Annotated in this window: 54 protein-coding genes and 1 pseudogene; 38 read left to right on the top strand and 17 right to left on the bottom strand. The window is 66.8% G+C overall.

Annotation, left to right across the window (positions count from 1 at the left end; translation table 11 throughout):
- A partial coding sequence (locus tag ABZ911_RS38295; RefSeq protein ID WP_358067879.1) for a hypothetical protein occupies nucleotides 1-65 on the bottom strand: 65 nt, incomplete at its 3' end.
- Between the two features lie 305 nt (nucleotides 66-370).
- On the opposite strand from ABZ911_RS38295, the gene ABZ911_RS38290 reads away from it, so the two are divergent.
- The 4 genes from ABZ911_RS38290 (at nucleotide 371) to ABZ911_RS38275 (ending at nucleotide 3,628) form a co-directional block, all read left to right on the top strand.
- Nucleotides 371-979, top strand: a complete 609-nt coding sequence (locus ABZ911_RS38290; protein WP_350923684.1) for a DUF6461 domain-containing protein — start codon at nucleotides 371-373, stop codon at nucleotides 977-979.
- 30 nt (nucleotides 980-1,009) lie between these two features.
- Nucleotides 1,010-1,273, top strand: a complete 264-nt coding sequence (locus ABZ911_RS38285) for a hypothetical protein (protein ID WP_358067868.1) — start codon at nucleotides 1,010-1,012, stop codon at nucleotides 1,271-1,273.
- A 496-nt stretch (nucleotides 1,274-1,769) separates the two neighbouring features.
- A complete protein-coding gene (locus ABZ911_RS38280; protein ID WP_358067865.1) occupies nucleotides 1,770-2,942 on the top strand; it encodes a histidine kinase in 1,173 nt (390 codons plus the stop codon).
- Nucleotides 2,939-3,628: a response regulator transcription factor gene (locus ABZ911_RS38275; protein WP_358067862.1), complete on the top strand. Its 690-nt coding sequence runs from the start codon at nucleotides 2,939-2,941 to the stop codon at nucleotides 3,626-3,628. Before ABZ911_RS38280 ends, ABZ911_RS38275 begins: the two co-directional genes overlap by 4 nt.
- Nucleotides 3,629-3,663: 35 nt before the next feature.
- Here the strand turns inward: ABZ911_RS38275 and ABZ911_RS38270 are convergent, their stop codons facing one another.
- Nucleotides 3,664-4,446, bottom strand: a complete 783-nt coding sequence (locus tag ABZ911_RS38270; protein ID WP_358067876.1) for a CPBP family intramembrane glutamic endopeptidase — start codon at nucleotides 4,444-4,446, stop codon at nucleotides 3,664-3,666.
- Nucleotides 4,447-5,145: 699 nt separating this feature from the next.
- Here ABZ911_RS38270 and ABZ911_RS38265 point away from each other — a divergent pair.
- Nucleotides 5,146-5,715: a DUF4158 domain-containing protein gene (locus tag ABZ911_RS38265; RefSeq protein ID WP_358067860.1), complete on the top strand. Its 570-nt coding sequence runs from the start codon at nucleotides 5,146-5,148 to the stop codon at nucleotides 5,713-5,715.
- Here the strand turns inward: ABZ911_RS38265 and ABZ911_RS38260 are convergent.
- Nucleotides 5,666-6,100, bottom strand: coding sequence for a hypothetical protein (locus tag ABZ911_RS38260; RefSeq protein ID WP_358067858.1), 435 nt, complete (start codon nucleotides 6,098-6,100; stop codon nucleotides 5,666-5,668). The genes ABZ911_RS38265 and ABZ911_RS38260 overlap by 50 nt on opposite strands.
- A gap of 75 nt (nucleotides 6,101-6,175) precedes the next feature.
- Nucleotides 6,176-6,436 (bottom strand): hypothetical protein, encoded by a 261-nt coding sequence (locus tag ABZ911_RS38255; RefSeq protein ID WP_358067855.1) that lies wholly within the window; start codon nucleotides 6,434-6,436, stop codon nucleotides 6,176-6,178.
- 20 nt (nucleotides 6,437-6,456) lie between these two features.
- Here ABZ911_RS38255 and ABZ911_RS38250 point away from each other — a divergent pair, with 20 nt between their 5' ends.
- Together ABZ911_RS38250 and ABZ911_RS38245 are read left to right on the top strand one after the other, a co-directional pair.
- Nucleotides 6,457-7,335, top strand: coding sequence for a DUF1963 domain-containing protein (locus tag ABZ911_RS38250; protein WP_358067852.1), 879 nt, complete (start codon nucleotides 6,457-6,459; stop codon nucleotides 7,333-7,335).
- A gap of 380 nt (nucleotides 7,336-7,715) precedes the next feature.
- Nucleotides 7,716-7,910, top strand: coding sequence for a hypothetical protein (locus tag ABZ911_RS38245; protein WP_358067849.1), 195 nt, complete (start codon nucleotides 7,716-7,718; stop codon nucleotides 7,908-7,910).
- A gap of 192 nt (nucleotides 7,911-8,102) precedes the next feature.
- Here ABZ911_RS38245 and ABZ911_RS38240 read toward each other — a convergent pair whose 3' ends face one another.
- On the bottom strand, nucleotides 8,103-8,318 hold the full coding sequence (locus tag ABZ911_RS38240; RefSeq protein WP_358067846.1) for a hypothetical protein: 216 nt from the start codon (nucleotides 8,316-8,318) through the stop codon (nucleotides 8,103-8,105).
- 622 nt (nucleotides 8,319-8,940) lie between these two features.
- On the opposite strand from ABZ911_RS38240, the gene ABZ911_RS38235 reads away from it, so the two are divergent.
- The 7 genes from ABZ911_RS38235 to ABZ911_RS38205 all read left to right on the top strand — a co-directional run bounded on the left by ABZ911_RS38235 (nucleotide 8,941) and on the right by ABZ911_RS38205 (nucleotide 13,250).
- Nucleotides 8,941-9,318, top strand: coding sequence for a hypothetical protein (locus tag ABZ911_RS38235; RefSeq protein WP_358067843.1), 378 nt, complete (start codon nucleotides 8,941-8,943; stop codon nucleotides 9,316-9,318).
- Complete coding sequence (locus tag ABZ911_RS38230) at nucleotides 9,315-9,524, top strand: hypothetical protein (RefSeq protein WP_358067840.1); 210 nt, start codon at nucleotides 9,315-9,317, stop codon at nucleotides 9,522-9,524. The genes ABZ911_RS38235 and ABZ911_RS38230 overlap by 4 nt, the downstream gene beginning before the upstream one ends.
- Nucleotides 9,521-10,120, top strand: a complete 600-nt coding sequence (locus ABZ911_RS38225) for a hypothetical protein (RefSeq protein ID WP_358067837.1) — start codon at nucleotides 9,521-9,523, stop codon at nucleotides 10,118-10,120. The genes ABZ911_RS38230 and ABZ911_RS38225 overlap by 4 nt, the downstream gene beginning before the upstream one ends.
- Complete coding sequence (locus ABZ911_RS38220) at nucleotides 10,117-10,815, top strand: site-specific integrase (protein WP_358067834.1); 699 nt, start codon at nucleotides 10,117-10,119, stop codon at nucleotides 10,813-10,815. The genes ABZ911_RS38225 and ABZ911_RS38220 overlap by 4 nt, the downstream gene beginning before the upstream one ends.
- A 480-nt stretch (nucleotides 10,816-11,295) precedes the next feature.
- The gene (locus tag ABZ911_RS38215; RefSeq protein WP_030925166.1) at nucleotides 11,296-11,865 is read left to right on the top strand and encodes a dihydrofolate reductase family protein; all 570 of its coding nucleotides are present in this window, start codon (nucleotides 11,296-11,298) and stop codon (nucleotides 11,863-11,865) included.
- A 348-nt stretch (nucleotides 11,866-12,213) separates the two neighbouring features.
- Nucleotides 12,214-12,690 (top strand): TnsA-like heteromeric transposase endonuclease subunit, encoded by a 477-nt coding sequence (locus tag ABZ911_RS38210; protein WP_358067831.1) that lies wholly within the window; start codon nucleotides 12,214-12,216, stop codon nucleotides 12,688-12,690.
- On the top strand, nucleotides 12,687-13,250 hold the full coding sequence (locus tag ABZ911_RS38205) for a hypothetical protein (RefSeq protein ID WP_358067828.1): 564 nt from the start codon (nucleotides 12,687-12,689) through the stop codon (nucleotides 13,248-13,250). Before ABZ911_RS38210 ends, ABZ911_RS38205 begins: the two co-directional genes overlap by 4 nt.
- Nucleotides 13,251-13,331: 81 nt before the next feature.
- On the opposite strand, the gene ABZ911_RS38200 is transcribed toward ABZ911_RS38205, so the two are convergent.
- Both ABZ911_RS38200 and ABZ911_RS38195 read right to left on the bottom strand, forming a co-directional pair.
- Complete coding sequence (locus tag ABZ911_RS38200; RefSeq protein WP_358067825.1) at nucleotides 13,332-13,508, bottom strand: hypothetical protein; 177 nt, start codon at nucleotides 13,506-13,508, stop codon at nucleotides 13,332-13,334.
- Between the two features lie 803 nt (nucleotides 13,509-14,311).
- Nucleotides 14,312-14,518 (bottom strand): hypothetical protein, encoded by a 207-nt coding sequence (locus ABZ911_RS38195; protein ID WP_358067822.1) that lies wholly within the window; start codon nucleotides 14,516-14,518, stop codon nucleotides 14,312-14,314.
- A gap of 1,098 nt (nucleotides 14,519-15,616) precedes the next feature.
- On the opposite strand from ABZ911_RS38195, the gene ABZ911_RS38190 reads away from it, so the two are divergent.
- Nucleotides 15,617-16,897, top strand: a complete 1,281-nt coding sequence (locus tag ABZ911_RS38190; protein WP_358067819.1) for a site-specific integrase — start codon at nucleotides 15,617-15,619, stop codon at nucleotides 16,895-16,897.
- A gap of 101 nt (nucleotides 16,898-16,998) precedes the next feature.
- Here the strand turns inward: ABZ911_RS38190 and ABZ911_RS38185 are convergent, their stop codons facing one another.
- The 3 genes from ABZ911_RS38185 to ABZ911_RS38175 are packed head-to-tail and all read right to left on the bottom strand — an operon-like array spanning nucleotide 16,999 to nucleotide 18,419.
- The gene (locus ABZ911_RS38185; RefSeq protein WP_358067816.1) at nucleotides 16,999-17,217 is read right to left on the bottom strand and encodes a helix-turn-helix domain-containing protein; all 219 of its coding nucleotides are present in this window, start codon (nucleotides 17,215-17,217) and stop codon (nucleotides 16,999-17,001) included.
- A complete protein-coding gene (locus ABZ911_RS38180; protein ID WP_358067813.1) occupies nucleotides 17,214-18,101 on the bottom strand; it encodes an NlpC/P60 family protein in 888 nt (295 codons plus the stop codon). Before ABZ911_RS38180 ends, ABZ911_RS38185 begins: the two co-directional genes overlap by 4 nt.
- A gap of 45 nt (nucleotides 18,102-18,146) precedes the next feature.
- Nucleotides 18,147-18,419 carry a helix-turn-helix domain-containing protein gene (locus ABZ911_RS38175; protein WP_358067810.1) on the bottom strand — a complete coding sequence of 91 codons (273 nt, stop codon included), beginning with the start codon at nucleotides 18,417-18,419 and terminating at the stop codon, nucleotides 18,147-18,149.
- A gap of 234 nt (nucleotides 18,420-18,653) precedes the next feature.
- Between ABZ911_RS38175 and ABZ911_RS38170 the strand changes: the two genes are divergently transcribed.
- The 14 genes and pseudogenes from ABZ911_RS38170 to ABZ911_RS38105 all read left to right on the top strand — a co-directional run.
- Complete coding sequence (locus tag ABZ911_RS38170; protein WP_358067807.1) at nucleotides 18,654-18,938, top strand: hypothetical protein; 285 nt, start codon at nucleotides 18,654-18,656, stop codon at nucleotides 18,936-18,938.
- 44 nt (nucleotides 18,939-18,982) lie between these two features.
- Nucleotides 18,983-19,597, top strand: a complete 615-nt coding sequence (locus tag ABZ911_RS38165) for a hypothetical protein (protein WP_358067804.1) — start codon at nucleotides 18,983-18,985, stop codon at nucleotides 19,595-19,597.
- A 7-nt stretch (nucleotides 19,598-19,604) separates the two neighbouring features.
- Entirely contained in the window at nucleotides 19,605-20,804 is a 1,200-nt protein-coding gene (locus ABZ911_RS38160) for a hypothetical protein (protein WP_358067801.1), read from the top strand.
- A 3-nt stretch (nucleotides 20,805-20,807) separates the two neighbouring features.
- Complete coding sequence (locus ABZ911_RS38155) at nucleotides 20,808-22,253, top strand: SCO6880 family protein (RefSeq protein ID WP_358067798.1); 1,446 nt, start codon at nucleotides 20,808-20,810, stop codon at nucleotides 22,251-22,253.
- Nucleotides 22,253-23,677: a hypothetical protein gene (locus ABZ911_RS38150; RefSeq protein WP_358067795.1), complete on the top strand. Its 1,425-nt coding sequence runs from the start codon at nucleotides 22,253-22,255 to the stop codon at nucleotides 23,675-23,677. Before ABZ911_RS38155 ends, ABZ911_RS38150 begins: the two co-directional genes overlap by 1 nt.
- Nucleotides 23,674-25,425, top strand: a complete 1,752-nt coding sequence (locus ABZ911_RS38145) for a TraM recognition domain-containing protein (protein ID WP_358067792.1) — start codon at nucleotides 23,674-23,676, stop codon at nucleotides 25,423-25,425. The genes ABZ911_RS38150 and ABZ911_RS38145 overlap by 4 nt, the downstream gene beginning before the upstream one ends.
- The gene (locus ABZ911_RS38140) at nucleotides 25,422-25,826 is read left to right on the top strand and encodes a DUF4913 domain-containing protein (protein WP_358067789.1); all 405 of its coding nucleotides are present in this window, start codon (nucleotides 25,422-25,424) and stop codon (nucleotides 25,824-25,826) included. The genes ABZ911_RS38145 and ABZ911_RS38140 overlap by 4 nt, the downstream gene beginning before the upstream one ends.
- Before the next feature lie 13 nt (nucleotides 25,827-25,839).
- A complete protein-coding gene (locus tag ABZ911_RS38135; protein ID WP_358067786.1) occupies nucleotides 25,840-26,241 on the top strand; it encodes a hypothetical protein in 402 nt (133 codons plus the stop codon).
- A gap of 41 nt (nucleotides 26,242-26,282) precedes the next feature.
- Entirely contained in the window at nucleotides 26,283-27,875 is a 1,593-nt protein-coding gene (locus ABZ911_RS38130; RefSeq protein WP_358067784.1) for a hypothetical protein, read from the top strand.
- Between the two features lie 117 nt (nucleotides 27,876-27,992).
- Complete coding sequence (locus ABZ911_RS38125; RefSeq protein ID WP_358067781.1) at nucleotides 27,993-28,244, top strand: hypothetical protein; 252 nt, start codon at nucleotides 27,993-27,995, stop codon at nucleotides 28,242-28,244.
- Between the two features lie 9 nt (nucleotides 28,245-28,253).
- The gene (locus ABZ911_RS38120; protein WP_358067778.1) at nucleotides 28,254-28,676 is read left to right on the top strand and encodes a hypothetical protein; all 423 of its coding nucleotides are present in this window, start codon (nucleotides 28,254-28,256) and stop codon (nucleotides 28,674-28,676) included.
- 310 nt (nucleotides 28,677-28,986) lie between these two features.
- Nucleotides 28,987-29,157, top strand: coding sequence for a hypothetical protein (locus ABZ911_RS38115; RefSeq protein WP_358067775.1), 171 nt, complete (start codon nucleotides 28,987-28,989; stop codon nucleotides 29,155-29,157).
- Between the two features lie 5 nt (nucleotides 29,158-29,162).
- Nucleotides 29,163-29,627, top strand: coding sequence for a hypothetical protein (locus ABZ911_RS38110; RefSeq protein ID WP_358067772.1), 465 nt, complete (start codon nucleotides 29,163-29,165; stop codon nucleotides 29,625-29,627).
- A 468-nt stretch (nucleotides 29,628-30,095) separates the two neighbouring features.
- Nucleotides 30,096-30,329 (top strand): annotated as a pseudogene (locus ABZ911_RS38105) (transposase); the annotation flags it as partial.
- 47 nt (nucleotides 30,330-30,376) lie between these two features.
- Here ABZ911_RS38105 and ABZ911_RS38100 read toward each other — a convergent pair.
- On the bottom strand, nucleotides 30,377-31,519 hold the full coding sequence (locus ABZ911_RS38100) for an IS30 family transposase (RefSeq protein WP_358067769.1): 1,143 nt from the start codon (nucleotides 31,517-31,519) through the stop codon (nucleotides 30,377-30,379).
- A gap of 59 nt (nucleotides 31,520-31,578) precedes the next feature.
- On the opposite strand from ABZ911_RS38100, the gene ABZ911_RS38095 reads away from it, so the two are divergent.
- The 3 genes from ABZ911_RS38095 (at nucleotide 31,579) to ABZ911_RS38085 (ending at nucleotide 32,925) form a co-directional block, all read left to right on the top strand.
- Nucleotides 31,579-32,118, top strand: coding sequence for an IS3 family transposase (locus ABZ911_RS38095; protein WP_358067873.1), 540 nt, complete (start codon nucleotides 31,579-31,581; stop codon nucleotides 32,116-32,118).
- Between the two features lie 30 nt (nucleotides 32,119-32,148).
- Complete coding sequence (locus tag ABZ911_RS38090; RefSeq protein WP_358067766.1) at nucleotides 32,149-32,496, top strand: integrase core domain-containing protein; 348 nt, start codon at nucleotides 32,149-32,151, stop codon at nucleotides 32,494-32,496.
- 210 nt (nucleotides 32,497-32,706) lie between these two features.
- A complete protein-coding gene (locus tag ABZ911_RS38085; protein WP_358067763.1) occupies nucleotides 32,707-32,925 on the top strand; it encodes a hypothetical protein in 219 nt (72 codons plus the stop codon).
- 167 nt (nucleotides 32,926-33,092) lie between these two features.
- On the opposite strand, the gene ABZ911_RS38080 is transcribed toward ABZ911_RS38085, so the two are convergent.
- On the bottom strand, nucleotides 33,093-37,010 hold the full coding sequence (locus ABZ911_RS38080; protein WP_358067760.1) for a DUF4365 domain-containing protein: 3,918 nt from the start codon (nucleotides 37,008-37,010) through the stop codon (nucleotides 33,093-33,095).
- Between the two features lie 191 nt (nucleotides 37,011-37,201).
- On the opposite strand from ABZ911_RS38080, the gene ABZ911_RS38075 reads away from it, so the two are divergent.
- Both ABZ911_RS38075 and ABZ911_RS38070 read left to right on the top strand, forming a co-directional pair.
- On the top strand, nucleotides 37,202-38,284 hold the full coding sequence (locus ABZ911_RS38075) for an XRE family transcriptional regulator (protein WP_358067757.1): 1,083 nt from the start codon (nucleotides 37,202-37,204) through the stop codon (nucleotides 38,282-38,284).
- 28 nt (nucleotides 38,285-38,312) lie between these two features.
- Nucleotides 38,313-39,500 (top strand): hypothetical protein, encoded by a 1,188-nt coding sequence (locus ABZ911_RS38070; protein ID WP_358067755.1) that lies wholly within the window; start codon nucleotides 38,313-38,315, stop codon nucleotides 39,498-39,500.
- Here ABZ911_RS38070 and ABZ911_RS38065 read toward each other — a convergent pair.
- Nucleotides 39,475-40,101, bottom strand: a complete 627-nt coding sequence (locus tag ABZ911_RS38065) for a hypothetical protein (RefSeq protein WP_358067752.1) — start codon at nucleotides 40,099-40,101, stop codon at nucleotides 39,475-39,477. The genes ABZ911_RS38070 and ABZ911_RS38065 overlap by 26 nt on opposite strands.
- On the bottom strand, nucleotides 40,098-40,466 hold the full coding sequence (locus ABZ911_RS38060) for a hypothetical protein (RefSeq protein WP_358067749.1): 369 nt from the start codon (nucleotides 40,464-40,466) through the stop codon (nucleotides 40,098-40,100). The genes ABZ911_RS38065 and ABZ911_RS38060 overlap by 4 nt, the downstream gene beginning before the upstream one ends.
- Nucleotides 40,467-40,914: 448 nt before the next feature.
- Here ABZ911_RS38060 and ABZ911_RS38055 point away from each other — a divergent pair, with 448 nt between their 5' ends.
- Together ABZ911_RS38055 and ABZ911_RS38050 are read left to right on the top strand one after the other, a co-directional pair.
- Nucleotides 40,915-42,753 carry an AAA family ATPase gene (locus tag ABZ911_RS38055; RefSeq protein WP_358067746.1) on the top strand — a complete coding sequence of 613 codons (1,839 nt, stop codon included), beginning with the start codon at nucleotides 40,915-40,917 and terminating at the stop codon, nucleotides 42,751-42,753.
- Nucleotides 42,750-44,507, top strand: coding sequence for an ATP-dependent helicase (locus ABZ911_RS38050; RefSeq protein WP_358067743.1), 1,758 nt, complete (start codon nucleotides 42,750-42,752; stop codon nucleotides 44,505-44,507). The genes ABZ911_RS38055 and ABZ911_RS38050 overlap by 4 nt, the downstream gene beginning before the upstream one ends.
- A 27-nt stretch (nucleotides 44,508-44,534) precedes the next feature.
- On the opposite strand, the gene ABZ911_RS38045 is transcribed toward ABZ911_RS38050, so the two are convergent.
- Nucleotides 44,535-44,873 carry a DUF559 domain-containing protein gene (locus ABZ911_RS38045; protein ID WP_358067740.1) on the bottom strand — a complete coding sequence of 113 codons (339 nt, stop codon included), beginning with the start codon at nucleotides 44,871-44,873 and terminating at the stop codon, nucleotides 44,535-44,537.
- On the opposite strand from ABZ911_RS38045, the gene ABZ911_RS38040 reads away from it, so the two are divergent.
- Together ABZ911_RS38040 and ABZ911_RS38035 are read left to right on the top strand one after the other, a co-directional pair.
- Nucleotides 44,824-44,934 carry a hypothetical protein gene (locus tag ABZ911_RS38040; RefSeq protein WP_358067871.1) on the top strand — a complete coding sequence of 37 codons (111 nt, stop codon included), beginning with the start codon at nucleotides 44,824-44,826 and terminating at the stop codon, nucleotides 44,932-44,934. The two genes, ABZ911_RS38045 and ABZ911_RS38040, sit on opposite strands and share 50 nt — an antisense overlap.
- Nucleotides 44,935-45,531: 597 nt before the next feature.
- Nucleotides 45,532-45,960: an RICIN domain-containing protein gene (locus ABZ911_RS38035; protein ID WP_189647684.1), complete on the top strand. Its 429-nt coding sequence runs from the start codon at nucleotides 45,532-45,534 to the stop codon at nucleotides 45,958-45,960.
- Between the two features lie 216 nt (nucleotides 45,961-46,176).
- Here the strand turns inward: ABZ911_RS38035 and ABZ911_RS38030 are convergent, their stop codons facing one another.
- Complete coding sequence (locus ABZ911_RS38030; RefSeq protein ID WP_358067737.1) at nucleotides 46,177-47,298, bottom strand: IS630 family transposase; 1,122 nt, start codon at nucleotides 47,296-47,298, stop codon at nucleotides 46,177-46,179.
- A gap of 83 nt (nucleotides 47,299-47,381) precedes the next feature.
- The gene (locus tag ABZ911_RS38025; RefSeq protein WP_358067734.1) at nucleotides 47,382-47,696 is read right to left on the bottom strand and encodes a hypothetical protein; all 315 of its coding nucleotides are present in this window, start codon (nucleotides 47,694-47,696) and stop codon (nucleotides 47,382-47,384) included.
- Nucleotides 47,697-47,866 lie beyond the last annotated feature (170 nt).

Below are 47,866 nucleotides of genomic sequence, written 5' to 3'. Positions count from 1 at the left end.
TTCTGGAGGCTTCTGGCCTTGGGCCAGTCCCCCTCCTGAACCGCCTTGAAGATCCTGCACCGCAGCCGCCGTATCTGCTCCTCCTGAACACGCCAGTCGAAGGCCAGCTCATCAACAACGTCTGGACGCCCACCTTCAACGCCTCACTTCGTCAGGTGAGCACAGACCACAACCAAGCCGCAGGACGCGACCTGGCGGCCTTCTACGCCCGCTACCGCGTCTTCACCTCTGGCCAGCTCGAAGGCGGCGCGGGCAACTGGCCGTCCAATGCCTTCTGGGTCAGAATCCGCAACGGCGCACCACCGTCATAACGTCATAGCCGGGAGAGGGCCTCGCCCTCTCCCGGCTTCTCCACCATCGGAAGGTGAGCATGCAGTCGCCGACGCACCTGCACGATCTCCTGGTCTCGACCATCTTCACCGAGGGACTCGATGACGAGATGGACCTCTGGACGCTGGGATTCAGCGCCCTCTGGGTCAAAGGAATGGATCGCGACGCCGTCGCCGAGGCCTTCTCCCTGGACCTCGTCACCAGCACGCCGAGCCACCTGAACGAATTGCTCGACAACAGTGAGGAAGGCGGGCCCACCTGGGTGGGCGAGGCCGGAGGGTGGACCTGCATCATTCCGGGGCCGACCGACGACGATTTCCTGCTGCCGTTGACGGCGGGCGGGCGGGAGGCGCTCTGCTTCAGTATGGATATGGGCGGCCATGACCATTTCAAGTATCTGAAGGACGGGGAGGTGGTTGTCGCCTTCCAGCCCACCTGGCCCGACCCCGTACACGGGAGCGATCCGCACGCGCTCGACCACCTCATGGAAGGGCTGCGCTTCCAGACCAGCGGCGACGACGTCATCGAGGATCGCGTGGACGAGGGCGAGAGCATCAGCTCCGTCCTGACGCTGATCGGCCGAATCACGGGGACGGACATCGCCGCTGACTGGCTTGAGGCGACGCACTCGCTCATCTACCCCCGCTAGTGCGTTGACCACCATGGTTCGCCGGGTGCGGTGGTCAGGCTGCTCGGGATGTGGTCGCCCGACGCGGGCTGTACCGGGATGGGCGTCGAATGGACCACCTTCTGGCGGCTCGAACCCCGATCGGGCAGCGAACCCGCCCCGGTGGGTCCTACCTTGGCCGAGACCTACGAGGACAAACTCGAGGCCATCACCGACGGCACCGCCATCGCCATCGTCCCGGCCGGCGACCGGCGCTACACCCTGCGCCCCGGCCTGGTCACCGTTGCGGGATCGAGCCTTGCCAGATCGTCGTAGCCACCCGGACCGCGGACACGAACCCACTCGTCACAGAGTTCGTACGATCCGCGAAGGATCTCCTAGTCGGGCCCATCACCAGCGTTACGGCCCCTCCCGCCCGCTGATGGGAGGGTTCCCGGCGCGGTGCCACGACGGAGAGGTCCGCCGCCTTGGCACCGGAGACTCCGGCGAGCGCGGCGATCGTGGAGATCAGCAGAGCGGCGAGGAAGCCGCCGAGCCTGGTTTCCCAGGTCACTGGAGAGCGGGGGAGCCCCAGAGCCGCTAGTTGATCTTCTTGCCCCTCTCGGTAGGCCTTTGGAATCTGCCCGTTATGCCCGCTGCCCTGGCTCGGGTTAGTGCTCGACGATGTGGCCTCGGCGGCTGTACGGCAAGCGCGATCAGACCCGCTTGGACGGTCAGGGTCGCCCGCCGGCGCTGCGGCCTGCTGCCCGCGCTCGGTGGTGAAAGGTGCTGAGGCCGCCAGGTACAGGCAGAGGGCCGTTAGACTACACCGATGAGCGTTCCCCTGGCCGTCCGCTCATGGTCGGCGTGGTGGAGAGCCCAGCAGGCCTCGGTCAAGGACGGCGCGCTCGCGGCGACGCTCACTGCGCTGGCATTCGTACCGACGCTGTCCGTCATTGGAGCGCAGCTCAGTGACCTGCCGAAGCGCCCGGCCGACGCCTTGGCGGTGGTGCTGACCGTGGCGCAGTCGGCGCCGCTGGCGTTCCGCAGCCGTCACCCGGCGGCCTGCCTCGCCGTCATCGGCGCCGCCTTCGCCGTTCATCAGGCGCTCTGCTATCCGCAGACGTTCGCCAGCATCGGCTTCTACCTGGCCCTGTATACGGCCGGAGCCCAACAGTCCCGGCACCGTCGCACGCTCGCGGCGGCGGTGAGCGCCGGCTACGCCGCGCTCGCGATCGTCCTGAGCCAGCTGGGATCCCCCAACCGGGACTTCCTCGCCTTCTACCTGGTTCTGGTGGTGCTCTGGATGGCCGGCGCCGGGATGCGCCGACGGCGGGCCGAGGAGGCCGAACGGCGGCGGCTCGCCGTGCTGGCGGCCGGCGCCGACGAACGCGCCCGCATCGCCCGTGAGCTGCACGACGTGGTCACCCATCACGTGACCGCCATCGTGGTGCAGGCCGACGCGGCACAGTTCCTGGTCGGCACCGCACCGCAACGCGCAGGGCAAGGGCTGGCCGCCATCAGCGACACCGGCCGGCAGGCGCTGACGGAACTCCGGTATCTGCTCGGTGTGCTGGAGGCGACCGGCGACGCCGCGCTCACGGACCATACGCCGGCCCTCGGCAGTGTCGCCGACCTGGTCGAACAGGTCCGCATGTCCGGCCAGCCCGTCGAACTGACCGAGCACGGCGAGCGCCTGCCCCGGCCCATCGACGTCGAGCTGGCCGCGTACCGGGTGGTTCAGGAGGCCCTCACGAACGCCGTCAAGCACGCGACGGGCCAGCCCACCAGGGTCACGGTCCACCACCGCGCCGGCCACATCGACATCGAGGTGACCACCGACGGGATCGCTCACGCAGAAGGCCCCGCCGTGCCGTCCGGGGGACGAGGGCTGGACGGGCTGCGCCAGCGCGTACACATGCTGAACGGTGAGCTGACCGCCGCCGCGCGGCCCGAGGGCGGGTTCAGCGTCCGGGCCCTCATCCCGTCCAGGAGCACCGCATGACCAGTACGCCGATCCGGGTGCTCATCTGCGAGGACCACGAGCTGGTGCGCACCGGCTACACCACGGTCTTCTCCGCCCAGCCCGACATGGAGGTCGTCGGCGAGGCCGCGGACGGCCGCGCGGCGATCGAGGCCGCCCGGCGGCTGCTGCCGGACGTCGTCGTGATGGACATCCGGATGCCCATCCTGGACGGCATCGCGGCCACCAGGCAACTGGCCGGGCCCGGCGTCGCCGATCCGGTGAAGGTGCTGGTGGTGACCACGTTCAACGTCGACAAGTACGCCTACGAAGCGCTCAGGGCAGGCGCCAGCGGGTTCCTGCTCAAGGACGCGCGGCCGAAAGAACTGGTGGACGGCGTACGCACCATCGCGCGCGGCGATTCCCTGCTCGCGCCCGCCGCCACCCGTGCCCTCATCGGCCGCTTCGCCGAGCGCTTGCGCCCCACCGACTCCTCCCGGACGGCCCTGCAGGAGATCGTGCGGGCACTGACTCAGCGGGAGCTGGAAGTACTCGAACAGCTCGCTGAGGGCCTGTCCAACGCGGAGATCGCCGCACGATTGTCCATCAGCGCCGAGACCGTCAAGACGTATGTGTCGCGGATCCTGGCCAAACTCGACTTGCGGGACCGTGTACAGGCGGTCGTTCTCGCCTATCGCGTGGGATTGGTCTCCGCCGATCAAGGTTGATGCGGCGCCGGCTCCTGCGGCCGGCGTCGTTCCGGTCAGGCGGAGAGCTTGACGCGGCTCGGGCGAGGCCGGATCTGGCCGGTGCGGGCGGCCCGCCGCAGCAGGAGGATCGTGGGCACCATGCAGACCAGCAGCGCGAAAAGACTGGCCTCGGGGCCGAAGGTGCCGCCGGTCAACGCGGACGGGCCGGACAGCGTTATGTTCAGCAGGCCCTCGGGCGGTACGGCCGATCCGGAGACCGTGACACCGAAGATTCCGGCTTGGGTGAAGTTCCAGGCGAAGTGCAGGCCGATGGGCAGCCACAGCGAGCGGGTGGCGACGTAGGCGGCGGCCAGCATGACTCCGCCCGTCAAGGCGATCGCGAGCGCGCCCCACAGGGTGGCGTTGGCGTTGACCAGGTGTATCGCACCGAACAGCAGCATGGATACGACCAGGGCGATCACAGTGCCGATACGTTCCTCCATGATGCGGAACACCACCCCGCGGAACAGCAGTTCTTCGGCGACGGCGACGCTCGCCATCAGGCCCGCGGTGCCGAGGAAGCCGCCGAAGGAACCCCAGGACACCTCCTGCCAGCCACCGAACACCGCGATCAGCACCATCAACCCTGCGAACAGGGCCAACCCGAGCACCGTCCCGCGCCGCAGCTGGGACCATCGGCCCGTCTTACCGAGTTCGGGGATGTCCGGCCGGAGCTCGACGGCCCGGCACAACCATCGGTAGCAGGCCACAGCGGCGATGGCCAGGCCGACGCCCACCGGCAGAGCGAGGAGAGGGACAGGCGAGACGAGTTGGTTGATCCCGCCCGTCACCACCATCACACCGAACAACGCAACCAGCAGGACAGGGAACCGGAACCTGCGCAACCGGCCGCGGCCCATAGCGAGGCCGGCTTGCGGGACAGTACTTTCCGGGTGCTCCGCGGACGCCACGATCGCGATCCTTTCGATCAATTTCCGCGGTGTCTTCCGCGGCTTAACAGAGGTTAGGGATCAGAGCCGGGCGTGCCATCCCCCTGGAACGGACATCGCGGTAGCTCTCACGGGGGATCAGGAACCGTCCCGGCTTCTGTCCCCGCGCGTCGCCGAGCGCTGAGATTGATCTTTCGGATCTTCTTCCCATACTCCTTCGCCGAGTGACTGTTACAAGCGAAGCGAACCTGAGAGGCCGAAAGCTGCTGACGAGACAGCAGGCCCCCCGTGGCCGGAGTGGATCGGCCTGCGCTTCACGTGGCCAGGTTGCGAAAGGCCGCAAACGCCCAGGTGGGAACGTTCCAGTGCGAGGTTGGCCGGACCTGTCCTACTGTCCTCGGCAGCGGGCCCGCAGCCATCGTTCGTTGGCGTTGGCGTCCGGCGCGCGCGCGAGCGCACCGCCACGAGCAGGATGGCCCCCCACTCGGGTCGCCGTCACCAGGGGCAAAGTAACTCTGCGTGATCGCTGTTCGGGTAGATGGCGAGGGGGTGACCAGCTCCGACATAGGGGAAAAGTAACTTTAAGTCCCGTCGCGGGTTCACTGCGTGACGATCACGGCTCGGACATACCAGTCGGTAGTGACTCGGTTACAAAGCATCCTTCTTCCGGCCTTCGGTGGAGATCGGGAGAAAGGTGCGGACGTGAGACGTGAGTGGGAGCTGGAAGACCTGATCGAGTGCTGGACACTGGATGAGGAGGAGCTCGCCCTGTTGGCGAACAAGTCCGGGGCCACGCGCTTGGGCTTCGGGCTGATGCTCAAGTTCTTCGAGCTGGAGGCGCGGTTCCCTCGCCGGGAGGACGTGCCTCGCCCGGCGGTGGAGTTCATGGCTGGGCAGGTCAAGGTCGACGCGGCCTTGTTCGCCTCCTATGACTGGTCGGGCCGGACGATCAAGAATTCGGGGTCAGAGTGTGGCGGAACGAAAACGTACGCTAAGCCCGTTCCCGCAGCTCAACCGAGTATTTCTGCAAATCACGCAGCGTCACGACAGTCACAAAGAGTTACCTTGCCCCTGGTGACGCCGACCCGAGTGGGGGGCCATCTTGCTCCGCGCAGCGGCTTTAAGGTCAGGAGCCGACGCCCCAGTAGGTGCAGTGCCAGGAGCCGCGCGTCTTGACGCAGGCGCGGAAGCTCCGGTACCCGCCCCGGTCGTTGATGGCCCACGTCTGGGCGCCGGTGCGGCCGCGGTGGACCGTGCCGTGGCAGGCGTGGTAGGTGCGGCCCTTGGTGTCGGACCAGTCGAGCGAGACCTTGTCGCCCGGGCGCAGGCCGTAGCCCTTGACGAAATAGATGTCCTGCCCGCTGTAGGCGTTGGCCTTCATGAAGAGCCTGACGTTGTAACCGCTGACGCGGTCGACCTGCCCGCCGGAGCGCGGGGTATCGATGCGGGGTCCGCAGGAGTAGTTGATCGGGCCCGCCGCCGCCTGGGCGGGTACGCTCGCCACCGCCAGGCCGCCCGCCAGCGCCGCGGCCCCCACCAGCACCTTCATCGTACCGATCATGGTGTCCCCTCCCCTGATCCGAGTTGATGACCGAAAGGTAGGGGAGCGCGTGTTGAGGATCTGTTGAGATCTTGCTCAACCACGGCCGATCCTGGCCGGCTGCCTCGACTGGGCGACCAGGCGGGCCGGCGAGCGACGAAACCCCGCACCCCGGCGGCGGCGCCGCGCGTCGACCGGCCCGGCCAAGGCGTCCACGTCGACCCGCCCGCCGAAGCAGCTGAGCTGGACAGTTACGGTCTGGACGGGGTCGTTGTGCACCGTGTGCCTGCCGGCGGGGGCCGGGGGCTTGGCCTTCCCTGGTCTGAAACGTTCGGAACTGGTGATCTTCAGGGGCATTGTGATGCTTTCATGGTCGGGTGAGGTATGAAGAGGTGCTGTCCGGCGTGCGTGAGCTGTGCGTTGAACATCTGGGGGAGCACGTGGGGGGGCAGCTGGCGGCGTTGGCGCGGCCCGGGTTCGATCTGAAGCCTGCGGATGAGGATGCCGCGGCGACTGGGCTGTGCCGGTGGGGCGGCCCGGCGCTGCTGGAGCCAGGCACACAGTGGCCTGTGTACGCGGGTGTGCCGCTCAGCCTGTATGCCGTGCTCGATGTCGACGCGCTCGGCCCGTGGCTCGGTGATCAGATCCTGTCGACCGGGTCCGCGCTGCTCAATTTCTTCTTCTTGGATCCATGGACCGGGTCCAGGGAGGTTCCGAAAGATGCCGGCAGCTTCAGCTATGACGATCCGCGGGTATGCCGGGTCGTGCCTGCTGACCCGCAACGCGCGGTCGAGGTCCCGGCACCGGATCCGGCCCCGAGGTTCGACCGGGTTCGGATGCACGCCAACCCTGCCGTCACTTTGCCCTCCGCTTCGTCCTACGACTGCGATCCGGTGCTCAGCACCCTCGATTACGGAGACGAGATCGAGCGGTCATCGCTTTACCGCGTGAATCCCGGCTGGCTGGTGGTCGACAAGTTCGGCGAGGATGCCTGGCCGCAGTACTGCGTGGACGAGCAAGGCATCGAGTGGGGTGGCATAAGCAATCAGGCGTTCGGCTGGCCGCCGATCCGCAGCTACGGCGTTGACCTGTTGCAGGAGCTGTCGCAGGAGGAGCCTTATGCTCACCTGCTCACTCTCGCCGGCACCGACATGTGGGAGTGGGGCGACGGGGGCATTTTGCGGTTTGTCGCCCCGGCCAAAGCACTCCGGGCAGGCGACATGAGCCAGGTGCGAGCCAACCCCGACGACTGGTAGAACCGCGATCTCGGGTCCTTTCGCGGGGGCGGTTCCTTCCGAGGGATCGGGTTGATCAAGCGGTGAGGTGGTGCCGCAGTCCGTGACATGCGGCCAGATGATGTTGCAGATTTCTGGCCAACGAGCGCCGCAGGTCACAGCCTCCGAGGGGAGGCTCTCCGAGCCGTCCCGGATACGACCCCCGTTTCCGGGACGGCTGTTTCCGGTGGCCGGGACGGCAACGGCGTCCGCGGCCCGGCGCAATGGTCTTCGAGCGCGTGGGGAAGCGATTGATCAGCGATGCGCCGTTGTGGTGAGGCGTCGCAGTGCGGCGTGGGCAGGTGGGCCCCAGGTGGGCTTGCCGCCTGGGGCGGCCGTGGACGCCGGCGTCTCCGATGAGGATGCCGCTGAGGGCTCGCAGCACCGCCTATCCGCGGGCGCGGCGCAGGGTCGCGGCGTCCGGGGCCGACCGCGCCGCGATCGTCAAGGCCGCGGTGCGGCGACGCCCGTTCTGGCTGCTGGTGATCGCCTTCACCGCCTGCTCGGCTAGCCGTTTCCATGGCGTTTTATCACGTCAGGAGGCCAATGCCGTTTAGATAGATCATTTGGGCCTAGGCCGGGCACGAGATCCCCAGGCTGGCGTCGAAGGCCAGGGGCTGGCGGGACAAAGCGTTGTCGAGCTTGAGAGCCACCTGCTCGGCGCAGGCCGACCTCAGCGTCGTGGCCGTCCTCGGGATCGCGCCTGCCCCTGAGCAGTAGGGCCGCTTCCTGAGAGCGCCGTTGCCGGGTCAGGCGTGGTCGACCCACGCCAGCAGGTCGTGGCGTTCGCGGGCCGACTGCTGTAGCACGGCGCGCAGGATGTTGTGGTCGACCAGGCGGTCGAGGGCGCCGGCGAGGATCGCGGTGAGCTGGTCGGGGGGCAGGGCCTCAGCCTGGACGGTCGCGCTCATGTGGGCGCTGCGGCGGTCGGCGGCCTTCTGCGGGGCGGTCGGGCTCCCGGACAACCTCGACCCCCAGGCGCGAGATAGAAGCCCTGAAGACGCTGGTGTCCTTGGCCGATGGGATTCAGCTCGTGAGCGGCGTACGCTCGCGCCATGACTTGGTGGGTTGGGGTGGATCCCTTCGTCGAGCTCCACGAGCGGGTCGCCCACGCGGCCGGCCGGACCCGGACAGCATGAACCGTGGCACCCCCGCTCCGTCAAACGCAGGGCAGCCGACTGCCCCTTGGGCGCTTCCGGTACCGAATCCATCTGAAGGCGCGTGGGTGCTGGCGGCGCGCGGCCCGGCTCCCGCAGCGGCTGCGGGAGCCGGGCGTGGTGGTGGGCTCAGCGGTGAGTGATCCACCAGATGGCCAGGGTGATGGGGGCCGCGGCGGCGGCCAGCGCGGTGCGGGTCAGGCGGCGCAGGAACGGGCGGTCGATCATGAGCGGGTTCTCCTTGGGCGGGCCCTGGTTTCGGTGCCTGGGGCGTTGCCCGTGATTGAGCCTGTCCGGAGGGTTTTTCGGCTTTTGCTTCCACCCGCGTGAGCGGCCAGGCAGGCTAGGAGATCTCGGGGATATCGGCGGGGACGAGTTTTCCGGCAGGTTCCGATCCGGATCCTGATCCGGATCGCGAAGGGGTGCGAGGGTGAGCGAGCCCGAGGACGCGACAGCCCGGTACGCGGCGGCGCTGAGGGCGCTGCACGCGGCGGCAGGCTCACCCCCTCAAAAGGCGATCCATACGCAGGCACAAGCACGGCAGCCGCAGCTGCGGGTGCCGTCTTCGTCGTGGAGCGACTGGATCAACGGCCGCAACGTTCCGGCCAATGACAAGGTCGCCGTCTGGCTGATCAGCTTCTTGCGTGGCCAAGCCCTCCTGGGGATCCCTGCGCGGCGGCGTCTGGACCAGGAAGCGGCAGCTGAGATCCGTGACTTCAACCGTCGAGTTCAGCAAGCCCCGAACGGCACGACGGAGGCTGACCGCGGCGACGTCAGACACGACCCCGACCAGCGGGAGCCGCGATGAACAGGCCGACGCTGCCAGACGCGCGCGTGGCGCGTGAGATCCACGCCTACGCCCGCTTCCACGGGTACACCACGGTGTTCGTCGACGTCCGCATCGACGTCCGCATCGACGCCCACGGCGAGCTGACCGGCGGCCACCTGCACCACGGCCTCGGCGACAACCTGGGCTCCTTCGTCATCACGGTGGCCGGGCGGGTCGCGCGATGAGCGAGGACACCCTGCGGCAGGAGCGCGCGCTGGCGGCCGAGCAGCAGGCCGTCCGCCGCAGGCTCGCTGATCGGCACGGAGACCTGGTCGAACAACGCCTCGCTCGCACCGACGCCGACTATGGGCTGCCCGCGCTCACCGCGGTCGAGCGGGTCGCGGCCGCGCTGGCCATGGAGCGCCTAGATCCGCTCGGCCCGCACATCCCCGCCGCGCCCGCCGACATCGACGACGCGTTGCGGTTGCTGCCCTCGGCGCGCACTAGCCTCGACCAGCGCGAGCTGTACCTGCTGGACGGCGCCCGGTCCGAGGGACGCAGCTGGGCCGAGATCGCCGCCATCGTCGGTGATCGCGGAGCGGTCGATCAGATCGCCGCCCGCTACGAGCAGTTGCGAGGCTCTTTCCCCGGCTACCGGCCGCGTCCGCCGACGGCCGGCCTGGCGGCCGTCGGCGACAGCGCCGGGGAGGCGGTCGTCCGTAGGCTGCGCCAGTACTTCGTGCGGCTGGGCACGGACGGGAGCCGCAAGCGGGTGGAGAACCGCAACGACGCCATCGAACGGGTCGAGCGCGGGCTTGCCACCCACTGGTGGTGCGAATGACCGCCCCCGACAGCCCAGTCCCGGGTGCGGCCGACGAGCACGACAGGTCCCGTGCCGACCTCGGCGTGGCCCGTGGGCTGGAGGCCCTGACCGCCTCGGGCGTCATCGTGCTGGAGCCGCCGGCCGGCCTTGACGACGACGATGACCAGGGGGTGCTCGCCGAGCTCATCCCCATCGGCGCGCTCCCGCTTCAGCTGCCGGCCATGGGCACCGCGCCGCCGGCCCGCGACGCGAGCGGCCTGGCCGCCCTGTTGCGCACCGCGGGCGCCACCGACCGGGTGCTGGCCGCGACCGGCGGCTGGCTGTTGTCGGAACGCCGCTCCTCCCCCGCCACCCAGGACGCCTACATCAAGGAGGCCTCCTGGTGGCTGTGGTGGATCCAAGCCCGCGGCCTGGACCTGAGCGACGTCGGCTTCATCGAAGCCGACGCCTTCGCCGCAGCCATGCGCCATGCCGGATACGCCAACGGCAGCCGCCGACGCCGCCTGTCGGCCCTGTCCAGCTGGTACCGCTACCTCCTCCGCGCCCAGGCCGCGCAGCGCAACCCGTTCGACGGCATGGACCTGCCCAGCCGCAAATCCAAGATCACCCGGCATGTCACCGGCGCCCAGCTCCACGACATGCTCGCGGCGTTTGTCGCTGACTTCGGGAGGCGGTTGGGGGCCGATTCCTTGATCAATGTCGGTGAGTTTTGACGTCACTCCGGGCTGTCTGGGTGGCCGGGCGGTGGCTGTTTGGCGAGGATGTCGTGGAGGGGCAGTAGGTCTCGCAGGGCGCTTCGAGACAGTGCGAGTTCGACGGGTGGACTGGGATTGGCCAGGATGAGGCTGCCGCCGGCGTGGTGGATGGCCTCGCGGATGCCGAGAAGTGTGTAGAAGCTGGCGTTATCGCAGCTAGTGCCGCGTCAGGCAGCGTTTGCGACGTTCGTCGTTGGCCCTGAGCCGACGGTAGGTGACGTGGCACCGTGCATCGAAGTCGAGCGTTATGAGCGCCGTCCCGTTGCGAACCTGAACGCCCCGAGCGCCCGAATCGGTCGCGCGCTCAGTCTGCGGTCTGGTTCGCATCACGACGGTGTTGAGTAGGTGGGATCGGGCGCCGATGAGAAATGGCGCCGACAGCCGTCTAAGTAGACGTCCGGTGAAAACGCGCTGCGCGCATCAAGGGAGAGCAACGAGATGAGACCACTTCGATACTCGATCAACGTCACGCTCGACGGCTGCTGCCATCACGAGGCAGGGCTCCCCCCGGACGAGGAGTCGATGCGTTACTGGACCGCTGAGATGGAGCGAGCCGATGCCCTGCTATTCGGCCGGGTGACCTACGAGATGATGGAGTCGGCGTGGCGGAAGCCGGCCACGGACACGTGGCCTGACTGGATGGATGAGTGGCAGATCCCGTTCGCCGAGACCATCGACCGGGCGAAGAAGTACGTTGTGTCGAGCACGCTGAGCGCGGTCGATTGGAATGCCGAGCTGGTGCGAGGCGACTTCGGGCAAGCGGTTCAGCGGCTCAAGCAGGAGTCAGGCGAGGGCCTGTGGGTGGGTGGCGTGACGCTCCCCCTGGCGTTGGCAGATCTGGGACTGATCGACGAGTACGAGTTCCTTGTGCAGCCGGTCCTTGCCGGACACGGGCCGACGTTGCTCGCCGGTCTGCGCGAGCGCATCCAGCTCGAGCCCGTGGACCGCCGTGAGTTCCGGTCGGGGGCGGTCGCCCTGCGATACCGGCCCACGCGAGTTACGGCTTGACGTGATTCATCCTGGCACGTTGGCCGCTCCCTCGCGACGGAACGACGGCTCGGAGTCGCGTTGGCCGCGCTGGCCGTGCCCCCGAACGCGCGGACATATCGACGGGGGACATCGCCCCGAGGTGCCGGTAGCGGATCTCAAATATCGCCCCATCGCGTTGTGAGCGCGGGCCAGGAGCTGAACCAGATCATCTGGGAACGGACAGCAGAAACCGACAAGTTAGTCCGGACGACCATGAGCCCCCCGTCCGGACTAACTTGTCGAGCCGCAGGTCACGCCGGATTCCCCCGAAACCATGCAGCGGACCTGACAGCAACGCAGGCAAGGAGAACGCGTCAGAAACCCCTGTTGGTCGGCATCGCCGCCCAGCCCTTTTGGCTGTTCTGGACGAGCGAGCGGGGCAAGGGCATCTCGCACGCGCCGGACTACTTCGCCCGGCTGGCCGACGGCGGCGGCGGCCTGGTGCTGGACTGCCGTCCGCTGGAGCGGATCCGGCCTCGGGATGCGATGAAGTTCGCCGCGACCGAGTCGGCCTGCGAGATGGTCGGCTGGGACTATCGGGTGGTCGGCGCGGCCGACGCCATCAAGGTGGCGAACGTGCGCTGGCTGGCTACCGCCATCCCCCGCCACCGGCTGCCGGGCGTTGCCAGCGCGCTGCGCGAGCCGTTCTGCGAGCCGACGGGGCTGATGGCGGGGGCCGAGAAGGTTGGGGATCCGATCGCGGTCTTGCCGGTGTTGTTCGACTTGCTCTGGCGACACGATCTGGAGAGGGACCTAGCGGCGCCACTGCACCCGGACTCGGTCGTGACCTGGGTGGGTGAGTGATGGAACGGGCGGTGCTGCGGCCGGGCGACTGGGTCTGCTTCGACGGCAGTGAGCATCAGGTCGTCGGGCTGGCCGGCACGTCGGTCCGGCTGCGGTCGGAGGCGGGCGAGCAGGTGGTGCTGGCGGGGCATTTGATGGCCGCGGCGGACTTCGCGGTCATCGGCGCCGGGGCTGCGCCTGCCGTTGAGCCGTTCGGGCTGCTGGATGCCATGCCCGCCGAGGTCCTGGCTGAGGCGGAACGCTGGCGGCACATCGTCGAGGTGGAGACCGGGCTGCCGCCGGACGCTCCGACCGATGCGGTCCCACGGGAGGAGTTCGATCCGTCACGGCGGAGCTTGGCCGAGCGGCAGCAGGCCAAGGCAGTGGAGCTGGACGTTACCGCCCGCACGATCGAGCGGCGGCGGGCCCGCTACGCTTGCTGCTCCCATGCCGGGTTTCCGGTGGTCCTGCACGATCATGCAGTCGGCTCCCCCGGCCGCCGGCAGCCGAGAGCCCCGCCCCGTTTCCGGCTCGCGGAAGCGGAGCGGGGCTCGCTCAGGTGGGTCAGAATCCGCCGGTAGAACCCCCGGCCGGTCCTACGGCACCAACACGTCGGTGCTCGAATTTGAGACAGTGCCTAGTCGAGCACGACGAGCGCCGGATCAGCGGCAGTGGTGCGGATGGGTATCGCAGTCGATGGGGTCTTGGTCGGGGTAGATCGACGACACTCCTGCGCCGTTCAGGGGCGCGGCTGCGGCAGACCCGGCGCCGATGAGCTGTGCTGCCCCGACGGTGAAGAACGCAGCCATGATCATTACAGCCGTGCGCTTTTTGTTCATGTGACCCTCTCCTTGATCGTCGTACACGAGCCATGCTCGCTGGCCGATCTTGTGGATCAGTTGTGGATCACTGCAGGTGCTTCCCGCGTTCGTGGTGGTCGCCCCGAGATGCAGGTCGAAGCCATTGCGGAGCCGTGCAGAGGGAGCGACGAACAGCTCGCCCCGGCCGCCGCGTAGTGTCGGGCGTCGCACCGAACACGGCTCCGGCCTCGGGCGGCAGCGATTGCCTCAGCGACATCGGCCAAGTGTCGTCAGTCGCCTGAGCGTCAGTGGCCGCGACCTCGCGGTGTCAGTGGAGCGGTCGGCTCACTGTCCAACCGGGGCAGTTCACCCTCCGGGACTTAGATTTCCTCTCGCCGACAGAAAGAGTTGAACAACTCCGCCGGAAACCGTCCGAACCAAGGTGTCGTGCCGCAGGTCAGGGCCTGTCCTTGCCGTCAACTTCATCCGGAACAGACATACCGGGCCCCACTTCGAGACCAGGTCACACTGCCCACCGGCGTCTTTGTGGTGGTACACCGCCTTGCGGGCGATCAGAGCTTCCCGTCACGCCTGGAACGGATATCTTGACAGCCTTTCGTGAGGCCTTAGCTGCACGGCTATGTCGGCGCCCACTTCGGCGCCTTTACGTTGTAGATCAAACCGTCGAACTTTCACGATGAGTGCCGACGCCACGCTGGCCACACCGCATAGAACCCAATCGCGACAGTTCAACTCCACGAACTCGCCGATGCCGGAACAGCCCGATCCAGCATCCGAACTGACGGCCAGAGGTGGGGAGTGACGTCTGGTCCCGGGTCAGATCAGGGCCAGATAAATAAATGAGGCAGGACCCGTGACACGCGGGCCTGGCCCCTGACCGGGGATTGTGCTGCGATGCCGGGATCGAAGAATGACCTCTTCGGGGTAAACGAGGTGTCGGCCCCGGCCCGGCCCTGCGCGAACAGCGTCCGGCCGGTGAGCAGCTTATAGAGCACATATCCCAGCGAATACAGGTCGATACGCGACACTGAGTTCGTTCTGCTCCACCTGCTCTGGAGACATGTACGACTCGGTGCCTAGGATCTGGCCAGACCTGGTCTGCTTCGTCAGCTCGCGATCATGCATGGCGGCCAGTCCGAAGTCGACCACCTGCGCCGAGGCGTCGCGGCAAAGCATCAGATTAGACGCGGTTTGAGCTCCCGGTGCAGGATCTCCTTCGCGGTGCGCGGCTTCCAGCACCACCGCGGCCTGCGCGCCTATCGAAGTCACCCACCCGACGGGCAGGGATCCGTGCTCGGCCACAATGCCGTCGAGCCCGCCTCGTCGACGAACTCCATCACCATGAACTGGAGACGCCCGCCAACCGGATCGCTGTAGACCCCCCAAGTCATGTCCGGCAGGCGTGCCCGAACGACGCAGCCTGACCATGATCTTCGCCTCGTGATCAAACCTGGCCCGAGCTCTGATCGCGGCCACCGTTCGGAATCATGACGAACTTGATCGCGGCCCTCCGTCCGAGCTTCTCAGTCCGGCGAGAAGCGTCCGCGTCGGCACGGGGAGCATGAAGATCAGGATAGAGACTCGTCTGCTACCGAAACCGAGGTCGGCGATGGGCCGGGCAGCGGGTCACGACCTGGCGCAGCTGCCAGTCAGATCTCTGAGGACTTGGCATGACTGACTGAAACCAGGAAACCCGTTTGAACACGTGCGCACGAGCGGCGGCCTTGACCGCGGACGCGCTGGTCACAGCCAGCATTGGCGGGCAGCGGTCAGGACAGTCCGACAGCCTCGAGACCACGGTCAGATGACGGTCAGACAGCAGAAAAGCCTGATCACTCAGAAAGTGATCAGGCTTCCGACCTGCGAAAACGCGGTCGGGACGACAGGATTTGAACCTGCGACCCCTTGACCCCCAGTCGCGTTATTGCGTTCAATCCCCTCCCACACCGAAGGCGTCATCCAGGCTAAAGTGCTGGTAGACAGCTTGATCGGCTGTCAAAGCCTGTCGTCGCATCTCGATCTCTGACGCGGGATACAGCAACAAACCAGCAACGGACGATCAAGGGGGATGTATGGGCCACTCCTATGCCCGAGTCGGGGCAGACGGCAAGACCAGGTATACGGCTGTGTACCGTGACATCCGCGGGGAGCGGCACTCAGCCGGTACCTTCGCCAGCAAGAAGGCGGCCGACAAAGCCTGGCAGGCTGCGGAAGCTCGGGTCGCCGAAGGTCGTTTGGGGAACGCCGCTCGAAGTCGCCAGACGTTCCAGCGGTATGTCGAGATGGAGTGGCTACCGAATCACATGATGGAGGCCACGACTCGCGAGGGGTATACATACTCGATCTACGCGCACATCATGGGCTGGTTCGGCCCTATGCGTATGATCGAGATCCTCCCAAGTGACGTACGTGTCTGGGTGAAGGACCAGCAGGACTGCGGCCTCTCCCCCGCCACCATCCGGCTCAACAAGTCAATCCTCAGCGGCATCTTCACCACGGCGCTGAACGACCAGGTCACCGCCTTGCATCCATGCAAGGGTGTGAAGACTCCCACGGTGCCGAAGAAGCCGCTGCGCATCGTCTCCCCTGAGGAGTTCGACCAGCTCTACTACGCACTGCCCACCGAGGAGACCCGCCTGCTGGCCGAGACCGCCATCGAGACAGGCATGCGATGGGGCGAGCTCATCGAACTCCGCGTCAAGGACCTCGAACTCATCAACTGCCTCGTAACGGTGAGCCGCACGGTCGTCGAGATCACCCCTAAGTGCCAGCCCGAAGGCAAGCGGTTCCTGATCAAGGAGTACCCCAAGGACAGGGAGTTCCGCCGCTTCAAGGTCACCCCGCAGATCGCCGCCAAGCTCAAGCAGCACATCAAAGACAACAAGCTGAAGCGTGACGACCTGCTCTTCGTATACCGCCCCGAAGAGCCCGCGCCGCAGCCAGAGACGCAGCCGACAGAGCACCTGGGCCTGACGGAACCGAACACCGCCGGACGGCGATACCAACACGGCACGCTCAGCGCATACGCTGCAGGCAAGTGCCGCTGCCAGCACTGCAAGAACGCCTATGCCGTCTACCGGGCAGAACGACGAGCAGCAGGTAAGGACGACCCGCGCCAAGCGCGGCAATGGGACAGCGACGGCCATATTCCCCGCCGATGGTTTCGCGACCAAATATGGCGGCCCGCATTGGCTTCCTCAGGTTTGGAGTTCAAGGTCAAGATGCACGACCTCCGCCACGCCCACGCCTCATGGCTACTCGCCGGCGGCGCTGACCTCCAGGTCGTAAAAGAACGCCTCGGCCACGGCAGCATCTCCACCACTGAGAAATACCTCCACACCCTCCCCGATGCCGACGAAACCGCCCTGGATGCTCTCGCTCGTACCCGTTCACGCGCCCGTCGATGACAACACGCGCCCCAAACCCACCGGCATAGACGCGGCATCCGCCAGTAGGTGGTCCCGAGCAAGGCGCGGGAGCACCCTACGACATGCTCCCCGGCGCTGAATCACTGTGGCCAGGTCGGCGGGTCCATCCCAAGCAGCCTGAGCAGTTCGGCGGTCGGGACGATATAGGCGGCACCCACGCGGATGACGCGACAGGGAAACTCGCCCCTCTTCGCCAGTTCGTAGGCTTTGGTGCGGCCAAGGCCGAGGGCCCGGGCGGCGGTGAGCAGGTCGATGGTAGCCGGGAGTTGGTGGAGCTCCATCAAGCTGAGCGGTCTCATGTGAGGTCCCCCGAAACAGTTGAGCGTACGAATCCAACGACGTCGGATCGCGTGGTGTAGGAGGCGCGGCGGACCACGTCTCCGGTTCGGGGGGCGTGGATCATGTGGCCGGGGGTGACCACAATGCCGACATGACGGGGGCCAGCAGGTCCCATGCGCATGAAAATCAGGTCGCCTGGCTGCTCCTGGCCGACCGGGATGCGCGTGCCGTGTTTCCACTGCTGGTAGGTGACACGGGGGATAGCGAGTCCGGCGTACTGGTAGGCACGCATGGCCAGGCCGGAGCAGTCGAACGAGCCTGGCCCCTCCGCGCCCCATCGGTACGGCTTGCCAAGCTGCTGCCGGGCATAGGCGAGCACCCGTCCGGCCACCGCAGTCGGCAATACCGCATCAAAGCAAAACTCAGCACCGACCTCGGCGGAGTAGCCACGGGCATACACCATGACCTGGCGAACGTAGGAGTCAGCGTGGTTGTAGTGCCAGATCGCCCGATACAGATCATCTGGAGCGCCGTTCGCCTTGAGATATCGTGCGGCTGAAAAGATCGCGTCCGCAGGGTCGTAGACATCGCGCCGACCATCGCCGTCACCGTCCACGCCATAGGAAGCCCAGGTCGAACCAAGGAACTGCATCGGCCCCATAGCACCCGCCGCATCGGCCTCCGACCGGATGCCCGTGGCGGCTCCCCTGCCGTGGTCGCTCTCGGCCTTGCCGATGCCGGCGAGCACCTGCCAGCTGATGCCGTACCGTCGTCCGGCCTGCTGATACAGCCACAGATAATCCGGCGGAATGTCATAAGCCGCGGCCGCGCCACATCCCAACGACCCCTCCGCCGTGACAAAGATCAGACCGAGTGGCAGCACCAGGAGCAGCAGCCCGAGCACTCCCCCGACCACTATTCGCGTGATCACGTCTGGACCGAGAAGCGATCACGGGATCCGTTCCGCCTGTGCTCGAGCCTGGCGGTCGGCGCGGTATCCGGCGCCGTTGCGTTCACGAGCCTCGGCCTCCGGAATGGGATGCGGCTGTCGCAGGATGTCCAGGACCGCGTTCCACGAGTAGCGGTAGTCCTTGCCGGTGCGCAGCGCCGGGATCTGTCCGGCGTTGACCATCCGGCGGATCGTCTGCGGTGACAGGCCAAGTTTGACGGCGAGTTCCTTGGTGGTGAGCACATCGGGGTCACGACCCGACGACGCGGCCACGCTCACTCCTCGTAGTTGATTGCTCTCGGACAAGATGCCCCCCGTTGACTGCTTTAGCGGCTTCATCTGCAGGTCTAGCGCTCAATAGAGGTGCCTGGCGTTGCTTGCGCTCCGTCATTCTTACACCTACCGTATCGATCACGCTACTAACCGCTACAGCGCAGGTGTGGCGAGCGCACTCGACCTCAGAGGGTGCCAAACGGGTTAATCAGCAACGCATGTGAGGGGGCAGTGATGCTGATCTCGACGTTTCTCGACCTGGTACAGGCGGTGCCGAATCCACCGCCGCAGGCTCCGCCGGGTCTGAAGCAGCCGATCAATACGATCCTGGGCTGGGCCAAGTGGGGGGTGATAGTCGCGGGAGTCGGCGGGTTGTTCATCTGTGCCGCGCAGATGGCGATCGGCCGCAAGAACCGCTCCTCTTTCGCCGCCGACGGCGCCTCCGGTATCCCATGGGTGCTGGGTGGCCTGAGCCTGGCGGGCACCGCATCGGGCATCGTCGGGATGTTCCTCAAATGAGGCGGACGCATCTGGTGTTGGCTGGGCTGGCCACGACAGCGGCTGTGCTGGGCATCATCGTCCTCGCGGGCGGCGACGAAGACACCGTCCCGAGCCCAGCGAGACCATCCGCGTCGGCGACCGGATGGCAGGAGTATCACGGTGTACGGCTGCCGCTGTCGGCGGCCGACGGTCCGCGCGCCACAGGAGACGATCTCGCCTCCGGTTTCGCCCGTACGCAGCCAGGTGCGCTACTGGCTGTGCTGCACATCGCGGTCCGGGCGAACGCCCAGTGGGGACCTGCGGTCTTCGACCCGACGATCACCCGGCAGGTGATCGGGACGGATCAGCAGGCCCTCATGACCGCGACCCATGACCTGTACGAGCGCAGCCGTACCGAAGCGGGGCTGCCACCGGGGAGTTCACTCGGCGACGTTTACGTGGTCTACGAGGCATACCGGTGGCAGAGCTACACGCCCGACGCCGCCACGGTCGATATCGTCAGCGCCGGCCCCACCCCGTCCGGTGGCACGGTGCGGGCGTCGACCCGAATCCAGGTGCGTTGGCAGGACGGCGATTGGCGGGTCGTCGCACCACTGGGCGGCGACTGGGGCAACACAGCTACCCAGGTGACGTCCCTGGAGGGCTATACCCGGCTCGATGTCGGGATGAGGGGGTGAGGCGTAGATGTCCTGCCCCACCCTGATCTCCCCACTGTGCGTGATTACTGACAGCCTAGTCGGCACAGCGGCCTCCGGGGTCACCGATGGCATGCTGGGTCAGCTCGCCAAGTCGATCCAGGACGGCATCGCTTGGGTCGTCGGGAACACCACCTCCTGGTGGGTCAAGGTCTCTTCGCCCGATCTGGCAGTAGAACCGGCCATCGCCCGGCTCCAGCGCTGGACCATGCCGTTCGCAGCGGCGGTGTCTGTCCTGGGGCTTATCGTCGCAGGCGGCAAGATGGCACTGACCCGCAAACCCCATCCGCTGATCGACATCGGTTCCGGACTTGTGGCCATCGCGGCGGCCTCGTCCATCGGCGTTCTGATGGCCTCGCTGCTGGTCAAGATGGGTGACGCCTGGTCCTCTTGGGTGCTGGACGCCTCCACCGGTGGCCAGTTCGGTCAGCGTCTCACCTCGGCGTTGCAACTGACCGGCGCGTCCCCTGGGCTTGTCATCGTGCTTGGTGTCATCGCCATCCTGCTCGGCGCCATCCAAGCGGTGCTGATGCTGTTTCGCGAAGCTTCCCTTGTAGTTCTCGCCGGTGTGCTACCGCTGGCCGCCTCCGGAGCGCTGATCAGGATAACCCGGCCATGGTTCCGCAAGGTCACCGGCTGGATGCTCGCGCTGATCTTCTACAAGCCGGCAGCGGCGGCGTTGTACGCGACCACGTTCACGATGATCGGCGAGACGAAAGACGCACGGACGTTCCTGATGGCGTTCGCGATGCTGGCGCTGTCGCTGATCGCCCTGCCGGTGCTGATGAAGTTCTTCACCTGGACCACCGGATCCATCGAATCCAGCGGCAACCGCGAGGGCATCCTCGGCGCGGCCGTCATGGGCGCTGTGGCGGTCGGCGCCTTTCGCGGCGGCGGCGCACACTCCAGCTCGCGATCAAGCGACGCGGGCTCACACGCCAGCTACCTCGCTGGCCAACTCGACGGCAATGGCCGGCCAAACCGCGGACCGGCAACCCCGCCCGGCAGCACAGGCAACACCTCAACCAGCGGCGCCGGAGGCAGCGCGGCAGCGAGCAAAGGCGGCACAGCTGCGGCCGGAGCGGCAACCGCAGGTGTGGTGACAGTCGTGTCGGGGCTGGCCACAGGAGCGCGCAACGCCGCCGACGCCTCGGCCGCCGCCACCCAGTCGCCACACAGGGAGCGATGATCCATGGCCGATGTCCGAACCTACGGCGGCTGGCGGCGACGCCGCAGCCTGGGCCTGTTCGGTCTGGGCACCACTGGGACGCTCATCCTGCTCGGCGCGATCGCCGTACTGATCCTACTGGGTACGCTCTCCCCTGCGCTGGTGCTGTACGCCGGGCCGCCCGCCCTCGCGATCGGCGGTCTAGCGCTGGTCCAGTTCGACGGTGTGCCGTTGGGTCGCACCGTACTGCGGCATGTTCGCTGGTGGTACGGCTCGGCGCGCGACTACAGCACCTTCCAGGGCGGGGTCGTCTTGGCTCATCTGCGAGCGTTCCAACTGCCAGGTGTGCTGGCCGCCACGCGGCTACTGTCGGCCGAGGACGGGTACGGTCGGCCGTACGGGATCGTTTGGGACCGTCGCACCGGCTATCTCACCCTCACAGTGCAGGTCGTGCCGACCTCGATGTGGCTGGCCAACCGTGATGAAGCCGACGGTTGGGTCTCGAACTGGGGCAACTGGCTCGCTTCGCTGGGACATGTGCCGACGTTGCGGTGGGTGACGGTCACTGTGGACACTGCGCCCGAGCCAGGCTCCACCCTGGCCGACAGCATCGCGCGCACCACGGCCCCGGACGCGCCCGCCCCCGCCACTCTCCTCCTCGGCGAGCTTGTGAAGACCGCACCCGCCACAGCAGCGGACGTGCGCACGTACCTGAGCCTGACCTTCGACCCCGCCCGCTCCCCCGCGCCGCCGACGGATCTCACCTCAGCTGTCATGGAAACCAGCCGGACCGTCGAAGGCCTGACCTCGTCGCTGGGCGGATGCGGCGTCACCGTCGCAGGCCGGGCGACCGCCAGCGAGATCTCGGCCACCGTAAGGGCCGCGTTCGACCCGGCGTCCCGCGGCGAGGTCAGCCGCACCGATCTCACCTGGGCTGATGCCGGGCCGATCCACGCGCAGGAATCGGCCGACCACTACCGGCATGACAGCGGCACCAGCGTGAGCTGGGCCTGGCACGACGCGCCCCGGCAGAATGTGCCCGCCGACGTGCTCTCCCGCCTGGTCGCCCCCGGCCCGTACGCCAAGCGGGTCAGCCTGCAGTACCGGCCGCTGCCCGCCGCCCAGGCCACCCAGGTGCTGGAGGAAGAGGTCAACGCCGCCGCGTTCCGCGAGCAGTACCGGCGTCGCACCGGGCGTGATGAAAGCGCCCGCGATGCCTTTGACCAGGCCCGCGCCCGGCAGGCCGCCGCAGAGGAGGCTATGGGCGCCGGAGTCTGCCTGGTGACCATGTACGTCACCACCACGGTCATCGACTCCGCTGACCTGTCCGAGGCAATCGCCCGTACCGAGACCGCTGCCGAGACCTCGCGGATCCGGCTGCGCCGGTTGTGGGGCAGCCAGGCTGCTGCCTTCGCCACCACTCTCCCCTGCGGAGTCTGTCCCGCCGAACTATCCCAGAGGTGGAAATAGTGCACGCCATAGATCCGCTCGCCCCGGCCTGGGGCTGGCGCGAGCCCCGGGCCGGGCGTGCCGCCCATGTCGAGGCAGGCGTCGACTATCAGGCGACGACCAATCAGCTGTGCGGACTGTTCCCGTTCGTCGCTGGCTCCGGCTCGCCCGCGATCGGCACGCCGATCGGCCGTCACCTGCTGTTCGGTGAGGTGGTCTGCCTGGACCCGCTGGCTTGGCTACGTGCCGGACTGGTCACCAATCCCGGCGTGTTCGTCCTGGGCCAGCCCGGTACCGGCAAGTCCACCCTCGTCAAACGCCTGGTGACCGGGGCGGTCGCCGCCGGCTCCACCGCACTCATCCTGGGCGACACCAAACCGGACTACACCATGCTGATCGAGCATCTCGGCGGCCAGGTGATCCGCGTCGGACGCGGCCTGGACCGGATCAACCCCCTCGACGCAGGGCCGCTCGGCTCCGCTGTACGGAGTCTGCCACAGGCGGAGGCGGACAAGCTTCGCTGGGAGATCCGCGGGCGTAGGCTTTCGCTGCTGATGGCCTTGTGCACGCTGGTCCGCGAGGCACCTATCAGCAACGCCGAGGAGGTGATCCTGGGCCGCACGGTGGATCTACTGGATGCCCGACTAGATGAGCCCACCGTTCCCGACGTTCTGAGAGCCATTGAGGAAGGCTCGGAGGAGCTACGCGCGGCGGCGCGCGTGCGCGATGACCACCATTACCGCGAATGCGTCGGCGACCTGATCTTCACCCTGGAACTGCTGTGCACCGGGTCGCTCGCCGGGGTCTTCGACGCGCCGACCAGCAGGCCCATCGATCTGGGCGCGCCAGCGGTGTCGGTGGACATCTCCCACGTCAGTGTCGGCGCGGACAAGCTGCTCACCGCCGCGATGCTGTGCACCTGGGCGTACGGCTTCGCCATGGTCGACGCCGCCGCCACCTTGGCCGAGCTTGGCGCCGGACCTCGCCGCTCCTACCTGGGGGTGATGGACGAGCTGTGGCGGGCGCTACGCGGGGCCCCGGGTCTGGTGGAGTACGCCGACAGCCTGACCCGGCTGAACCGGGCCAAAGGCATGGCCTCCATCATGATCACTCATTCGCTGGCCGACCTGGACGCGCTGCGCACCGAAGAAGATCGCGCCAAAGCCCGTGGGTTCATGGATCGCTCGGCGATCACCATCCTGGCAGGGCTGCCGCCGCGCGAGCTGACCCGGGTCAATGAGACCACTCGGCTCACCGGGCCTGAGCAGGGCCTGGTCGCTTCCTGGTCAGCACCCGATTCCTGGCAGCCCGGCGCCCGGCATCCCGGCCGGGGCAAGTATCTGATCAAAACCGGCGGGCGGCTCGGCATTCCCGTCGAGCTGTCGCTGGTCGGCGCGGAGCGCGAGCTGTATGACACCGATCAAGCGATCCGGGAGCAATCATGACGCGGGCCATCGGCCCGCGCGCCGGAATCTCGCCACACGGTGCCACCGGGGCCTGGGCGGTGCTCGCGATCGGCTGGGGCATGGCGGGCCTGTTCGGCCTGGTGTGGCTGGCGGCGCGGATCGCGGCGTGGCTGGCCGCCGGGGAGGTTGCGCCGTACGGGTTCGAGTTCGTCACCGATGTACTACAAGGCCGTACGGCTGCCGCTTGGCCGGGCACCTCGACCTCGCTCGTCGTCGCGACGGCCGTACTTCTCATTTCGATGACCGCAGCTTTGATCACGGCAGTCGTATGGGCGATCGTCAGCCGCCTGCCCGATCCGAGCGACCCGGTGAAGGCACTGGCCCACAACCCGGGAATCTCCCCGCTCAAGCCGGAAGTCGCCGCTTTGAAAGCCTGCGAGCTGCGGCGCAGCCTCACGATCGCCAGTATCGAGCCATCCGATATCGGGCTGGCGCTCGGCGATCTGATGCACGGTGGTCCGACGCTGTACGCGTCCTGGGAGGACACCATCGTCGCGTTCATGGCACCACGCTCGGGCAAGACCACCTCCCAGAGCATCCCATACGTGCTGTCCGCGCCCGGCCCGGTTATCGCCACCTCCAACAAGGCCGACCTGTGGGCCGCCACCGCTGGATTGCGCACGGCCAGCGGCGTGGTCTGGCTCTTCGACCCTCAGCACATCACCCACCAAGATCAGGGCTGGTGGTGGAATCCGCTGCGTGGGCTGGACAGTGTGGAAGATGCCCACCGGCTGGCCGGACACTTTGTGCTTACCGTGGATGACGGCCAGAAACGCGACCTGTGGGGCCCGGCAGCTCAAGACCTGCTGTGCGCACTATTCCTGGCCGCCGCCTCCTCAGGCCGCACCCTGCGAGAGGTCGCCAGGTGGCTGGACGCGCCCGCCGTACCCACGCCGGTCGAGCTGCTAGAAACCGCAGGCTTCGGCCTGCTCGCCTCATCGCTGCGCGGCGCGCAAAACGGCGCGGTGGAGACTCGCGATGGCATCTACCAGACCGCGCGCACAGCGACCAAAGCCCTCCGCGACGAAGCGATCATGGCCTGGGTCACCCCATCGGCCCGACCTGTCTTCGATGCCCACTCCTTCGCCACCAGCCACGACACCCTCTATCTGCTGTCGAAGTCACGTTCGGCCGCCGCCCCGCTGATCGCTGCGCTTACCGACACCGCGATGCGTGCCGCCGAACGGCAAGCCGAGCGCATGGGCGGACGGCTGGACCCGCCGCTGGTCGTGCCGCTGGATGAGGCGGCCAACATCTGCCGAATCGCCGATCTGCCCGAGCTGTACAGCCACCTCGGCTCACGCGGCATCGTGCCCATCACCATCCTGCAGTCCTACGAACAAGGCATGGCTGTCTGGGGCGAGACAGGAATGGCCGCCATGTGGGGCGCGGCAACCCGCAAGGTGATAGGAGCCGGCGTCGACTCCCCCCGCCTGGCCCGCGACCTAGCCACGCTGGTCGGCCAGCATGACGTGCCTGTCCGTTCGGTCAGCTACGCTGACGGACGCACCTCCGAACAGATCTCCCTACGCCGCCAGGACATCCTGGAACCCGCCGCGATCCGTGCCCTACCACCTGGAACGGCGCTGCTGCTGGCCACCGGCGGCAAGGCTGCGCTGATCAAACTCCGCCCCTGGTACGCCAGTCCCGACGCCGAACGCATCCAAGCCTGCGTCAACGAGGCCCAAGAGCTGATCACCCAAGGCGCGCAACGGGGAGTGTCATGAGCGAGGAGCCTCAACCCGTCTACGATTCTGTGGAAGCGTGGGTCACCGACCGGTTCATCCCGATGTTCCGCCGCACGCTCGGCGGCGAGTTCCGCTGGTGCGCCCAGTGGTGGCGGCATGCTGAGGCGATCTCCCGACTCTCCGCGCTCTGGCACGCCTGGGAAACCCTGCGTCTGGAACCCGGCACCGGCATGGGCGTGTGGTATCGCGACTATCTCGACCACCAACTTCCCATCCTGCTCGGCGCGCGCGGCCCCTTCTACCAGTGCACCGAAGACGAGCACCTCGACCCGCACCGCGCCCTCGCCATGCCCTCCCCGCCTGGCTGGTGGGACGAGTTGTCCCCAGAATCGGCTTCGGATCAGCCGGACGAGACGTCCCACGCCCACCGTGACCAGTAAAGGAGGTCCACCTATGTCTCTGCTCAACACGCTCGCGCAGACCCAAGCCACTCTGCGCATCCGCCGCGATGTCTACTCCGCCCGCACAGCCTTCAGCGTCCTGGAGAACGCAGCCGAGATCCTCGAAACAATCGCACCACCGCATGAGTTCGTCACCTGGGCCTTCGCCGGTCAGGCCGCAAGCGACGGGAGCGGATCGCTGCAGTTCCTCACCGCCCACGACCCGATTTCGGACATCACGGGCGCTCCCATCGACATCGACACCGCAGCACAGGCGATGGCCGCCCTGAGTTCCCTGCTCAGCCAGGTGCTCACCGACAAGGCTCAGCACGAGAAAGACCCAGGTGTCCTACTCGCCCTGCTCACCGCCGCGCGTCACAGCTCACAGATCTTCCTCCTGGCGAGTGACCGGTGAACCCCCGTTACGGCGACCTCCTTCGGGGCGCCACCTCACACATGGATCTGGCGGTGGAGTTCGCTGCGAGGGGCCACATCTACAGCCTTGCCGCCGTCGGTACAATCACCGCCGCGCGCCAGATGAACAGTGTGCTCCTGCGCTACGTGGACACCGTGATCCCCGCCGACCCCGTCACCCAGCGCCAGCTCACCGCCACAGGCGTCTGGGATCCGTCGGCTGATCCACGCCCTGAGCTCCGCGAATCACACCGAATCCTGACCCGGCTCGAAACCGACCTCTCTTCCAAAGCCGCACCTTCCGATCACCCGGCCGCGATGCACCTGGCAGGCGCGGCGATCGCCTTGGGAGCCGGCCATGACCTGCTCAACACCCACTTCGCCGCCGATCACACCGCTCGCACCGACTGGGCCAACGCGATCGGCCATCCGGACACGCGACGCGCGCTCCTGGCCATCGTCACCCACAACTCACATCGGCTCGCCACTGTGCTCGAGCACACCTCCCCCGCGTTGGAACAGCTGGACCTGCGGGGCGATGCCTTGGATGACGCGATCACGATGCTCCGGACTCCAGTCCGCCCTGCCACGCTCCCGATACCCGTCGACGCGACGCTGTCGGCTATCCCACTGCGAGGGATCCCCCCCAGAGCCCCTGTACCAAACACACCGGAGAGCATCGCCGACCTGTGTCGCGGCATCACCACGGACAGCGAATCCATCCGCGCGCTCGCCTCAGCAGGTACGGCGAGCCTGATCGCCAGCGCGGAATGGCGAGCGAGAGCCACCGGCGCCGCAGCGACCATGCACTCCGCCGTACAGATCATGGCCCTCCTCGTCCAACGAACCCATGAGCTGGATCCGACTGGTTCTCAGGCCAGAAAGCGCTCCGTGAAGGCGGGGCAGGACGCCTGCGAGCGGGTTTACAACACATGGCAGACGGTACGCCGATCGTGGGGACGGCTGACCACGGAACTCCAGACCGCGCCGCCTTCCGCTCTTCAACAACCGCTCAAAGGCCTGGTCGTCCGTATGAGGCGCATCCTGTCGTCCGACCCGAGCTGGACCATCGACCGCGGCAATGCAAGCCCACCGAAGACCGCCAACGTACTCGCCCCCGCCATAGACGACATGCCACCCATCGTGCTCGCCATCCAACACGCCGTCGAGGCGATCCGGACCATAGCCGAACATGACCTTGCCGACCTCAGCGAGGCAGCCGCGACTGGCCGCCTACTCTCCGTCAACGCACCCCGCAAGCAGAACTACCAGCCCGCACCTCCGGCAGACACCCGCCACCTACTCAGGACGTACCGCGAAGCGGTTGGGCGAACCTCCGCCTCGTTCACCGCTCTGACCAGGGCGGCCCTGGACACGTGCCCGCCCGAACTACGATTCTCCGTCTCCACCACGCTTTCTGGCCTGGAGCGCCGCCGAGACCCGTCCTTCGTCCGCAAGCTCTACGAGAAGGACGACAAAGTTCTCTGTCAGGACAAGTCAGACGCCCAAGCAGCCGCCACCGATGGCAACCTCCGACTCACGAACCTGGCGAAATCAAACCACTCACTGAGTGCCGATTCACAAAAGGCGCCCTCATCCACCAATAAGGCCGACTTTCGAGGTATTAATGGCTAGGCGGCCCCCGAGATTCGAACACATACGACTGATCGCGACTGGGCGGCACGCGACACAATAGGCACTTCGCATTTCGTTTACCTGCGATTTCTCAACCCCTAGGTATACGAGGTTGAGGTGATCGTCCCCAACGGACGTGGGTTGCAACCCACCAACCATCCGTTTCCCGCCCTCGTCGAGGAGCTGGAAGCCGCCTTAGCCAACTACGACGGCACCCTCGCGATCGTCAGCCACAACCGCCCGGCCGGTGCCGCCCTCCGCCGAATGGAGGATGGGGGCCATTATCCGTCTGCTGAAGAATTACGCACTGTTGCACGATTCGATGGCCAGAGCCTTTCTCACACACTCGGTGGAAACTTGTCGAGTTGAGGAGGCAATTTGGTTTCCATCCTGAGGTTGCGACCGGTCGGGGAAGGTGAGCGCCAGCTCACCCCCGACCTCGCCAGAGGGGCCATGCTGGCGCTGATCGCCGTGGCCAACTCCGCCGCCTACCTGTACGGCCGGCCGTACGGCATCCGGCAGTACATCATCGAGCACGACCTGCTGGACCGGGTGACGGCGGCCCTGACCATGACATTCGTGGACGCGCGGGCCTACCCGATGTTCGCCGCGCTGTCCGGCTACGGCATGGTGCAGATCTGGAACCGCCGACGGAACGACGACGAGGGGCGGCGGGTCCTGAATCGGCGGAGCTTATGGCTGCTCGTGTTCGGGGCGGGCCGGCACGTTACTGTTCTCCGGGGACGTGCTCGGGCTCGCGGTATGCTGATTGGCTGCGGCTGCGCGACCGGACCCTGCTGATCCTCGCATTACCTTTGGCTCGTGTGCGGGGGGTGCTCCTGCCTCGATGATCCGCTGTAGGGGCAGCCTCGCTCCGAGCGGCTCGGCCGACCACGCCCGCTCGGCTCATCCGATGGCCGGTGGTGAGGTACGAACCACCGGCCATCGATCGGCCCCAGCCCGCACGGACAGCACCGAAGTCAGCCGATCGTCCAGCCTCGGCCCAGTGATCGACCTCGCAACATCAAGCCGTATGACGTGTCACTGATCAGAGATTCGCGCGCTGCATTTGGAAGTATGGGACGTAACGGAGCATGGGCCGGGAGGCGCGGTGCCGATCTACGTCGATCACGACGAACGGCGTCAGAAGATCGTGGGCACGGCCATCCGCGTCCTGGGAGACGTCGGGTTCGGCAATTTCACCCTGCGCGCGGCGAGCGACCGGCTGGGCGGCTCGGTCACGATGGCGACCCACTACTCCCCAACCGCGAGTCCCTGCTGAGCAAGATGCTGGAGCAGACGCTCGAAGAGGCGCGCTCCACGCAGGCCGAGCTGGCGGCCATCGAGGATCCACATGCCCGGCTGGAAGCCGTCCTGCGCTACTTCCTGCCCCTGGACGAGGACGGGCTGGCCATCGAGAAGGCGCGCGTCGCGCTGGTAAGTCACCGCGGCGTGGAGCCCGCCATCGAGTTGCACCTGTCCTTGATCGGGCCCGGTATGCGCGACCTCGTCCGCACCGCCATCCGGGACTTCACCGGCACCTACCAGCTCGACGCGACCGTCGACCTGATCCGGCTGTGGACCAGCGGCGTCGTCCTGTCCACGATCGAGCACCCCGAGCTGTTGGACCGCCGAGCGGCAGAACAAGGCGCTCCAGCACTTCATGAAGCTCATCGACCTTCCGGTCGCCGCCCTCTGAGGGCCCGAAGAATGCAGCGTCCGAGAAGAACGACGGCCGCGATAACGAGGTAGATGAGCCGGTCCGGTTGGCGATCTCACCGTCGAGGTGGGGTCGGCGCAGGCGTCGCCGACCAGCCGTTGCGAGCGAGCCGGTGGGGTCGACAGGTGCATTGAGGACTGCTCCGGGTCGATCTCGGCGAAGAGGTCCAGGCGTAAGCCTGGCCGTCAACGTTCGCGCTGAAGTCCAGCGACGTCTCGGACAGGGAGTAGCCCATCGACTTCTCCTTGATGACCCACAGGTCGACCGTCAGCTACATGATGTTTCTTGCCCGGCTCCATGCGCTCTACGGCTACGAACGGCGCGTTCGGATCCTCGTTGAGGACGGCATGAACGAGGGCGAGTCATGGGAGTTCACCGAACCAGCGGTCTCCGGGCCGAGCTGGCTCGCGTCCGCCCCTTCTTCAACGGCACCTGAGGTGCCTAGCAGTTTCCGGACAGTCGGCTACATAAGCTGACAGAAGTCTGGAAGAGGTAGGTACGTGACGAGGCGTCGCACGCAGTTCTCGCCGGAGTTCAAGGAAGAAGCCATCCGCATGGTGCTGGAGGGCGATCGGACGGTCGCGTCGGTAGCGCGGGAGTTCGGGATCAACGCCAGCACCCTGGGCAGTTGGGTGAACCGGCATCGGATCGCGAGCGCTCAGGACGAGCGGCAGCCGGTCTCCGGGCCGGAGCGGGCTCGGATCCGGGAGTTGGAGCGGGAGAACGCCGAGCTGCGGGAGAAGCTGGCGTTCTTGAAAAAAGTAGCGGTGCAGTCAACCGATCAGCGCAACAGTGTGGCGAGTCTATCGGCCGGGGTGTCGAACTTCAGAGTCTTGCGGGGCCGGGTGTTCAGCTTGTGGGCGATCCGGTCGAGATCGTCTTGGCTGAGATCGGCCATGCTGGTGCCCTTGGGCAGGTACTGACGCAGCAGCCGGTTGGTGTTCTCATTCGTGCCTCGCTGCCACGGGCTGCGCGGATCGGCGAAATACACCTGCAGCCCCGTCGCCGCGGCGAGCTCCTTATGCCCGGCCAACTCCATCCCGCGATCCCATGTCAACGTCTTGCGGACCCGCTCGGGTAGCCGGGTCATCGTGGCGGCCAGGCCTCTGGTGACGGTGTGCATGTCGCGGCCGTCGAGCTGGACCAGGACGGTGAAGCGGGTCGTGCGTTCCACCAGCGTCGCGATCTGGGTCAGGCCTCGGCCCAGCAGCAGGTCGCCCTCCCAGTGCCCAGGGATCGCGCGGTCGTCCGCTTCCGGTGGCCGCTGACTGATCGGGATGGCGTCCTTGATCTGGGAGCGCCATTGTCCGGTGACGGTGTTGTGGATGTTTCGGCGGGTAGGCCGACCTGAGCGCAGGTGCTTGGTCAGCTCCTTGGCTAACACGCCGCGAGCCTGGATGAACAGCGACTTGTAGATCGTCTCGTGACTCACCCGCATCCCCGATCCCGGCCGGTAGGTCTTGGCCAGATACCCGGCGATCTGTCCTGGTGACCAGTCTTCGGCCAGTTTCTCCGCGACGAGTTGCCGTAACGCCGGATTGCGGGCCAGGAGGCGCGGCTTGGGACGCCGGGCTCGATCCCAGGAGCGGTCTTCGGCGTCGATGGCCCGATAGCGGGCGGTGCCTTTGTTGCGGGCGATCTCTCGGCTGACCGTCGAGGCAGGCCGCGCCAGTCTGCGGGCGATAGATCGGATCGACTCGCCTCGCGCCAGGCCGCGGGAGATCTCCTCACGCTCGGCGAAGCTCAGCGTCCCGGCCCGCTTGCGCCGCATGGGGGGAACGTATCCGCCGTTGGATTTGAGGACGGTAAACACCGAGCCCGGCGGCTTGTCAAGTGCTCTGGCGATCTGACTGATCGTCTCGCCAGCCTTCCACCGGTCCCACAGCTCCCGCTTCTGCGCATCCGACATCCCCGGACGGCCCATCCTCGCCACGCGACACCTCCGCGATCATCATCCCGAATGGTGTTGCACTGATCAGTTGACTGCACCGCCGCCTTCTTCGCGGCCGAGAGTCGATGACGCTCGCCAAGTACGAGCTGATCGATGCGGAGAAGGCCCATCACGCGATCGTGAAGATGTGCGCCTGGCTGAAGGTGTCCCGCTCGGGCTACTACGAGTGGCGCGAGCGGCCGGCCTCGGCCACCGCGCAACGCCGCGCGCTGCTGTCCCGGCTGGTCGCCGAGATCTTCGCCGGCTCTCACGAGACCTACGGCTACCGGCGGGTGCACGCCGCCCTGCTGCGCCGTGGCGAGCACTGCTCGGCCGAGTTGGTACGTGCCCTGATGCGCGAGCAGGGCCTCATCCCGGCCCAGGTACGGGCGTTCCGGCCGGTCACCACCGTCCAGGGCAACTTCCGCGGTATCCCCGACCTGGTCGGTCGCGACTTCACCGCCGCCCGGCCGGGCACCAAGCTGGTCGGCGACATCACCTACATCCGCACCTGGGAAGGCTTCCTCTACCTGGCCACCGTGATCGACTGCCACAGCAAGGCGGTCCTCGGCTGGGCCATGGCCGACCACTAGCGCACCGGCCTGATCAAGGACGCGATCCGGATGGCCGCCGGCACCGGCCTGCTCCAGCCCGGCGCTGTGTTCCATACCGACCGCGGCTCGAACTACACCTCAGATGAGTTCGGCCGGTTCCTGACCAGCCTGCAGATCCGCCGCTCGGTAGGCCGCACCGGGGTCTGCTATGACAACGCGATGGCTGAGTCGTTCTTCAGCGCGATCAAGAACGAATGGCTCCACCGCTTCGTATTCACCACCCGCGCCAAGGCGAAACGGCAGGTCATCCGCTACATCGAGGGGTTCTACAACCGTCGGCGCCTGCACTCGGCGCTCGGCTACCGGCCACCTCTGGAAGTACTCAACGAGTCCCTTTCAATCCAAACAGCCGCATAGGCTACGCCCATAAGACGGCTGTCCGGAATCACCGTGGCTCCTCAACCCGCCTGCACGAGGGACTGGGCTACGTCACGCCTGACGACGAGCACGAGGGCCGCGGCCCAAAGATCCGCAAAGCCCGGCAGGAAGGCCTTGAACAATCCCGGCAACACCGCCTGGAGTGGCACCGCGCGAACCGGGGCACATCACCCACACGGGGAGCCGACGATGCTGGCTGAAGAATCCGCGACCTGCATCATTAAGCCAGAAACGCCTCAGGCCCGCGCCATCGGTAACGAATGGCTGGGCACCTCTCTGCCCTTGCCCAACTACGCCAACAACCTTCTACGCCTGGGCTTCACCGAGCAGGGCCTTTCCTCCAAGGCGACCGTCTCTTCGACGCCCTCGTCGCCTGGGACGACGAAGCCGACATCCTCGGCCGGGTAGCCGAACATCGAGTCGCAGGCGCCGACCATGTCGCTCTGCAGATCCTTACCGCCGACAAGGCCGCTACGCCCCGGGAGCAGTGGCGCAGCCTCGCCGCAGCCATCACCTGACCGGCGCGCCCGCCACCATCACGGGCGGGCGATCGGGCAGCAACGGCCGTTGGACGCCTACGGTGTGTGGCGTCGATCATCTTGGCGGCCTGCAGCCAGCGTATATGCGCTCTCGACGAAGTCTGTTGCCTCCCTCGTGATGACGTCCGCGTTGTGTCCAGGCTGAGATTGCTCCTGGAGAGCCTCCAGGAGCACCGCGGTGATGTGGAAGCGCAGCGCCTCGTGGACATCCGGATCGTCAGCAATCACCGTCTCTTCCGCAAGGCCAACGCGAATGGCGCCGAGTTCACGTGCTTGGCGCAATCCGGCCTCGGCGGACAGCACCAATTCGCTGAGGCCCTGCCGGGTCAGGCCCACGGTCTGCTCAGCGACCAGGCAGGTCAGGCGTGCCGCACGCACGGCCGCCTCTTCCGGGTGGACGGACCCGGCGAAGCCGCACACCCCGCACAGCAGCCATCCTGCCACGGACTGCGGCTCCTGCTGGTGAACCGCTCGGATGAGGATGAGAAAGGTGTCCAGCGTTTCGGTGGGTTCCCGCCAAGCGCTGGGGCGGGCGAAGGGGACGGCTGCGCTGCGCGGCTGCCAGCCGTCGGCTTGTGCTTGCCGACTCAGTAGTTCCGGGTGGAGGGGCAGATCGACCACATAGTCGGCCAGGAAACGGCGGTGATCGTCATCCGTGGTATCGGCCAGTCCCTGGTCATAGAGAACATGGAGCAACGCCAATGTGCCGAACGTCGGGATATCCGCTCCAGCGGCCAAGGCGCGCAGGACGGCATCGTCGCTCCAGAGAGGAGCGCCTGCCTCCAGGGAGAGTTGGACTGCCGCCAGCCACGCCCCTTCGCGCTGCGCGGTGAAGGTCGGGCTCTGTGCCACCAGGTTGGGGTCGAGACCGTCGGTCATGAGTTCCGTCACGAGGGTCAGATCCGCCACCGCAGCGATGTCCGTGAGCCCGGCCGCCTTCACCAGGTGTTGCATCCGGTAACTCAGATGGTCCTTCTCTGTCTGCGTGAGCTGGGATATACGCAGGCCGGAGCCGGGTTCGACGCCGATGTTCATCGACGACTTCCGCGCCTGATCGATGGCGATCGTGGCCATCATGAGGTCGTCGTAGCACGGGGATGGCAGGTGGACCGAGGCGAAGCGTGCACGGAGTTCGGCGAAGCCGGCGCTGGTAAGGGTGGCCAGGTACAGCGTGCTGGTGTCGATCACCACGACCTGGTCCAGCGCGGCCTGAACGGCCGCTACCTCGGCGTCGAAGCGTTCGGGGTCGGCCTCGCCTGCGGGAATGCAGCCTGCCGCACGCTGCAGCAGCGCCAGCGCGTAGGGGCGGTTGAGCTGGCTGGAGAGAAGCCCGAGTGGGATGACACCGGCCAAGACCTGGTTACGCAGGTGTTGAGCGAGACGGGCGCGCGGCTCCAGCATCCGGCTCAGCGTCTCTGGATCGGTGATGTCCTGCGGATCGATCGAGCGCAGCGGCCCATCGGGGTTCAGGCGCAGCTGTGTCTCGAGGGCGGCCTGGAGCCGGGCGCCCAGGGCGGGCGGCAGGACGAGTGCGGAGGCTGGGGAAGTGGGGGGTGCGTCGTCCTGTTGAGGAGACTCACCGGTGGCGAGCAGGATCGCGCTTAGTACCTGGCCCGTGAACCGTGTGTGCTCCGCGAAGCGTTCTACAAGGTCAAGCAGTTCCTGGACGGTATCGGACGACCATCCCGTCCGCGGCAGCACGGCCGCCTTGAGCTGCGCCTGCACCAGGGTGAGCACCGGCGGAAGGAGCGCCGTGTAAGCCCGGAGCGCAAGATCGGGCTGGCGTGCGAACCAGCGTGCGCCGATCAGGCTCCAGGCGTACCCCACCTGCTCGATCGTCAGCGGTCTGGTGCGTGTGCCCGCCTCCAGTACGGTCTCTCCTGGCGCGCCCGGGGTGTCGCTTTCGGTGAGAGCGGCGACAGCATGCTGCTCGACGGCCGTCCAGTCCTGGCGGTTGAAGGCATCATCCAGGAGTTCGCGGCGCAGCGGCCCCCGTACGGCCTGAGGCAGGCTGGAGCGGCTCAGCACCAGCAGGGCCCGGTATCTCCATTCGTCGTGCTGGCCTGTGCGCTGCAGGATCCGCAGCGCTCGCTGCAGGAATTCGACGTCGCCGAAGCGGGCGGCGGCGCGGTCGCACGCGTGCACGGCTTCGGTGTGGCGTTCCAGCTCGACCAGGGATTGCACCAGGGCGGCCGCGCCGGACAGGGATCGATCGGCGAGTTGCCGCAGGCGCATCAGGCCGGCTTGGTGGTGACCCTTGGCGATGTCGGCTCGTGCGTGCAGGGTCGAGGACTCCTCGTCGGTGACGACCTTGCGGGCCAGGAGGTCCTCGAGGCCGGGCAGTGGCCAGACGCCGAGTTCCGCCAGCGATCTGAAGGCGATCATGCGTTCTTCGAGGGCGTCGCCATCGGCCAACTCCACGACGTGGTTCCACAAGGCGATCATGTCGCTCGGGTCGGCGGCTTGCGTGTCGGCGCGGACGGCGTCGAGCACGGCGACGCCGACGGGACTGCTCACCTTGGCGACCAGGTCGTCGACCTGAGGGTGGCCGAGTTGGAAAGCGACCCGGGCGGCGGCCTGCGCCAGCTGCTCAGCGGCGGCCTCTCGGGCGTTGGCCTGCCCGTGCGGCTCCGGCAGCGCGACGGCGATCGCGGCGCCGAGATCGCCGGTGAGCAGGTGAGCATGGAACAGGACGTAGGCCGGGTGTTCACTTGGCCCGCCCCAGCGGCGCTGCTCGGCACGAGCGCTGTCGGCGAGTTTGCGCGCACGGGCGAGGTCGCCCTCGTACAGCGGGCTCATGCCTTTGCTGGCCCGCTGAGCCAGAGCCTTGGCCAGCGCGATGCGGCCGGAGTCGCTTCGGGGAAAGGCGGAGACGAGCATTTCGAACCAGGTGACGGCCGTGTCAAGATCCTGATTGGCCATGGCCTGATCGGCGAGAAAGCGCAGAGCCGTACCCTCCGCCCGGACACTGCCGTCTTGGACGGCCTCCACGAGGCTGGCGGGAAGGGCAAGCGGTCCTCTGCCGCCGACCTTTTCGCGCTCGAGCAGAGCAAGGCCGAGGTCGGCCAGGAGCCGGCCGTCCGGCGACGTGGCGGCCTCGGTCAAGATCGCTGTCGCCTGTGCTGGATCGGAGTGGATCAAAGACAGCCCAGCGAAGGCTCGCCACCGCGGCGCCGGCGTGGCTCCCGCGGTCACGGCACGGTTGAAGCATTCCGCCGCCTGAGGCTCCAGCAGATGCTCATTGGCGTAGTCGGCCACCGACGCCCATAGCTGCCATCCCCATTCGTCGGCTGGCCACCACGCGGGAACTTTCGCCAGAAGGGTGGAGACCGTCTCGGTTGGCAGGCCTGCCTGCAGCAGATCCGTCAGCCGTTCGATGGCACGCGCTGCCACGGTGTCGCCGTCTTGGAGGGCACGGCGCCGGGTGCGTTCGAGCCGGTCGCGCGCCTCGCCGGGCAGGCGGTCCAGCCATCGTGCGAACCGCTGCTCGGCCGGGTCGCCGTCCTCGCGTGCTGGGCGCGCCAGGCTGGTGAGCGCTGGCACGCTAGCCTGGTCGATCTGCTGGTCGGCCGGGACGGTCACCTTCCAGTCCTTGCCCGTGGACTCGGCTGTGTCGTGCGAGAGTGACTGCCAGTAGAGCGTTCCGGAGATGGGGTCGTGCAGGACGATCACGACGGGGATGTCGTAGTCGAACCAGTATTGGGCGTGCTCGTCGTTAAAACGGAAGGTCCAGCCATCGCGAGTCGGCTTGTTGAACCAGCTCGTGCCGGACTTGATCTGCGCACCGAGCAGCCGCCCGGCGGTGTGGCCGTTCTCGACGAGCTCGAGGATGGCATCGACCCCGAAGTCGTTGACCGGTTGTTCTCGGCACAGCCAGCCGAGACGTTCGTGGGCGGCCTTGGCCAACGCGGCCACGCCCGCACGCTCGACGTGTACAGAAGCATCGACCCGCACAGCCACTCCTTTGTGAGCCGGCTTGGATGAAGGGCTCCCACGAGCCAGGTCGAACAGCTTAGCGAACCGGCACAGACGCCACCCCGCAAGAGGGCGCCATGGTCCGGCAACGCGATTCCAACGCGAGGAATATTTTGATGCTGTAATCTGAGAGATAGAAGAGCGGTGGATGGCGAGATCAGGAGCGTGGCGTGACCCAAGAGACGGCGCATGCGAGCATGCTGACGCTGGCTCGTGAGTCGCGCGGGATGACCCAGACAGTGCTCGCCCACGCCATGTCGGACCTGGCGGGAGAGCCGATCAGCCAGGGCTACGTAAGCAAGGCCGAAGCGGGCCGCCTCGCCGTCGAGGGCGACCGCCTGAGCGTGTACGCCCGCGCTCTGGGCTACCCGCCGGCGCTGCTCCATCTGAACGCCGACCTGACCGGGATCGGCATCGGGCTGGTGCATCACCGCAAGAAGGCCGCACTGGGAGCCCACGCGCTACGCCGCATTCACGCGCAGCTCGCCCTGAGCCGCCTGCAAACTCGCCGTCTGCTCCGGGCCCTACCCGCCGACTCGACCCTGCACCGCTTTGAGCACATCGCCGTGAACGACCTTGACACGCCCACCGAGGCAGCACAAACCCTGCGCAAGCTGTGGGAGGTTCCCACCGGGCCGATCACCCAGCTGATCAGGATGATCGAAGGCGCCGGCGGACTGATTCTCATACGCGATCTCGAAAGCCGTGACCTGGACGCGGTCAGCCAGTGGAACGGAGCCGAGCGCCCGCTGTTCCTGCTAGGCGCGCACGCTCCGGCCGACCGCTTCCGGTTCAGCCTCGCCCACGAGCTCGGGCATGTGATCATGCACCCCGAGCCCGGCGCCACCCCACAGCAAGAACGGCAGGCCGACGAGTTCGCCAGCGAGTTTCTGATGCCCGCTGCGGACATCGGCGGCGAGTTGAGCTCAGGCTTGGATCTGTCTCGTCTGCAGATACTGAAGCGACGATGGGGAGTGTCGATGGCCGCCGTGGCCCGTAAGGCGCTCACCCTGGCCGCCATCAGCGAATGGCAGTACCGCAACCTGATGATCGAAATGTCCACGCTCGGTTACCGCACCCACGAACCCGGCGTAATCCCGCGCGAACTCCCGCACGCCGTGCCCGCCGCCGCGCAACGCCTCGTCGCAGAGCACGGACTCGACCGCGCCGCCGAGATCGCGGGACTGCTCCCTGAGGAGTTCGCCCGCTTGCTGTTGCCCCACCCCGGCTCGCCGGACCCCAACCCCGCCTGACACCGGTTACGTCTCACGAGGTGAGCACATGGACGACCGCACCAGCGCACCATCCCGTACCGTGGCGAGCTCCCTGCTCACCTCGCCGCCCGACCACGGTACGGCCGGGCGCGCCATCACACAGCGCGCCCTGACCTTGGAGCGCGCCAACCTTCTACTCGAAGCGCCCGGCTACCTCCACCCCGACCACGGCGGCCTGGTGGTGTGCGGCACCGGCTGCTCGGCGCGGCTGTACGCGCTGCGGCGAACCTTCGCCGGAGTATTGGCCGAAGACTGCGCCGCCTACGAGAAGGAAGTCGCCACCACCGACGCGCCGTTCCGCCTGCCGGAGGACGCCCTGTTCGGCGGTGACCTGGACAGCGCGCTTCAGGAGCAGCTCGACAACGGGGCCTCCTTCGCCGTCACCCCGACCCGCTACATCAAGGCCGGCGATCCCGCGGCCTTGAAGGCCGTGGTGAAGGCGGCCAAGGCACTGCAACGCGACGACGTCGTGGTGACGCTCCCCATCTCGATCGTGTGGCTTCGGCCGGAGACGCGCGCGACCCTGGTGGCCGCAATCCGCGCGATCAACCACCCGGTCGCGCTGATCCTCGGCGGGCAGTACGACCCGCTCCAGCAGTTCGCAGCAGCCCCCCAGCAGCTTCGGGAGCTTCTGGCCGACGTGCCAGGCACCGGGCTGTGGCGTACGGACCTGGCCGGATTCGACGCGCTGGCCCATGGCGCCGCCTTCGTCGGCCTCGGCGCGGGCGGCTCATTGCGGCACCTCGTCCCCGCCGGGGAACGCGCCGAGACCTCCGGCAGCGGACCGAGCTACCCCTCGGTTCTCATTCCCGAATTGCTGCGCTTCAGCAGCGCCAAATTCATCGCCGATCTCTACGCCAACGCCATCCCGCCCCGCTGCACCTGCAGCCAGTGCGAGGGCAGGCCGCTGGACGACTTCCTCGGGCTCACGAACCCCGTGAAGGCGGCCGCACACGCGCACAACAGCGCCACCTGGAACGCCTGGCTACCCGAGCTGCTGGAGCAGCCCACGCTGGCCGACCGGCAGATCTGGTGGCGCGCCCGCTGCAGGCAGGCCGTGAACGCGCACGCCCTGGAGAACACCCGCATCAAGCAGCCCAATCGACTCAAGCCGCCCAAGTCGCTGGAGAAGTGGGCCAGCCTGCCGCTCCGCACCGACAGCCAGGCGGTCACGCCTCCGCCAGCAGCGGAGTGATCTGCTGGTAGGCCTGCTCCAGGAGCAGCCAATTCGCGGCGGTGAATCGGCGACGTTCGAAGGGCGCCGGCGGGACGACCACGCACGGTTCGCCGTCGGTGTCGACGATCACGCCAATGCCATAGAAGTCGGCTTCCATCCGCAGCATGTGGAGATCACGCGGCAGTGTGGGGAGCAGCATCGCGCGGGAACAGAACGGCGCGAACCGGCCTGCCCGCTCCAGGCCGACGCGCCAAGATCGGGCCGACACGACCGCCAGGCGCGCCTCGATCGGCGCAACCGCCAGGCGGGTCACACAGCCCCGGTCCACACGAACCGCACCCTTGGGGAGCAGACTGAGAGAACCTGGTGCCGCCCGTTCGATGGCCGACAGCGGCAACGGCGCGTTCACCGGCAGATCCAGCAGCACGCGCAGCGCGTCCGGTGAACTGATGGCCACCAGCCCGCTGAGCCGCCGCCGCGCGATCTCGGCCTGGTTCGGCTCATAATGCAGCACGGCCGAAGTGCCCTGTAGCACCACGCACGACCCTGAGGCCCGGCCCAGGGCGAGGCCCGGCGCGTCGGCGACGGCCTGAGAGAAAGCCTCCGTGGCACCGGTCACGTCTCCACCTTCTTCTGCTCGCCCGTGTCATTCATATCGGTCCCCGTGATCAGGTCGTAGTGCCCCCGCAGGCCCACGACCAACCGTCCCAGGGTCTCCCAGAGGGCCTCGCCGCCTGCTCGGCGATACCAGCGCCGCCGGTCCCGTCCGACCTCCGTCACCCTGGTCACCAGCCGCAAGGCCAGTAGATCCCGCATCACCGGGTAATACACCGCTGCTTGCACGCCCTGCCGGACGGCCAGCCTTCCAAGGTTCACCTGACCATCCGGTGCGTCGGCGAACGCCTCCAGCACCTCCAACCGGTACCGATTGCCGAACATGCAGGCAGAGACAGCGCGTATGTCATTCAGGCCCGCTCCACGCATCCCTTCACCTTAGTGATTAATGAATCCGTAATCCATGGCGAACGCCATATCCTCTACTTCCTGCCCTCGCGAGCGGACCAGGCACGAACATCGGTGACGATGCACGAGCGTACGCCTGCACGGCCGGCCCCGAGTGGACTTTCTGTCACGAACCAACCGCGATGCGTACGCCGGCTGAAACCGTGAGGCCTCGCCGACGAGCCTTGGATGCTGGTAGCCCTTCTCGTGCGGCTCACGACCCAGCCTGGAGGCAGAAAACGGCGATTGCGAACCAAAGCGGGGCATTCTCCACGTACGACGGAAAGCATCCTGTTCTCAGGTCATGGGATATCCCGATCTCTGTGCGCATATCCTTGCGCTTGAGTCACGACTGTATGTCCTACGCTATTCGCGTATCACCAGAAACAAGATCATCGATGTGTCCTGGTTGAGAAGTGGATAGCCGAAGGTGTACATCTCCGAGATCGAAGTCGAGAATTTTCGCTCTTGTGTTTCCGTACGCGTCCCCCTGCGGAAGGACGTCACGGTCCTGAGCGGCGAAAACAATGCCGGAAAGACCGCGATCATGGATGCTTTCCGGTACTTGACCGAGCCTCTCGACGGGCATCGGCCGACTGGGCTGGACAGTCGCGACACGTTTCGCACGGCGGCCGAAGACGGACTTCGTCTGAAGGCGTGGCTGGACGAGATCGCGGTTAGCCAAGCAGGCACCTATATCCAGGGCCTCCTTGAGGGCGTTTCGGATGAGGGGGCACGAACCGCTTCATGGTCGCTGAAATACACGCCTGCGCCACTTGCCCGGCGACGTGGCAGAACGCTCTGGTTCGTGGGCGCGAACAGAGAGATCGGCGGTGAGCCGGAGTTTCGTCACGCCGTCCGGCATGTCCACATGCCCGCACTTCGTGATGCCGTCCGGGAACTCGGCGAAGGCGGTAGTACGAGATTACGCGTCATTCTGGAGGCGTTGCTCGATAGTAAAGACGCCGTGGCGGAGTTCGTGGAGCGGATCCGTGGACAGTTGGCGCAGGTCACAGAAGACGATGCGCTGATCGACCTGCGTGATCATGTTGTCCAGCCGTTGGGCGAGATCACCGCTGGCGCCCATAGGCAACGGACAGAGCTTCTCCCAAGCGATTCCAGTCTCTCCTCGATCACCCGGTCGCTTCGCATGATGCTCGGAGACGCGGCGGCCACCGAACTCGATCCCGTGCGCTCCTCCGGGCTCGGGTACGCGAACATCCTGTACATCGCGACCGTACTGGCGGAGCTGGAGACGGCCCGTGAGTCCGACCTCACCTTGCTGCTCGTGGAGGAGCCCGAGGCACACCTTCATCCGCAGCTCCAGACCCTGCTCCTGCGGTACCTGAAGCGCCGGGCCCAGGAATCGAGGAAGCACGAACTCGCCGATCCCACGGCCCCGGCGGGCCATATCCAGGTGATCATCAGTACGCACTCGCCCGTGCTCTCTGCGGCGGTGAGCGTCGAGGACATCGTGGTCATGACACGGCACAAGCGGCAGGGAGGCCAGGAGTGGGAGAGCCGGGCCGTGCCTATCGCCCGGCTCGGCCTGAAGGCGAAACAGGTCCGCGAGCTGGACCGCTACCTCGACATCACGAAGAACACCCTGCTATATGGGCCGCGGGCATTGCTGGTCGAAGGGATGTCCGAAGCGCTGCTGCTTCCAGCGATCGCCGAGCTGGTGCTCGATCCCACGCAGTACGAGAAGCCTGAAGAAAGGGAACGTGCCAAAGAGGCCATCGAGCGCTTCCACGGCACCACGCTGGCACTTGTCGACGGAGTCAACTTCAACCCCTACCTCCAGGTACTGATCACGCCCATCAGCGGTGCGCGCGTGGCACGCAGGGTGGCCGTCATCACCGATACGGACCTACCGCCGGGCGGTGGCGAGCCGAAGCGGATCAAAGAGGCGAGGGATCTGGCGGCCAAGCATGGCATGACCGACTTCGCCGTCTTCGCCGGCGCGCCGACTCTGGAGCCGGAGCTGATGCGAACGGGAAATGAGGAACTGCTTCGCATGGCATTCCTCGAGTGTGCGTCGAGGTCCCAGCATCGCTGGGACGGGGTGATGGCAGACGAAAATCGACCAGCGGCCTTCACGGCCTTGTTCGAGCGCGACACAGAAGGGACGAAGATTTCCAAGCCCGAGTTCGCGCATGCGCTCGCGGATCTCCTCGTCCCTGGATGCGGGTTCATCGTCCCGCCCTACCTTGCCGCTGCGGTGAAGTTCATCTCGGCGCCCGACGCGATGGAGGCCGGCGCCAGATGAGCCCGGAGGACAGAGAGGGAGCGGAAGCTCAGCAGCAGTCGGCCGTCACCGCTCTCACGCCGCTGTACGTCCCAGCATGTCCAGGCTCGGGCAAGACGCACGTGATCGTCGCCCGCCACCTTACCCACCCCGCCGGCCACTTCCGCCAGGCACGGGCCCTGATCTCGTTCACGAGGACCGCCCAGAACCAGATGGGAGAACGGTGTCGTGCTGAGGGCCGGGCCGAGCTGGCGGCCTTTCCGAACTTCATCGGGACCATGGACTCCTTCCTGTGGGAGTTCCTCGTGCGCCCGTACCTCGCGGCTGACCGTCAGTGGCAACTGGTTGACACGTGGGCGGCGCTTGGCGCCGAGGTCAAGCTCGACCGAACTGTGGCTTTGGCTGAGTTCCCTTTCGTTGTCGATCCTGACAACGGTCGGGAGCGCATCTCGCAAGAGCGTCTCAGGGAGAACAACCCTGGCCTGATCAACAGCAGCAAATACCCGTGGGGAACGTGGGCGGGCGCTGCCTGGAAGGTCCGTGACCGACTTGTTGATCAGGGATACCTCAGCTGCCATGAAAACCGGCTGTACGCGTTCAGACATCTCACCACTCGCCCGTCCGAGGTACTGGGGCCGCTGAGATCACGCTTCAGCGAGATCATGGTGGACGAGGTCCAGGACTGTTCCGCCGCTGAGATCGCCATTCTGGGGATGCTTCACGACGCCGGATTGAAGCTCACCCTGGTCGGCGATCCCGACCAGATGATCTACGAATGGCGTGATGCTGACCGTCAGCGCCTGGATGAGTTCACGGCGAAGTTCGACAACAAGATCGAGCTCACGGGCAACAGGCGTAGTACCCCGACCATCTGTGCGCTGGCGGCGACCTTGCGTTCGGGCAGCCGTCCGCCTGACATCTCGGTGGCCGGGCATGAAGATGATCTGCCTGTTCTCCTCATTCCCGCCGTCTTCAAGAAGAAGGCCGTTGCCGAGTGCGCAGGTTCGGGAAGCGACGTGCTCGAGGTCTTCTGCGAGCAGGCGACGACCCGTGCTGGCATTCCCCCCGAGAAGTGTCTCATCACGGCACGGAACAGGGACACGCTGCCGATCATGCCGTCACAGCGCGGCGCGAACCAGATCACCCGCCTTGCGAGGGCCTGGGAGCTGGTGAACTCCGGCAGAGGCGCCGCGGCCGACGTTGTGCAGGCGTGCCGTGCCGCTGCCTCGACGCTTCTTAAGTATTGGTATCCCGACATCTCCGGCAGCGTGGAGGCCATGGCCAGAAAGCAGCATCTCCAGGTCCAAGACCTCCTCCGACAGGGCTATGTCTTCCTCGCAGCTCTCACGCAACCGCATGCGCACTGGAACAACGACATCAACGCGCTGATCAAAAGCTGGCCGCGACCCGCGACCGCTAGGCCACGAGCCACCAAGGGGCTCTTCAGAGGGGGCCCCGCCAACGTGGTGAGCACGGTCGCGGTCGATCCCCGCCCGAGAATCGACATCGTTCACCAGGTCAAGGGAGACGCCGCCGATGCCGTTCTGCTCCTGTTGCCCACCTCCGGAGTGGGAGCCCGATGGCGAGACGGCGACCCCGCCTATGACGAAGAACTGCGCATTCTGTATGTGGCGGTGACCCGTGCCCGCCGACTTGTCGGCCTGGCCATGCCTGAGGGAGAACTGAACATCGTCCGTACCGTTCTGACGGCTGCTCGTGTTCCTCACCACGTGATCGGCCCGGCCGAGTCGCTGAAGCTGGTGAGCGGCACATGAGGATTCAGGTCCGGATAGCCGGTCGGATCAGGGCGCTGTGAAAGGGTGCTTGGCGAGCAGGGTTTTGAAGAAATCCTGAAGCATCGCGGTGACCGCAGCCTCGTTCCTGGTCAGCTCGTGGCCGCCGAACCGGTACACCTCATACCCCTTGAGCCGCAGCGCTCGGTCTTCGGCGGCCATCTTGGAGTAGAGGCGGGGTGAGGCGGTCGCGCCTGCCTGCATGCCGTCGGCGTAATGCTGCTGGCCATCGACCTCCAAGACGACACGGGCTGGCCTGGGCATCCACCGCTGGGTCGTAGAACGCACGATCGCGCTCCTGCACTGGTTTCGCCGCCTGCGCATCCGATGGGAGATCCGCGACGACATCCACGAAGCCTTCATGACCCTCGCTGCCGCCATCATCTGCTGGCGCCGCCTCGTCCGCTGATCTTTCTGTTAGGACCTCTAAGAGGGCGGATCGCGAGGCGATGACCCTTTGACAGAGCCTTCTGCTCGCCTGGCCGTCTTCACGCTGGATGTCCCGGCCAGCCTCATTTTGGGTGACCGTTAACACCGTGCTGACGCAATCGAGGACGGCGCGTTGGTAGAGGTCCCCCGCGCACTGGCGCGCGAAGCAGGGTTCCTTGCGCCCATGGCGCTCACCCGCGCGGCCTGGGAGGACTGCATGGCCTAGGACGAGGCAGACAATAGCCGCAAGGGCATCGCCAACGATTCGACAGGCCGCCTGTGGGATGTGCTCCACATGGCCCGCTGGGCCGCCACGAGAGGGTCGGGCGGCTGGTTTCGTTTGCCCTCCTCCGAGTTCGAGCAGCCGGTGCGGATGTGCTGGCGGACTGCTGCAGGTACCGGGACATGGCCATGCGAGGGTGGAGCGAGCTGCAGCCGTGCGAGGGCGCGGCGGAGGTGACCCGAACCCTGTCCGCAAGTGGCCGCAACCAAAGGGTGATTTCTCGCACGTAATCGTCTCTTATGGAGACGAGACGGCACACCGCTATCCCTCCCGCCCCAGTTCGAGAGGACCCCCATGACCATCCCCGCCCGCGCCACCCTGATCAACAAGAAGTCCGGCCTCGCCCTCGACGTCATCTACAACGCCATGAACGATGGCGCCTGGGTGATCCAGTGGACCCCCACCGGCAGGACCAACCAGATCTTCCGCCTCGAACCCGCCGACGGCGGATACAAGTTCATCGCCGAACACTCCGGCCAGGCCCTGGACATCGAATTTGCCTCCCAGAACTCTAACTTCGCGATGCAGTGGCCCATCAACGGCAGCCCCAGCCAGATCTGGTATCTCAAGGAGCACGTGGCCGGCGTCTACCGACTCATCGCCAAGCACTCCGGCAAGGTACTGGCGGTCGCCAACGCCTCCATGGAACCGGGTGAGCGCGTGGTCCAGGCCAACCCCGGCTCCGAGGAGAACGAACTGTGGCTGCTCAAGGCCGCCCCGTAGCACCCGAAGGCGGCGCGGACGCCTGCTGAATCAGCGTGGCGCGGCCAAGCCAAGCGGCCAGGCCGAGCGGTTCCACGCGGCTGGCCGCTCCCTCAACGCTGTGAGAGGGCGGATCGCGAGGCGATGACGCTTTGATCACTTGCCCTGCGCGAGGAGCGCCGGTCGTAGGCCTCGGGGCCAAGCTAGTGCTGTGACCGCATTGGTTCGCCGTGTTGGTCAGGCTGCGGTCTTGAGAGGGCGTCCGCCCCAGCGGATGCCCTTCTCGCTGCGGATGCGGGCGCGCTCGCGGCGTTGGGTTGCCAGGACGTCGGGGTGACGGGCGTTGGCGTTGCGCCAGCGCAGGTAGGCGTGCAGTGCGCGGGTCTGCACGGTGTGGTTGCGGTAGTTGGAGTTGGCGACGGTGAACTGCCGTAGCGGCCCGAAGTGAGCCTCGATCGGGTTGGCCCAGGAGGCGTAGGTCGGGGTGAAGCACAGCTCGACCCGGTTCTTCTTCGCCCAGCGCCGGATCTTTTCGCTCTTGTGGGCGGACAAGTTGTCCAGGATGACGTAGATCGGGGCGCCGTCCGGTCGGGCCGCCCGGATCGACCTCAGCCCGGCCAGGGTGTTCGCGGCCCCCTTCTTGCGGCGGTTGACGCCCCACAGAGTGTCGTCGCCGACCGAGTAGCAGCCGTGGAAGTACCGGACTCCGTGGGTGCGGTGATAGGTGGCGGGATGCCGATCGGGTCGGCCCTGCTCAGCCCAGCACGACCCGCTGGTGGGCCGGATGCCGAGTGGTCCGAACTCGTCGAACGCGAAGACCCGGTCCGGGAAACGCTCCAGGACCTCCTCGATCCGGTCCAGCTTGGCGTCGCGGTCTGGGTCTGGGGACTCCTTCCATGTCTTGGTGCGCTGGAAGGTGACACCGCGCCGGGCGAGAAGGCGGCGTAAGGCCTCGCGACCGATGCGGATGACCCGCCCGTGCACTTTGCGCAGGTAGGCGGCGAGCTTGCGGAGGGACCAGCGGGTGAAGGGCTGGCCGAGCTTGGTAGGTCGGGTGGTGGCCGTCTGGACGACGAAGTCCTCATCGTCATGACTGAGCAGGCGGGGACGGCCTCCCGCCCACCGAGGGTCCAGGCAGGCCAGGCCGATCTCGTTGAACCGGTGGATCACATCCCGGACGGTGTCCTCGTCGGCCTGCACCAGCTTCGCGATCACCGGCACCCGGTTCCCGCCGGCCGAGGCCAGCAGCATCATCGCGCGCCGGAAGCGCACCGAACTGGTGCTGCCCCGGCGCACGATCTGCTGCAGCTTCTGACCCTCTTGGTCGGTCAACCTGCGCACACGGACAGGCTCAGCCACCGCACCTCCATCGGTCGGAACGGACGTCGCCGCCCATCCAATCGCCCCGACCATCAGCCTGCCGAACCTTCCCAGTGAAAGGTCTACTTGTCGCGCAAGGTCTCAACTTCGGCGGTCAGCACGGCCATGTCTCGCACGTGCTTGTAGTACCTGGCCGCGTACACGTCGTCGATCGCCGGGAGAACCTTCTCGAACACCGCTGTAAGCCTCATCAACCCCGCTCGGCGCTGTCCGTCGAGTGGACCTTTGAGGACGCCAGAGGCGTAGCCGTAGGCGTCCGCGTCAAGCAGCACCATGTCCTGACCCGCGATGTCCAGGCCGCGGAAGCTCGGCGGGAACGGCATGGCCATGTGCTCGGCCGTGATCTGCGACAGCGCGTCGAGCTTCTCTTCGAACATGCGGAAGATCCTGCCAGGGGCATGGGGCGACGGGCGCGGTTCGACCTCAACCCGGTGAACCTATGCGGTCACAGCACTGAGCCTTTTCCATCCCTGGTGGCGGATGGCTGGTCACAACATGATCGCGGGTCCGGCTTTCCCCTCATGACGTAGCAGAGCTCCTGGTAGAC

Source organism: Nonomuraea sp. NPDC046570 (genome assembly GCF_040645915.1).
GTDB lineage: Bacteria > Actinomycetota > Actinomycetes > Streptosporangiales > Streptosporangiaceae > Nonomuraea.
This window is presented reverse-complemented; position numbering and strand designations above follow the sequence as displayed.

Excerpts from the sequence above, each read along its gene's own strand:
- ABZ911_RS38135 (WP_358067786.1), top strand. The coding sequence starts at position 25,840 with ATGTCTCTGCTCAACACGCTCGCGCAGACCCAAGCCACTCTGCGCATC.
- ABZ911_RS38110 (WP_358067772.1), top strand. The coding sequence starts at position 29,163 with ATGCTGGAGCAGACGCTCGAAGAGGCGCGCTCCACGCAGGCCGAGCTG.
- ABZ911_RS38215 (WP_030925166.1), top strand. The coding sequence starts at position 11,296 with ATGAGACCACTTCGATACTCGATCAACGTCACGCTCGACGGCTGCTGC.
- ABZ911_RS38185 (WP_358067816.1), bottom strand. The coding sequence starts at position 17,217 with ATGAGACCGCTCAGCTTGATGGAGCTCCACCAACTCCCGGCTACCATC.
- ABZ911_RS38230 (WP_358067840.1), top strand. The coding sequence starts at position 9,315 with ATGAACAGGCCGACGCTGCCAGACGCGCGCGTGGCGCGTGAGATCCAC.
- ABZ911_RS38255 (WP_358067855.1), bottom strand. The coding sequence starts at position 6,436 with ATGCCCCTGAAGATCACCAGTTCCGAACGTTTCAGACCAGGGAAGGCC.
- ABZ911_RS38085 (WP_358067763.1), top strand. The coding sequence starts at position 32,707 with ATGCTGGCTGAAGAATCCGCGACCTGCATCATTAAGCCAGAAACGCCT.
- ABZ911_RS38275 (WP_358067862.1), top strand. The coding sequence starts at position 2,939 with ATGACCAGTACGCCGATCCGGGTGCTCATCTGCGAGGACCACGAGCTG.
- ABZ911_RS38290 (WP_350923684.1), top strand. The coding sequence starts at position 371 with ATGCAGTCGCCGACGCACCTGCACGATCTCCTGGTCTCGACCATCTTC.
- ABZ911_RS38035 (WP_189647684.1), top strand. The coding sequence starts at position 45,532 with ATGACCATCCCCGCCCGCGCCACCCTGATCAACAAGAAGTCCGGCCTC.
- ABZ911_RS38280 (WP_358067865.1), top strand. The coding sequence starts at position 1,770 with ATGAGCGTTCCCCTGGCCGTCCGCTCATGGTCGGCGTGGTGGAGAGCC.
- ABZ911_RS38070 (WP_358067755.1), top strand. The coding sequence starts at position 38,313 with ATGGACGACCGCACCAGCGCACCATCCCGTACCGTGGCGAGCTCCCTG.
- ABZ911_RS38140 (WP_358067789.1), top strand. The coding sequence starts at position 25,422 with ATGAGCGAGGAGCCTCAACCCGTCTACGATTCTGTGGAAGCGTGGGTC.
- ABZ911_RS38100 (WP_358067769.1), bottom strand. The coding sequence starts at position 31,519 with ATGGGCCGTCCGGGGATGTCGGATGCGCAGAAGCGGGAGCTGTGGGAC.
- ABZ911_RS38220 (WP_358067834.1), top strand. The coding sequence starts at position 10,117 with ATGACCGCCCCCGACAGCCCAGTCCCGGGTGCGGCCGACGAGCACGAC.
- ABZ911_RS38050 (WP_358067743.1), top strand. The coding sequence starts at position 42,750 with ATGAGCCCGGAGGACAGAGAGGGAGCGGAAGCTCAGCAGCAGTCGGCC.
- ABZ911_RS38245 (WP_358067849.1), top strand. The coding sequence starts at position 7,716 with ATGCCGCTGAGGGCTCGCAGCACCGCCTATCCGCGGGCGCGGCGCAGG.
- ABZ911_RS38045 (WP_358067740.1), bottom strand. The coding sequence starts at position 44,873 with ATGTCGTCGCGGATCTCCCATCGGATGCGCAGGCGGCGAAACCAGTGC.
- ABZ911_RS38200 (WP_358067825.1), bottom strand. The coding sequence starts at position 13,508 with ATGAACAAAAAGCGCACGGCTGTAATGATCATGGCTGCGTTCTTCACC.
- ABZ911_RS38260 (WP_358067858.1), bottom strand. The coding sequence starts at position 6,100 with ATGATCGGTACGATGAAGGTGCTGGTGGGGGCCGCGGCGCTGGCGGGC.
- ABZ911_RS38160 (WP_358067801.1), top strand. The coding sequence starts at position 19,605 with ATGTCCTGCCCCACCCTGATCTCCCCACTGTGCGTGATTACTGACAGC.
- ABZ911_RS38025 (WP_358067734.1), bottom strand. The coding sequence starts at position 47,696 with ATGTTCGAAGAGAAGCTCGACGCGCTGTCGCAGATCACGGCCGAGCAC.
- ABZ911_RS38225 (WP_358067837.1), top strand. The coding sequence starts at position 9,521 with ATGAGCGAGGACACCCTGCGGCAGGAGCGCGCGCTGGCGGCCGAGCAG.
- ABZ911_RS38155 (WP_358067798.1), top strand. The coding sequence starts at position 20,808 with ATGGCCGATGTCCGAACCTACGGCGGCTGGCGGCGACGCCGCAGCCTG.
- ABZ911_RS38145 (WP_358067792.1), top strand. The coding sequence starts at position 23,674 with ATGACGCGGGCCATCGGCCCGCGCGCCGGAATCTCGCCACACGGTGCC.
- ABZ911_RS38170 (WP_358067807.1), top strand. The coding sequence starts at position 18,654 with ATGCTGATCTCGACGTTTCTCGACCTGGTACAGGCGGTGCCGAATCCA.
- ABZ911_RS38060 (WP_358067749.1), bottom strand. The coding sequence starts at position 40,466 with ATGCGTGGAGCGGGCCTGAATGACATACGCGCTGTCTCTGCCTGCATG.
- ABZ911_RS38270 (WP_358067876.1), bottom strand. The coding sequence starts at position 4,446 with ATGGTGGTGACGGGCGGGATCAACCAACTCGTCTCGCCTGTCCCTCTC.
- ABZ911_RS38130 (WP_358067784.1), top strand. The coding sequence starts at position 26,283 with ATGGATCTGGCGGTGGAGTTCGCTGCGAGGGGCCACATCTACAGCCTT.
- ABZ911_RS38090 (WP_358067766.1), top strand. The coding sequence starts at position 32,149 with ATGGCCGCCGGCACCGGCCTGCTCCAGCCCGGCGCTGTGTTCCATACC.